Source organism: Jeotgalicoccus saudimassiliensis, assembly GCF_000756715.1.
GTDB classification, from domain to species: domain Bacteria; phylum Bacillota; class Bacilli; order Staphylococcales; family Salinicoccaceae; genus Jeotgalicoccus; species Jeotgalicoccus saudimassiliensis.
This window is the reverse complement of the sequence record NZ_CCSE01000001.1, coordinates 1,557,396-1,615,066: the sequence shown is the minus strand read 5'-3', so window position 1 is coordinate 1,615,066 and position 57,671 is coordinate 1,557,396. Positions and strand designations below refer to the sequence as shown.

Annotated in this window: 49 protein-coding genes, 2 tRNA genes and 1 other annotated feature (2 of these 52 cut by a window edge); of the genes, 31 read left to right on the top strand and 20 right to left on the bottom strand. The window is 43.1% G+C overall.

Going from position 1 to position 57,671, the window contains the following annotated elements; all coding sequences use genetic code 11:
- The 8 genes from RZ44_RS07975 to rpmH form a co-directional block, all read right to left on the bottom strand.
- On the bottom strand, positions 1-90 hold the 5' portion of the coding sequence (locus RZ44_RS07975; RefSeq protein WP_231856257.1) for a ParB/RepB/Spo0J family partition protein. 684 nt of this gene lie to the left of the window's left edge; only the first 90 of its 774 coding nucleotides appear in the window; the start codon lies at positions 88-90; the stop codon falls past the left edge of the window.
- 101 nt (positions 91-191) lie between these two features.
- A complete protein-coding gene (locus RZ44_RS07970) occupies positions 192-1,004 on the bottom strand; it encodes a ParB/RepB/Spo0J family partition protein (protein WP_035810201.1) in 813 nt (270 codons plus the stop codon).
- Positions 1,005-1,020: 16 nt separating this feature from the next.
- On the bottom strand, positions 1,021-1,740 hold the full coding sequence (gene rsmG, locus RZ44_RS07965; RefSeq protein ID WP_035810199.1) for a 16S rRNA (guanine(527)-N(7))-methyltransferase RsmG: 720 nt from the start codon (positions 1,738-1,740) through the stop codon (positions 1,021-1,023).
- The gene (gene mnmG, locus RZ44_RS07960; RefSeq protein WP_035810198.1) at positions 1,737-3,620 is read right to left on the bottom strand and encodes a tRNA uridine-5-carboxymethylaminomethyl(34) synthesis enzyme MnmG; all 1,884 of its coding nucleotides are present in this window, start codon (positions 3,618-3,620) and stop codon (positions 1,737-1,739) included. Before mnmG ends, rsmG begins: the two co-directional genes overlap by 4 nt.
- Positions 3,621-3,640: 20 nt before the next feature.
- Complete coding sequence (gene mnmE, locus RZ44_RS07955; protein WP_035810196.1) at positions 3,641-5,017, bottom strand: tRNA uridine-5-carboxymethylaminomethyl(34) synthesis GTPase MnmE; 1,377 nt, start codon at positions 5,015-5,017, stop codon at positions 3,641-3,643.
- A gap of 14 nt (positions 5,018-5,031) precedes the next feature.
- The gene (jag, locus tag RZ44_RS07950; protein WP_035810195.1) at positions 5,032-5,931 is read right to left on the bottom strand and encodes an RNA-binding cell elongation regulator Jag/EloR; all 900 of its coding nucleotides are present in this window, start codon (positions 5,929-5,931) and stop codon (positions 5,032-5,034) included.
- Positions 5,932-5,946: 15 nt separating this feature from the next.
- On the bottom strand, positions 5,947-6,282 hold the full coding sequence (gene rnpA, locus RZ44_RS07945) for a ribonuclease P protein component (protein WP_035811653.1): 336 nt from the start codon (positions 6,280-6,282) through the stop codon (positions 5,947-5,949).
- A 114-nt stretch (positions 6,283-6,396) separates the two neighbouring features.
- A complete protein-coding gene (rpmH, locus tag RZ44_RS07940; protein WP_026859410.1) occupies positions 6,397-6,534 on the bottom strand; it encodes a 50S ribosomal protein L34 in 138 nt (45 codons plus the stop codon).
- Positions 6,535-6,969: 435 nt separating this feature from the next.
- Here rpmH and dnaA point away from each other — a divergent pair, with 435 nt between their 5' ends.
- The 6 genes from dnaA (at position 6,970) to gyrA (ending at position 15,632) form a co-directional block, all read left to right on the top strand.
- Positions 6,970-8,313 carry a chromosomal replication initiator protein DnaA gene (gene dnaA / locus RZ44_RS07935; protein WP_035810193.1) on the top strand — a complete coding sequence of 448 codons (1,344 nt, stop codon included), beginning with the start codon at positions 6,970-6,972 and terminating at the stop codon, positions 8,311-8,313.
- Positions 8,314-8,483: 170 nt separating this feature from the next.
- Positions 8,484-9,617, top strand: coding sequence for a DNA polymerase III subunit beta (dnaN, locus tag RZ44_RS07930; RefSeq protein ID WP_035810191.1), 1,134 nt, complete (start codon positions 8,484-8,486; stop codon positions 9,615-9,617).
- 189 nt (positions 9,618-9,806) lie between these two features.
- Positions 9,807-10,025: an RNA-binding S4 domain-containing protein gene (locus tag RZ44_RS07925; RefSeq protein WP_081962379.1), complete on the top strand. Its 219-nt coding sequence runs from the start codon at positions 9,807-9,809 to the stop codon at positions 10,023-10,025.
- Positions 10,022-11,125, top strand: coding sequence for a DNA replication/repair protein RecF (recF, locus tag RZ44_RS07920; RefSeq protein ID WP_035810188.1), 1,104 nt, complete (start codon positions 10,022-10,024; stop codon positions 11,123-11,125). The genes RZ44_RS07925 and recF overlap by 4 nt, the downstream gene beginning before the upstream one ends.
- Before the next feature lie 14 nt (positions 11,126-11,139).
- A complete protein-coding gene (gyrB, locus tag RZ44_RS07915) occupies positions 11,140-13,059 on the top strand; it encodes a DNA topoisomerase (ATP-hydrolyzing) subunit B (RefSeq protein ID WP_035810187.1) in 1,920 nt (639 codons plus the stop codon).
- Positions 13,060-13,076: 17 nt separating this feature from the next.
- Complete coding sequence (gene gyrA / locus RZ44_RS07910) at positions 13,077-15,632, top strand: DNA gyrase subunit A (RefSeq protein WP_035810184.1); 2,556 nt, start codon at positions 13,077-13,079, stop codon at positions 15,630-15,632.
- Positions 15,633-16,376: 744 nt separating this feature from the next.
- Here the strand turns inward: gyrA and RZ44_RS07905 are convergent.
- Both RZ44_RS07905 and RZ44_RS07900 read right to left on the bottom strand, forming a co-directional pair.
- A complete protein-coding gene (locus tag RZ44_RS07905) occupies positions 16,377-16,583 on the bottom strand; it encodes a helix-turn-helix domain-containing protein (protein ID WP_035810183.1) in 207 nt (68 codons plus the stop codon).
- A complete protein-coding gene (locus RZ44_RS07900) occupies positions 16,580-17,047 on the bottom strand; it encodes a DUF2975 domain-containing protein (RefSeq protein WP_035810181.1) in 468 nt (155 codons plus the stop codon). Before RZ44_RS07900 ends, RZ44_RS07905 begins: the two co-directional genes overlap by 4 nt.
- A 165-nt stretch (positions 17,048-17,212) precedes the next feature.
- On the opposite strand from RZ44_RS07900, the gene hutP reads away from it, so the two are divergent.
- Both hutP and hutH read left to right on the top strand, forming a co-directional pair.
- Complete coding sequence (gene hutP / locus RZ44_RS07895; RefSeq protein WP_269448284.1) at positions 17,213-17,656, top strand: hut operon transcriptional regulator HutP; 444 nt, start codon at positions 17,213-17,215, stop codon at positions 17,654-17,656.
- A gap of 97 nt (positions 17,657-17,753) precedes the next feature.
- The gene (gene hutH / locus RZ44_RS07890; RefSeq protein WP_035810178.1) at positions 17,754-19,244 is read left to right on the top strand and encodes a histidine ammonia-lyase; all 1,491 of its coding nucleotides are present in this window, start codon (positions 17,754-17,756) and stop codon (positions 19,242-19,244) included.
- On the opposite strand, the gene RZ44_RS07885 is transcribed toward hutH, so the two are convergent.
- On the bottom strand, positions 19,241-20,149 hold the full coding sequence (locus tag RZ44_RS07885; RefSeq protein WP_035810175.1) for a LysR family transcriptional regulator: 909 nt from the start codon (positions 20,147-20,149) through the stop codon (positions 19,241-19,243). The genes hutH and RZ44_RS07885 overlap by 4 nt on opposite strands.
- 166 nt (positions 20,150-20,315) lie before the next feature.
- On the opposite strand from RZ44_RS07885, the gene RZ44_RS07880 reads away from it, so the two are divergent.
- The 18 genes from RZ44_RS07880 (at position 20,316) to rlmH (ending at position 40,698) form a co-directional block, all read left to right on the top strand.
- A complete protein-coding gene (locus RZ44_RS07880; protein ID WP_035810174.1) occupies positions 20,316-21,656 on the top strand; it encodes a YjiH family protein in 1,341 nt (446 codons plus the stop codon).
- A 26-nt stretch (positions 21,657-21,682) separates the two neighbouring features.
- Positions 21,683-22,999: a YjiH family protein gene (locus RZ44_RS07875; RefSeq protein ID WP_141639000.1), complete on the top strand. Its 1,317-nt coding sequence runs from the start codon at positions 21,683-21,685 to the stop codon at positions 22,997-22,999.
- A 12-nt stretch (positions 23,000-23,011) separates the two neighbouring features.
- Complete coding sequence (gene hutU, locus RZ44_RS07870; RefSeq protein ID WP_035810172.1) at positions 23,012-24,670, top strand: urocanate hydratase; 1,659 nt, start codon at positions 23,012-23,014, stop codon at positions 24,668-24,670.
- The gene (hutI, locus tag RZ44_RS07865; RefSeq protein WP_035810170.1) at positions 24,670-25,902 is read left to right on the top strand and encodes an imidazolonepropionase; all 1,233 of its coding nucleotides are present in this window, start codon (positions 24,670-24,672) and stop codon (positions 25,900-25,902) included. The genes hutU and hutI overlap by 1 nt, the downstream gene beginning before the upstream one ends.
- A gap of 46 nt (positions 25,903-25,948) precedes the next feature.
- Positions 25,949-26,139: a binding site (T-box leader), on the top strand.
- A gap of 66 nt (positions 26,140-26,205) precedes the next feature.
- Entirely contained in the window at positions 26,206-27,483 is a 1,278-nt protein-coding gene (gene serS, locus RZ44_RS07860) for a serine--tRNA ligase (protein WP_035810168.1), read from the top strand.
- 75 nt (positions 27,484-27,558) lie between these two features.
- The gene (locus RZ44_RS07855; RefSeq protein WP_052108898.1) at positions 27,559-28,479 is read left to right on the top strand and encodes a DUF2232 domain-containing protein; all 921 of its coding nucleotides are present in this window, start codon (positions 27,559-27,561) and stop codon (positions 28,477-28,479) included.
- A 2-nt stretch (positions 28,480-28,481) separates the two neighbouring features.
- Complete coding sequence (locus RZ44_RS07850; protein ID WP_035810165.1) at positions 28,482-30,458, top strand: DHH family phosphoesterase; 1,977 nt, start codon at positions 28,482-28,484, stop codon at positions 30,456-30,458.
- Positions 30,455-30,901 carry a 50S ribosomal protein L9 gene (gene rplI, locus RZ44_RS07845; RefSeq protein WP_035810163.1) on the top strand — a complete coding sequence of 149 codons (447 nt, stop codon included), beginning with the start codon at positions 30,455-30,457 and terminating at the stop codon, positions 30,899-30,901. Before RZ44_RS07850 ends, rplI begins: the two co-directional genes overlap by 4 nt.
- Before the next feature lie 24 nt (positions 30,902-30,925).
- A complete protein-coding gene (dnaB, locus tag RZ44_RS07840; RefSeq protein ID WP_141638999.1) occupies positions 30,926-32,314 on the top strand; it encodes a replicative DNA helicase in 1,389 nt (462 codons plus the stop codon).
- 117 nt (positions 32,315-32,431) lie between these two features.
- The gene (locus tag RZ44_RS07835) at positions 32,432-33,724 is read left to right on the top strand and encodes an adenylosuccinate synthase (RefSeq protein ID WP_035810162.1); all 1,293 of its coding nucleotides are present in this window, start codon (positions 32,432-32,434) and stop codon (positions 33,722-33,724) included.
- Between the two features lie 488 nt (positions 33,725-34,212).
- Positions 34,213-34,284, top strand: a tRNA-Glu gene (locus RZ44_RS07830).
- Positions 34,285-34,318: 34 nt separating this feature from the next.
- Positions 34,319-34,391, top strand: a tRNA-Asp gene (locus RZ44_RS07825).
- Positions 34,392-34,510: 119 nt separating this feature from the next.
- Positions 34,511-35,212, top strand: a complete 702-nt coding sequence (gene yycF, locus RZ44_RS07820) for a response regulator YycF (protein WP_035810160.1) — start codon at positions 34,511-34,513, stop codon at positions 35,210-35,212.
- On the top strand, positions 35,213-37,063 hold the full coding sequence (walK, locus tag RZ44_RS07815; RefSeq protein WP_035810158.1) for a cell wall metabolism sensor histidine kinase WalK: 1,851 nt from the start codon (positions 35,213-35,215) through the stop codon (positions 37,061-37,063).
- Positions 37,056-38,372, top strand: coding sequence for a YycH family regulatory protein (locus RZ44_RS07810; protein ID WP_035810156.1), 1,317 nt, complete (start codon positions 37,056-37,058; stop codon positions 38,370-38,372). The genes walK and RZ44_RS07810 overlap by 8 nt, the downstream gene beginning before the upstream one ends.
- The gene (yycI, locus tag RZ44_RS07805; protein WP_035810154.1) at positions 38,372-39,109 is read left to right on the top strand and encodes a two-component system regulatory protein YycI; all 738 of its coding nucleotides are present in this window, start codon (positions 38,372-38,374) and stop codon (positions 39,107-39,109) included. The genes RZ44_RS07810 and yycI overlap by 1 nt, the downstream gene beginning before the upstream one ends.
- A gap of 5 nt (positions 39,110-39,114) precedes the next feature.
- Entirely contained in the window at positions 39,115-39,903 is a 789-nt protein-coding gene (locus RZ44_RS07800; RefSeq protein ID WP_035810152.1) for an MBL fold metallo-hydrolase, read from the top strand.
- Positions 39,904-40,218: 315 nt separating this feature from the next.
- Positions 40,219-40,698 (top strand): 23S rRNA (pseudouridine(1915)-N(3))-methyltransferase RlmH, encoded by a 480-nt coding sequence (gene rlmH, locus RZ44_RS07795; protein ID WP_035810151.1) that lies wholly within the window; start codon positions 40,219-40,221, stop codon positions 40,696-40,698.
- 144 nt (positions 40,699-40,842) lie between these two features.
- Here rlmH and RZ44_RS07790 read toward each other — a convergent pair whose 3' ends face one another.
- From RZ44_RS07790 to RZ44_RS07775, 4 genes are all read right to left on the bottom strand, one after another.
- Positions 40,843-42,648, bottom strand: coding sequence for a M3 family oligoendopeptidase (locus tag RZ44_RS07790; protein ID WP_035810150.1), 1,806 nt, complete (start codon positions 42,646-42,648; stop codon positions 40,843-40,845).
- Positions 42,649-42,924: 276 nt separating this feature from the next.
- Positions 42,925-45,054, bottom strand: a complete 2,130-nt coding sequence (locus RZ44_RS07785) for a bifunctional glycosyltransferase/CDP-glycerol:glycerophosphate glycerophosphotransferase (RefSeq protein WP_035810148.1) — start codon at positions 45,052-45,054, stop codon at positions 42,925-42,927.
- A gap of 22 nt (positions 45,055-45,076) precedes the next feature.
- Entirely contained in the window at positions 45,077-46,648 is a 1,572-nt protein-coding gene (locus RZ44_RS07780; protein WP_035810147.1) for a glycosyltransferase, read from the bottom strand.
- A gap of 304 nt (positions 46,649-46,952) precedes the next feature.
- Positions 46,953-48,395 (bottom strand): vWA domain-containing protein, encoded by a 1,443-nt coding sequence (locus tag RZ44_RS07775; protein ID WP_035810139.1) that lies wholly within the window; start codon positions 48,393-48,395, stop codon positions 46,953-46,955.
- Between the two features lie 561 nt (positions 48,396-48,956).
- Here RZ44_RS07775 and RZ44_RS07770 point away from each other — a divergent pair.
- Both RZ44_RS07770 and RZ44_RS11320 read left to right on the top strand, forming a co-directional pair.
- Positions 48,957-49,358, top strand: coding sequence for a DoxX family protein (locus RZ44_RS07770; protein ID WP_035810138.1), 402 nt, complete (start codon positions 48,957-48,959; stop codon positions 49,356-49,358).
- Between the two features lie 515 nt (positions 49,359-49,873).
- The gene (locus RZ44_RS11320) at positions 49,874-50,500 is read left to right on the top strand and encodes a hypothetical protein (RefSeq protein WP_171816120.1); all 627 of its coding nucleotides are present in this window, start codon (positions 49,874-49,876) and stop codon (positions 50,498-50,500) included.
- Between the two features lie 200 nt (positions 50,501-50,700).
- Here RZ44_RS11320 and RZ44_RS07760 read toward each other — a convergent pair whose 3' ends face one another.
- Positions 50,701-51,378 carry a TVP38/TMEM64 family protein gene (locus RZ44_RS07760; protein ID WP_035810135.1) on the bottom strand — a complete coding sequence of 226 codons (678 nt, stop codon included), beginning with the start codon at positions 51,376-51,378 and terminating at the stop codon, positions 50,701-50,703.
- Between the two features lie 211 nt (positions 51,379-51,589).
- Between RZ44_RS07760 and RZ44_RS07755 the strand changes: the two genes are divergently transcribed.
- Together RZ44_RS07755 and RZ44_RS07750 are read left to right on the top strand one after the other, a co-directional pair.
- Positions 51,590-51,862 (top strand): hypothetical protein, encoded by a 273-nt coding sequence (locus RZ44_RS07755; protein ID WP_035810133.1) that lies wholly within the window; start codon positions 51,590-51,592, stop codon positions 51,860-51,862.
- Between the two features lie 120 nt (positions 51,863-51,982).
- The gene (locus RZ44_RS07750) at positions 51,983-52,984 is read left to right on the top strand and encodes an LLM class flavin-dependent oxidoreductase (protein WP_035810132.1); all 1,002 of its coding nucleotides are present in this window, start codon (positions 51,983-51,985) and stop codon (positions 52,982-52,984) included.
- 135 nt (positions 52,985-53,119) lie between these two features.
- Here the strand turns inward: RZ44_RS07750 and RZ44_RS07745 are convergent, their stop codons facing one another.
- Together RZ44_RS07745 and RZ44_RS07740 are read right to left on the bottom strand one after the other, a co-directional pair.
- Positions 53,120-53,533: a universal stress protein gene (locus RZ44_RS07745; protein WP_035810130.1), complete on the bottom strand. Its 414-nt coding sequence runs from the start codon at positions 53,531-53,533 to the stop codon at positions 53,120-53,122.
- 19 nt (positions 53,534-53,552) lie between these two features.
- The gene (locus tag RZ44_RS07740; protein WP_035810128.1) at positions 53,553-55,004 is read right to left on the bottom strand and encodes a SulP family inorganic anion transporter; all 1,452 of its coding nucleotides are present in this window, start codon (positions 55,002-55,004) and stop codon (positions 53,553-53,555) included.
- Positions 55,005-55,133: 129 nt separating this feature from the next.
- Here RZ44_RS07740 and RZ44_RS07735 point away from each other — a divergent pair, with 129 nt between their 5' ends.
- Positions 55,134-55,676: a recombinase family protein gene (locus RZ44_RS07735; protein WP_035810126.1), complete on the top strand. Its 543-nt coding sequence runs from the start codon at positions 55,134-55,136 to the stop codon at positions 55,674-55,676.
- A 43-nt stretch (positions 55,677-55,719) separates the two neighbouring features.
- On the opposite strand, the gene brnQ is transcribed toward RZ44_RS07735, so the two are convergent.
- Positions 55,720-57,072, bottom strand: a complete 1,353-nt coding sequence (brnQ, locus tag RZ44_RS07730) for a branched-chain amino acid transport system II carrier protein (protein WP_035810124.1) — start codon at positions 57,070-57,072, stop codon at positions 55,720-55,722.
- Positions 57,073-57,110: 38 nt separating this feature from the next.
- Positions 57,111-57,671 carry the final stretch of an NAD(P)/FAD-dependent oxidoreductase gene (locus RZ44_RS07725; RefSeq protein ID WP_035810123.1) on the bottom strand. It continues 606 nt past the right edge of the window, so the window shows 561 of its 1,167 coding nt (coding positions 607-1,167); its start codon lies off the right edge, out of view; its stop codon occupies positions 57,111-57,113.

Here is a 57,671-nt window from a genome sequence, read left to right as displayed (position 1 = left end):
TAAGTCTTCCAGCTTTTCCTCATCAAAAGTCTGTCTCGGCTGATATGGATTTTTGCGGATTTCCTTAATAGGCAGCTCTATAATTTCCACCGTTATCTCACCGACTTTGCATAGTTAAAATACAGTTTAATTATAACAGTATCAATACCGTTTGTAAGTCAAAAAAGAACTCACACTGTCAGGTGTGAGCACTATTTGTATATACGTATCGTGACTTCATGCAGCTCGTCGGTTTCCGATGTCTCAATGTTCACATCAATACCTCTGTCCTGCAGTTTTTTAATATCGCGTTCAAAGTCATTCAGCATGAACGCAACATCATCATTAAAGTTAATCTGCTCGATGCGGACCTTCTGACGGTTCTTCACAGCGAGTTCCGTTTCCTTAACCGTCAGGTTATCCTTAACGATATTTTTTAACACGTCGCATTGGGTATCGTTATCCAGAATAAGCAGTGCCCGCGCGTGTCTTTCTGTAATATCATCTTTTTCGAGCGCCGTTATAACGTCGTTAGACAGCTTTAACAGGCGTAATTTATTGGCGATAAACGACTGGCTTTTGCCGATGCTTTCAGCAAGATCCTTCTGCGTAATATCATCCATTGCGAGCAGCTGTTTATATGCACGTGCTTCTTCGATACTCGATAAATTCTCACGCTGAATATTTTCAATCAGCGCAATCGCTGCCGATTCCTGATCTGTTAAATATTTAACGATAGCCTGAGTATCTTCGTAGCCGAGGTGTTTCAGTGCTCTGAATCTGCGCTCGCCTGCAATGATTTCATACATGCCCTCTTCAATCGGACGCAGTGTAATCGGCTGCAGCAGCCCGTGCGCTTTGATGGAATGTGCGAGTTCCTCAATGCGCTGATGATTAAATACAGTACGCGGCTGGTACTGGTTCGGTACGATGTGCTCTATCTGCACAGTAACGAGGGAATCATCATCAGAACGCGTTTCGCTTTTATCTATGAGATTAAATAATTTTGAAAATGGCTTTTTCACACATTCCACCACCCTTTTATTTTAATGGGGATTTATTCGGCGTACCCGGTTTGCGGGGATACTTCTTAGGTGTTTTACGTTTTTTGTCGATAATCATAATATAACGGTCGCTTTCTTCCTGCGGCAGTGACAGCTGGTGAACTTCTTTCAGTTCCCCGCCGAGCACCTCGAGCGCGAATTCACTCTCTTCGAGTTCCTCCTGCGCCTTTTTGCCTTTCATAACGATAAACTGTCCGCCTGTACGTACGAGCGGCAGGCACAGTTCGGATAAGACATTCAGCTGTGCAACAGCACGTGCTGTCACTACATCAAACATATGTCTCGCATCCGCTTTATGATTGCCGAAAGTTTCCGCTCTGTCATGCACCAGATGCATTTTATCCAGTTCAAGCTCAGCAGTGAGCTCATTCAGAAAGTTAATGCGTTTGTTTAAAGAATCAACGATTGTAATTTTTAAATCCGGACGGATAATCTTCATCGGGATGCTCGGGAATCCGGCACCTGCACCGACGTCGCAAAGGCTCGCACCTTCATCGATATCTGCATAAAATAACGGTGTAATCGAATCGTAGAAATGCTTTAAATACACTTCTTCTATTTCAGTTACAGCAGTCAGATTAATCTTTTCGTTCCACTCAACAAGCATCTCGTAATAGGTTTTGAACTGGCCGAGCTGTGTGTCAGTCAGTTCAATTCCCTGTTCTTTTAAAGCATTTATGAATTCCTGTTCGTTCATGATTCTACCCTTTTCACATTACCCTGTTCGATATAGACAAGCAGAATGGAAGTGTCTGCAGGATTTACTCCTGAAATACGTGACGCCTGTGCGATGTTAAGCGGCTTAACTTCTTTCAGTTTCATGCGCGCTTCTGTCGCGAGCGAGTGTATTGCATCGTAATCGATGTTTTCAGGAATTTTTTTATCTTCCATACGCTTCATCTTGTCGACCTGCTGTAATGATTTTTTAATATAACCATCGTATTTAATCTGTACTTCAACCTGCTCGTACTCTTCCTGGTTCAGAGTGATTTCTTCTTCCAGAATTTCCATAATCGACTGGTAGTCCATTTCCGGGCGGCGTAATAAGTCCGCTGCAAGAATACCGTCTTTCAGAGCTGTACCGCCGCGCTCGGCAACGATGTTCTGCGTGTGCTCATTCGGTTTAATGCGCACTTTCTGCAGACGCTCAAGTTCAGCATCGATATTTTCTTTTTTCTTATGGTAGCGTGCCAGACGTTCGTCGCTGATCAGACCGTGTTCGTGACCGATTTCAGTCAGACGGATATCCGCGTTATCGTGGCGGAGCAGCAGTCTGTGTTCGGCACGTGACGTTAACAGACGGTACGGTTCATTTGTACCTTTCGTAACAAGATCATCAATCAGTACGCCGATATATGCATCTGTACGGCTTAGAATTAATTCTTCTTTGCCAAGCAGGTTGTTCGCAGCGTTAATACCTGCAATCAGCCCCTGACCGGCAGCTTCTTCGTAACCGCTCGTCCCGTTAATCTGGCCGGCAGTATAAAGGTTTTTAATTTTCTTCGTTTCAAGTGTCGGCCACAGCTGTGTCGGTACCAGTGCATCGTACTCTATTGCGTAGCCTGCGCGCATCATACGTGCATTTTCAAGTCCCGGTATGCTCGTTACCATATCGCGCTGAACGCTTTCCGGCATACTCGTCGATAAGCCCTGCACGTAAACTTCCTTCGTATTGCGGCCTTCCGGCTCAAGGAAGATCTGATGACGCGGTTTATCGTTGAAACGGACGATCTTGTCTTCGATTGAAGGACAGTATCTCGGACCCGTTCCCTGAACAACACCTGAGTACATTGCTGACAGGTGCAGATTCGCTGTAATAATTTCGTGTGTTTCTGATGATGTGTATGTTAACCAGCAGGGCAGCTGATCCATGATGAATTCTGTCGTATCAAAACTGAATGCACGCGGCACATCGTCTCCCGGCTGAATTTCAGTTTTGCTGTAGTCGATGGAATCTGCATTTACACGCGGCGGTGTACCCGTTTTAAAACGGATAATTTCAAAGCCGAGCTCTTTCAGCTGATCTGCAAGTGCAAGTGACGGAATCTGGTGATTCGGTCCGCTCGAATATTTTAAATCGCCTAAAATAATTTCACCGCGCAGGAATGTGCCTGTCGTAATAATAACTGCATCAGCATCATAAACTGTGCCGACATTCGTTTTAACACCGCGCACGACATCATCTTCTATAATGAGTTCGTCAACGAGCCCCTGTAAAATGTCGAGGTTCGGTTCCTGTTCAAGCAGTGATTTCATTTCCTGCTGATAAAGGACTTTATCGGCCTGTGCACGGAGTGCACGCACTGCAGGTCCTTTACCTGTATTAAGCATCCGCATCTGGATGTGTGTTTTGTCTATAACTTTCGCCATCTGTCCGCCGAGCGCATCCACTTCACGCACAACGATTCCTTTTGCCGGTCCGCCGACAGAAGGGTTACATGGCATAAATGCAATGTTATCCAGATTAATCGTCAGCATCAGTGTTTTTAGTCCTTTGCGGCTTGCTGCAAGTCCCGCTTCAACACCTGCGTGACCTGCTCCGATAACTATCACATCATATTTAATATTGCCGGTCATTATTTAACCTCCTGTATTTATTACTTCCCTAGACAGAATTGACTAAAGAGTTTATCTATTAATTGTTCCGATACGTCTTCTCCGATAACTTCACCGAGCAGTTCCCACGTCTTAATGAGATCGATTTGAATAATATCAACCGGCACGTCTATTTCCGCCGAAGATATTGCATCTTCAATCGATACTTTTGCCTGTTCTAGAAGATTAATGTGACGGTTGTTCGATACGTATGTCGAGTCCGTCGATGACAGGCTGCCGTCAAAGAACATTTTCTGGATTTCATTTTCCAGATCGTCGACACCCTCACCTTTAATAATGGATGTTTTAATTAATGGAATTTTAAAGTGTTCTTCCAGATAATTAATATCCAGTTTGTTTTCAAGATCGAGTTTATTCACGATACCGATAACTTTTTTATCATCCACCGTTTCCAGAAGCTCGAGATCTTCCGGTGTCAGCTCATCGTTGTTGTTCATGACGTATAAAATCAGTTCTGCGCCTTTCAGTGCTTCACGGGAACGTTCCACACCGATTTTCTCTACGATGTCATCCGTTTCGCGGATACCTGCCGTATCGACAAGCTTCAGCGGAATGCCGTTGACGTTAACGTATTCCTCGAGAATATCGCGCGTTGTTCCGGCAACATCCGTTACAATCGCTTTGTTATCCTGGATTAAATAGTTTAACAGCGAACTCTTGCCGACGTTCGGTTTACCGACGATTACCGTACTTAAACCTTCGCGTAAAATACGGCCTTCCGAGCTCGATTTCAGGAGCTTGTCGATGTTGGTGCTGACTATTCTCGCCTCGTCCAGCAGGAACGACGTCGTCGCTTCTTCAACGTCATCGTATTCCGGATAGTCGATGTTCACTTCAACCTGCGCAAGAATGTTTAAAATGCTCTGGCGCAAATCTTCGATATACGTTTTTAAACGTCCCTGAACTTGCTGGTTCGCCACTTTCGATGCTTCGTTCGTCTTCGCACGGATAAAATCCATAACCGCTTCCGCCTGTGACAGGTCCACTCGTCCGTTCAGAAATGCACGTTTTGTAAATTCACCCGGCTCCGCCATTCTGGCACCGTTATTTAATGTCAGCTGCAGCACGCGGTTTACAGTATGAATACCGCCGTGGCAATTAATTTCCACGATGTCTTCTCTCGTGTATGTCTTCGGTGCACGCATTAAGGCCACCATAACTTCCTCAACCGTTTCACCGGTTTTCGGATCGACAATATGTCCGTAATTAATCGTATGTGAATCTGTGTCAGTTAATTTTTTCGCACCTTTATACAGACGGTCTGCAATTTCAATCGCATCTTCACCTGATAAACGAACGATAGCAATCGCCCCTTCACCAACCGGTGTGGAGATGCTTGAGATCGTTTCAAATTGCATGTTCAAAACTCCTTTTATTTCTTAATAATTACGAGGTAGCGGTTAGGTTCCCGTCCTTCTGAATACGTTTCTACATTTTTAATTCTGCTCAAAACGTGGTGCATGATTTTACGTTCAAATGAAGGCATCGGCTCCATCTTAACCGGCTCGTTCGTACGCATCGCTTTTTTTGACATATTAATCGCGAGGCTTTCCAGCGTTTCCCGGCGTTTTTCACGGTAATTCTCAACATCGAGAAATACTGTACCGTAGCTCTTATATATAGTATTAAAGTAATTTTGTGCGAGTTCCTGCAGCGCGTTTAAAGTCTGGCCGCGCTTGCCGATAATTTTAGCTGCGAGCTGTGCATGAAATTCAATCGTCACCGTCGTATCTTTAATGCTCACTTCTGTGTCGTTTGGAATGTTCATTTCCTGCACAACACGGGAAATGTAATCCGCTGTGTCAGCTGCCGCGCTGTTGATCGGCGATTCATATACTGTATGAGCGTCATCCGTATCATCCGGGACTTCTGCCTGAACAGGTTTTTCAGCCGGCGGTTCCGCTGCTGTCTGTCCGGGAGCTTCTGCTGCCTCCACTTTATCTGCAGGCTGTTGCACAGCTTCAGGTTCCGGCTGTACTTTAACCTGTTCAAAATCAGTTTCAGTTTTTTCAGGTTCAACCGGTGTCTCTTCGTGCTTCACTTCAGCCTGTGTGCTCCGCTGTGCAATCATTTCTTCTATAGAACCATACGTTTTCAGTTCAGGGTTGATTACAGTCAGCTGCACTTCTGCATCGCGCTTCCCAAATCCTAAAAATCCGCCGCTCCCGCCGTCGATTACTTCAATCTTAATATCGTCTTCAGTTACGCCAAGCTCGTTTAATCCTTTTGCAACTGCATCGTCTACTGTCTTTTCAGTATAAATTCTGTACATAATACTACCCCCGTATTATTTAATACATTTCGCGATCTTTAAGACATGCAATAATGATTTTTCCATCTCGTGATAGTTCATATCTTTGACGGGATTTCGTGCGATAACTACATATTCGCGCGGTTTCAGTTCTGTTTTATGGAGCTGGTAAAATGCGCGGATACGCCTCTTAATCTGGTTTCTCTTCACGGCATTGCCGAGGCGTTTGGACACACTGATGCCGAGGCGGAGATGCGGAATTTCATCGTTCTGTCTTAAATAGACAACAAACTGCCTGTTGGCATACGATTTCCCGCGTTTAAACATAAGTTTAAAATCTTTTTCTTTTTTTATTCTATATCGCTTTTTCATCATTATTACGCTCTTTCATATCTATGATTAATTATTATACTAAAAAGCACCTGTTTTATAAAACATCCGGTATTAGGCAAAAAAAAAGATCATCCTCGTCAGATGATCTAATGGTTATGCAGAAAGAACTTTTCTTCCTTTTCTTCTACGGCGTGCAAGAACTTTGCGACCGTTTTTAGTACTCATTCTCTCACGGAAACCGTGTACTTTTGCACGTTTACGTTTATTTGGTTGATAGGTACGTTTTACCATTAATGACACCTCCGTTTAAATATATATCTCTGTTTATATCTTCTCTTAGAATTGCAACTATTAAAGAATACCAAAAACAGGCTCTCTTTTCAACTTTTTATTTGATTTTCCTTCTATAAGATATCTGTAATTCCATAATAAAATGTGGATAACTTATTTGCAAGATAAAGTTATCAACAGGTTTAAAACGTAAATCCCCACAAATCCACAGCCTGTCCGTAATATTTTGTGGAAAAGTGTTAATTCTGTGCATAACTCTTAAAGCTATTGATATATATAGCAGAATTAGTTATAATTCTACCCATATCGTTGTGGATAAGTTACATCCGCACTATAGTTATCCACAGAATGTGCATAAGTTGTGCATAACTTTTCTACACTTGTGTATATCAGTTATCCACAGCCTGTTATTTGTGAATAAGAAAGGAATATTTTATGAGCAGCTTGAACAGTATTTGGGATAATGTCCTTGAAAATATCAGTGAAAATCTCGCGACCGTCAGTTTTCAGACCTGGTTCAAAGATACAAAACTGATCGATTTAAACAGTACGAATGCAATTGTTAAAGCAGATAACGAATTTCAGCAGGGATGGCTGTCGGAGAAATATTTAACATTGATTGAAGACAGTATTTACAAAGCAATCGGTGAAAAAGTTTCAGTTAAAATCGTCTTCCAGGATGAAAAGCTGACCGACACAGCACCTGAAGAGAAGAATAATTCAGCGGAAAAAATAAACACATCCGCAGATGTGCCTGTTAAACATGCATTAAATGAACAGCATACTTTCGATACGTTCGTTATCGGAAACGGCAACCGCTTCTCACACGCCGCTTCACTGGCTGTTGCCGAAGCACCGGCGAAAGCATATAATCCGCTGTTTATATACGGCGGTGTCGGGCTCGGAAAGACCCACCTGATGCACGCAATCGGCAATTATGTGCTCGAGCACCGTCCGAATGCGAAAGTCGTATATTTATCGAGTGAGAAATTTACGAATGAGTTTATCAACTCGATCCGCGACAACAAAACTGAAGAATTCCGTAACAAGTACCGCAATGTCGATGTACTTTTAATTGATGATATCCAGTTCCTTGCAGGCAAAGAGTCAACGCAGGAAGAGTTTTTCCACACGTTTAACTCGCTGCATGAAAATGATAAGCAGATTGTCATCTCGAGCGACCGGACACCGAAGGAAATACCGACGCTTGAAGACCGTCTCCGTTCGCGTTTTGAATGGGGTCTGATGACAGACGTGACACCGCCCGACCTGGAAACTAGAATTGCGATTCTGCGCAAAAAATGTGAAGAGGAAAATGTAGAAATTCCAAACGAGGCAATGATCTATATTGCAAACCATATTCACACGAACATCCGTGAACTGGAAGGCGCCCTGACGCGCGTTGCAGCATATTCCAAAATTTCCAATCAGCCGATGACGCCGGAAATCGTATCCGAAGCATTAAAAGATCTCGTAGTTACGACGAAGTCAAAACGCATGACTATCCACGATATCCAGGTCGCAGTCAGCGAATACTACGGTATTCATATCGATGAGCTCGCATCTAAAAAACGGACGAAGTCCATCGCTTTCCCGAGACACGTCGCCATGTATTTATCGCGTGAACTGACAGACAACTCGCTGCCTAAAATCGGTGAAGTTTTCGGTGGCCGTGATCATACGACAGTAATACACGCACATGAAAAAATTTCGAAGCTTGTATCGGAAGATGAGCTGTTCAGGGATGAACTGAAGGAAATCGAGAACAAGCTCAATTAATTTTAATGTGAATAGTGTGGATAAATGTTACACTGTAGTCAACACTTTGTACACATGTGGATAACTTCGTGCATATAGCCTCAGTAAGGTTTTCCACATATCCACAGGGCCTACTATTATTACTATTATTTTATATACTATATATCTAATAAATAAGGAGTACTTTGCTTATGAAAATCAGTATTAAAAGACAATACTTTATCGAACAATTAAATCATTGTTTAAAAGCTATTTCACCAAGAACTACCCTGCCTATTTTAAACGGGATAAAAATCGATGTCTCTGATGATCAGATGATACTTACGGGCAGTGACTCGGAAATATCTATTGAGATTACAATTCCTACTGAAATTGATAATGAGGAAATTCTTGAAATTAAAGAGCCAGGTTCAGTTGTCCTGACAGGCCGTTTCTTTGTAGACATTATTAAAAAACTTTCCGGTGATTTTGTAGATCTGGAAACAACAGAAAACTTCCAGACTAAAATTACCGCAGGAAAATCAGAGTTCAACTTAAGCGGTAATGATTCAAACCAGTATCCTTTATTACCTGAAGTAAATAACGCAGACAGTCTTGTACTTTCTTCAGCAGTATTAAAAACAATTATTAACCAGACGAACTTCGCAGTATCATTATCTGAAACACGACCTGTGTTAACTGGTGTTAACTGGAACTTTAACGAAGACCATATTTCATTCACAGCAACAGACTCTCATCGTCTTGCATTAAGAAGACTGCTTGATAAAACATTTAACACGGAAATTTCCAACGCGATTATTCCGGGTAAATCATTATCGGAACTGAGCAAAATTCTTTCTGACTCTGATGAAGATGTTGAAATTAACCTGTCGCAAAACCAGGTGCTGTTCACTTACGGCAACATGCGCTTTATCTCACGTTTACTTGAAGGAAACTATCCGGATACTTCCCGCCTGTTCCCTGAAAACTACGAGACAAAAGTCAGCGTAAATAATTCGGAGTTCTACCATGCGATTGACCGTGTATCACTGCTTGCACGTGAAGGCGGCAACAACGTAATCCGTATGACTGTGGAAAACAATAACGTCGAATTAACTTCGAACTCTCCGGAAGTCGGTACGGTAAATGAAGATATCAATGCTTCAGCTATCGAAGGTGAAGGCATCAAGATTTCGTTTAACTCGAAATACATGATGGAAGCACTGCGTGCGATCCAGGATGAAGAAGTTACCATTGAATTTTTCGGAACGATGAGACCGTTCACTATTACACCGAGTGAATCAAATGAAGTTGTACAGCTGATTCTACCGATCAGAACGTATTAATCACGAAGCACATATTTTGGGACCATGCCTTTTTTGAGAAAAAACAGGCCTCTGGTCTCTTTTTTTATTTACCGGTAGGTAAAAGCCTTTTAACCCGTAAAAGCCGTCAAACGCTTTATTTGGCCTTAAATAATGAAAATATATGAAAATTGTAGTATAATGAATGAGTATGTATAGGAGGTTATGTCTATGGAAACGATTCATTTGGATGGCATGATAACACTCGGTAAATTTTTAAAATATAAAAATATTATCGGCACTGGCGGAGAAGCTAAATGGTTCCTTAGTGAAAACGAAGTGTTTTTAAACGGAGAACCGGAAAACCGACGCGGTAAAAAACTGCACAATGGTGACGAATTAGTCATTACAGGTGTCGGCGAATATAAATTTAAGTATCCGGTGCAATGATACTCAACGAAATAAAACTCACGGATTTCAGGAATTATGATTCCCTGTCCCTGGCATTTCATCCTAAGCTGAATATTTTTATCGGCCACAATGCCCAGGGAAAAACAAACCTGCTTGAGGCAATTTATTTTCTGTCGCTGGCCAAAAGCCACAGAACATCAAAAGACAGGGAATTGATCCGGTTTGGCGCTGAAGATGCATATATTAACGGGACCATTACGACGGCGAACAGCACGCTGCCGCTGTCAATCGGTATTGCAAAAGGCGGGAAGCGGGCCAAGGTGAATCATCTGGAAGTCGCTAAACTGTCGCAGTACATCGGTCATTTGAATACGGTGCTCTTCGCTCCGGAAGATCTCAATATCGTCAAGGGATCACCGCAGGTCAGAAGGAAATTTATAAATATGGAATGCGGTCAGATATCGAAAGTGTATCTGAACCATTTGTCCGACTATAACAAAGTTCTCGCACAGAAAAATCAGTATTTAAAATCGCGGAACGTCGACCAGATTATGATCGAAGTACTGAATGACCAGCTCGCACATCATGCGAGCCTGATTATTTTAAAACGCGAGCAGTTTATCTCGACGATTGAGCGCCACGCATCGAGAATACATGCTGATATTTCCAATGGCAGAGAAACTTTAAACGTAGTCTATAACCCGAATATTAAATATGAGAGCGATAATCCGGAAGACTTAAAATCCGAAATATCCGCTCTGCTGGCTGAAAGTCTGGATAAGGAAATCGACCGCGGCACTTCACTGGTCGGTCCGCATCGGGATGATATCGGCTTTACGATTAATGATTTTGACGTTCAGACATACGGGTCCCAGGGGCAGCAGCGCTCCACTGCACTGTCTGTGAAGCTTGCGGAACTCGAATTAATCAAAGAGGAAGTCGGAGAATATCCGGTGCTGCTCCTCGACGACGTGCTCAGCGAACTCGATGAAGTGCGGCAGGCACATCTGCTGACTTCAATCAGAAACCGCGTGCAGACGTTCGTTACGACCACTTCAATAAGCGATATCAACCATCAGATCATGGATGATATGCAGCTCTTTGAAATAGAAAACGGCAAAATCAAAATCGATGAATAACGGAAGGTGAAAACATGGCTGAACAAAATATGGATCAATATGGTGCAAGTCAGATACAGGTACTGGAAGGTCTTGAAGCGGTAAGAAAAAGACCGGGTATGTACATCGGTTCAACATCATCACGCGGATTGCACCACCTCGTATGGGAAATTATCGATAACAGTATCGATGAGGCCCTGGCAGGTTATGCTTCTGAAATCAGTGTTACTGTCGAAGAAGACAACTGGATTAAAGTTACGGATAATGGACGCGGTATCCCTGTAGATATTCAGGAGAAAATGGGACGCCCGGCGGTAGAAGTTATTTTAACGGTACTGCACGCCGGAGGTAAATTTGACGGCGGCAGCTATAAAGTTTCAGGCGGTCTGCACGGTGTAGGTTCATCTGTAGTTAACGCACTGAGCTCAAAATTGGAAGTCTACGTGCATAAAAACGGCGATGTTCACTACCAGAGCTATACGCGCGGTGTACCTGATGCCGACTTAAAAGTCATCGATTCAACCGATAAAACAGGAACGGTAATCCGTTTTAAGGCAGATGAAGAAATCTTTACCGAAACGACGGTATACGAGCTTGAAATTCTGCAGAAACGTATTAAAGAACTTGCCTTCCTGAACAAAGGTCTTGAAATTAACCTGACGGACGAGCGCGGGGAAGAAAAAGTTGAATTTACGTACCATTACGAAGGCGGTATTAAATCTTACGTCGAGGAACTGAACAAGACGAAAGAATCGCTGCATGATGAAATTATATATATGGAAGACGGGAAAGATGAAATCGAAGTTGAAATTGCGATGCAGTATAACCTCGGCTATACATCTACTCTGTTAACTTATGCGAACAATATTTACACGCATGAAGGCGGAACGCACGAAGACGGATTTAAACGTGCACTGACAAGAGTCATTAACAGCTACGCAACAAAACAGAACCTGATTAAATCGACGGAAGAACGACTGTCCGGCGAAGATGTCAGAGAAGGTTTGACTGCGATAGTGTCAATTAAACATACGGATCCGCAGTTCGAAGGACAGACGAAGACGAAACTCGGTAACTCCGAAGCCCGTACGATTACCGACCAGCTGTTTTCTGCAGGCTTTGAAAGATTCCTGATGGAAAACCCGCAGACAGCACAGGTTATTGTGGATAAAGGGATTACTGCCCAGCACGCCCGTGTCGCGGCGAAAAAAGCGCGCGAAATGACAAGACGCAAGTCTGCACTTGAAGTATCGAGCCTGCCAGGTAAACTTGCAGACTGCTCGAGCAAGGATCCTGCGAAAAGTGAGCTCTTTATCGTAGAGGGTGACTCTGCCGGCGGTTCGGCAAAATCAGGACGCAACTCTAAAATTCAGGCGATTTTACCGCTCAGAGGTAAAATTTTAAACGTTGAGAAAGCCCGTCTCGACAGAATTTTAGGCAACAATGAAATCCGCTCGATGGTCACGGCGCTCGGCAGCGGTATCGGCGATGAGTTTGATATTGCGAAAGCCCGCTATCACAAAATTGTAATTATGACCGATGCGGATGTCGACGGTGCGCACATCAGAACGCTCCTGCTGACATTCTTCTACCGTTTCATGAGACCGTTAATCGAGCAGGGCTATGTGTATATCGCACAGCCGCCGCTTTATAAACTGGAACAGGGCAAGAAAAAACATTACGTATACGATGATGAGGCGCTGGATGTTCTGCGCAGCACATTGCCGGAAACACCTAAAGTTTCAATGTCGAGATATAAAGGTCTCGGTGAGATGAACGCCGATCAGCTGTGGGAAACAACGATGGACCCGGAGCAGAGAAACCTGCTGCAGGTTCAGCTGGATGACGCAATTGAAGCGGATCAGATCTTTGAAATGCTGATGGGCGATGTTGTTGAGCACAGACGTAACTTTATCGAAGAAAATGCGAGATACGTTGAGAATCTCGACGTCTAATAAAGGAGATATAATTTATGGCGGACCATGATGAACAGTTTCAGCAAATAAATATTACGAAAACGATGCGCAGCTCGTTTTTAAGCTATGCCATGAGTGTTATCGTATCTCGTGCACTGCCCGATGTCAGAGACGGCATGAAACCGGTGCACCGCAGAATTTTATACGGTATGCACGACAACGGTATGACGTCTGACAAACCGTTTAAAAAATCAGCACGTATCGTCGGGGATGTTATGGGTAAATACCACCCGCACGGTGACTCCTCAATTTACGATGCAATGGTGCGTATGGCTCAGGACTTCAGTTACCGCTACCCTCTCGTACACGGTCAGGGGAACTTCGGTTCCATGGACGGCGACGGTGCAGCAGCGATGCGTTACACTGAAGCGAAAATGAGTAAAATTTCGATGGAATTAATGCGTGACATAAACAAGGACACTGTGGACTTCCAGCCGAACTACGATGAAAACGAACGCGAACCGTCTGTACTGCCGGCGCGCTTCCCGAACCTGCTCGTCAACGGAACAAGCGGTATCGCAGTCGGTATGGCAACAAACATTCCGCCGCATAACCTGACTGAAGTAATTAATGCAGTACTGGAACTGGCGGAAAATCCGAACGTCACGACGATGGACCTGATGGAACACGTTACGGGACCGGACTTCCCGACTGCCGGTTTAATTATCGGCAAGAGCGGCATTAAACGCGCGTATGAAACAGGACACGGCTCTGTTATTATGCGTGCACGCTGTGAAGTGGAAATGATGAAAAACGGTAAAGAACGTATCGTTATTTCGGAAATCCCGTATCAGGTGAACAAAGCCCGTCTCGTTGAGAAAATCGCAGAACTCGTGCGCGATAAGAAAATCGAAGGTATTACGGACCTTCGTGATGAAACGTCGCTTAAAGAAGGCGTACGCATCATTATCGAAATCCGCAAAGATAAAAATGCGAATGTTATTTTAAACAACTTATACAAACAGACGCCGCTGCAGACATCATTTGGTGTGAACATGCTGGCGCTTGTTAACGGTGAACCGAAAGTGCTCAGCCTGAAAGAAGTACTTTATCATTACCTTGAGCATCAGAAAGTTGTCGTTACGCGCCGTACGAAGTACGAATTAAAACGTGCACAGGACCGCGCGCACATTCTTGAAGGATTGCTGATTGCACTCGATCACATCGATGAAATCATCAAAACGATCCGTGCATCAGATACGGATGAAGAAGCGAAAAACAGCCTGATGAGTCAATTTAACTTATCGGAACGCCAGTCTCAGGCTATCCTCGATATGAGATTACGCCGTTTAACAGGTCTGGAACGCGGTAAGATTCAAAACGAATACGATGAAATTCTTAAAAACATCGAATATCTGAAGAGCATTCTTAACGACGAAGAGAAACTTCTCGAAGTTATTAAAGAAGAGCTGATCGACATCCGTGAACGTTACGGCGATGAGCGCCGCACGGAAATCACGCTCGGCAGCATTCACGATATTGAAGATGAAGACTTAATTCCAAGAGAACAGATTGTTGTGACACTGAGCCATAACAACTACATCAAACGCCTGCCGGCATCGACATACCGTGCACAGCACCGCGGCGGACGCGGTATTCAGGGTATGAATACAATCGACGATGACTTTGTCAGCCAGATTGTAACGATGAGCACGCATGATTACATTCTGTTCTTTACGAACACGGGACGTGTTTATCGTCTGAAAGGGTATGAAATTCCTGAACTGTCCCGACAGTCGAAAGGACTGCCGATCGTTAACCTGATTGAAATCGGAAAAGATGAGAAAATCAGTACGATGATCAGCGTGAAGGACAAAGACGAAACCGAAGGCTATCACCTGTTATTTGCAACGAAGAACGGACTGGCGAAACGCACGCCGCTCGACGACTTTAAGCAGATCAACAAAAACGGTAAAATTGCCATTAGCTTCAGAGGCGAAGATGAACTCCTCGGTGTGCGCCTGACGGACGGCTCGAAAGAAGTCATCCTTGGAACACGCGAAGGCTCACTCGTGCGCTTTGAAGAAGAACAGGTCAGAAGCATGGGCCGTACAGCAGCCGGTGTTAAAGGGATTAACCTCCGCGGCGACGACCAGGTTGTCGGCGTAGACGTTCTCGATCCCGGTCAGCACGTCCTTGTCGTTACCGATAAAGGATACGGCAAGCTGACACACGAAAAAGAATACCGTTCGATTAACCGGGGCGGCTTCGGTGTGAAGACAGCGAACCTGACTGATAAGAACGGTAAACTTGTGTACATCGCTTCAGTAGACCGTGATGAAGACATGATGATCGTAACGGATAAAGGTGTAATTATCCGCCTGACAATCGATACAATTTCAATTACGAGCCGTAACACGCAGGGTGTCAGACTCATTCGCCTGGACGAAGAGCAGGACGTTGCGACAGTTGCAGTCGTGAAAAATGAAATTGCCGAAGAAGAACTGATAGACGACGGTTCCGAACAGGCAGAAGAAACACTGGAATCGGAAGACAACCTGACAGTTGAAGCCGATGAAGTCGAAGAAGACCTCGATCCGGAACAGGAATAATTATTTATATAAAAAGCACCGGACAGACTCGCTAGTGAGACTGTCCGGTGCTTTTTGTTGTGTGCCTGGTTGTCATTTTCTGGGCGTTGTGTGTTTTCTCCGCAATGAGCGGTCGTCATTCTCGAGCAAAGTCATTTCCTCCGCAATGAACGGTTGTCATTCCCGAGCAAAGTCGTTTTCTCCGCAATGAACGGTTGTCATTCCCGGGCAAAGTCATTTCCTCCGCAATGAACGGTTGTCATTCCCGAGTAACGCGCCTTTCCACCGCAATGAGCGGTGCTCATCCCCGAGCAAAGTCGTTTTCTCCGCAATGAGCGGTCGTCATTCCCGGGCAAAGTCATTTCCTCCGCAATGAACGGTTGTCATTCCCGAGCAAAGTCGTTTTCTCCGCAATGAGCGGTGCTCATCCCCGAGCAAAGTCGTTTTCTCCGCAATGAGCGGTCGTCATTCCCGGGCAACGCGCCTTTCCACCGCAATGAGCGGTCGTCATTCCCGAGCAAAGCCGTTTTCTCCGCAATGAACGGTTGTCATTCCCGGGCAAAGTCATTTTCTCCGCAATGAGCGGTCGTCATTCCCGGGCAAAGTCATTTTCTCCGCAATGAACGCTGCTCATTCCCGAGTAAAGTCATTTTCTCCGCAATGAGCGGTGCTCATTCCCGGGCAAAGTCATTTTCTCCGCAATGAACGGTTGTCATTCCCGAGTAACGTGCCTTTCCACCGCAATGAGCGCTTTCCACCCCGCCCCTACTTCCTGTATTCCAGTATGTCACCGGGCTGGCAGTCCAGCGCTTCGCATATTTTCTCAAGTGTCGAGAAGCGGACTGCCTTTGCTTTATTGTTTTTTAAGACGGACAGATTCGCCATCGTCACGCCGACTTCATTGGCGAGTTCTGTCATGCTCATTTTTCGTTTTGCGAGCATTACATCAAGGTTCACTATTATTTTCGTCATATTGTCAGCTCATTTTCCTGTTTGATTGATACGGCTTTCGACAGTGTTTCTTTCATCACGACAACGAAAACGTGTATCGCAAATGGTATGAAGACAACGCCTGCACCGAATAATACGAGTCCGCGTGCATCGTCCAGCTGCCCCGCCGCAAAGAAGAACGGCATCAGACCGATTGTCACAACAGCGATACTGAGTGTCAGTTTCTGAATACGGCTCATGATTCTGAGTGTTTTATCAGAAAAAATCTCATTCCGGTCTATGAGTGTCAGAAGCTTATTTAAAGCATACACGATAAACAGCCCTAAAATCATATCGATCCATATGACCCCGACCGCAATATATATAACTGTAAGGATTTCACCTTCAGATGTGAACAGCTGCAAGCCCATTAAAAATCCAAAGAGTATCATTACGGCTGCTGTAATCAGCAGAGTGATTCTCAGCACCAGTGTTTTTTTAAACATAATTTTTCCCGCTTTCAACTTTTATAAATTTAATTTACCACCCGATACACCCATAAACAATAAATATATATCGTTTATCGATAAAAAATAAAATCATCGCGTCTTGTGTTAATTTTATGAAAGCGCTATAATGAAGTCAGTTATTAGTGATTAGGCAGGTATATTATGACTCAAAGTACACATCGTGAATTTGGTAAATTCACCACACTCGTTGCACTGACTGATGAAAAAACAGCACTCGATTTACTTCCCCACTTTAAGTCTTTTAAAGTGATGACGGGAAAGGTCGGATCGATGGATCTGAGCAAAGTCATCTCTTCGGTTGAAACTGCTGCAAAACGCGGTGGACTCATCGATGGAAACATTTATCGTGAAACTCATTCTTTATACCACGCAATACTGGAAGCACTTCAGGGTGTAACCCGCGGCGACTTAAGTGTCGGCGAAATTATGCGTACTGTCGGATTAAGATTTGCGATTGTCAGAGGGAATCCATACGACAGCGGTGATGAAGGCGAATGGCTGGCTGTTTGCTTCTACGGAACAATCGGTGCGCCGATCAGAGGGAAAGAGCACGAGGCTTTGGGACTCGGTATTAATCATATTTAAAACTTTATAAAAATTGTCATAGACATTAGCTGATAGGGACATAAAAATCTAAGGGATTTTTGTGTCTTTTTTTGTACGTAAATTTAGGAGGGATACCATGTCAGTTTTACAATTAGACGGTAATAATTTAACGATTGAACAGGTGAGAGATTTCCTGGGAAATTCCGAAAGTACGGTGGAAATAACGACAGATGCGTATAAGCGCGTCGATGCTTCCCGCAGAATTGTGGAAAATATTATTAACGAAGGCAGAACGATTTACGGTATTACGACAGGATTCGGATTGTTCTGTGATGTACTGATTTCAAAAGAGAAAGTTGAAGACCTGCAGACGAATCTTATCCGTTCGCATACTTGCGGTGTCGGCAAGCCGTTCGACGAGCCGGTGGCACTCCTCATGATGGTCTTCCGTTTAAACACGATGCTGAAAGGCCATTCGGGTGTGACGAGAGAACTTGTGGAACAGCTGAAGCTGTACATTAACAAACGCATTATTCCGGTAGTTCCGGAACAGGGTTCACTCGGTGCTTCGGGGGACCTTGCACCGCTGTCTCATATGGCACTGACGCTGATCGGTGAAGGCGAAGTGTTCTTTAGGGGTGAACGGAAAAATACACGCGACGTGCTGGAATCACTGGGCATTGAGCCGATTACACTGCAGGCAAAAGAAGGACTTGCGCTGATCAACGGGACACAGCCGATGACAGCACAGGGTGTTGTTAACTATATTGAAGCAGATAAACTCATGCAGGACAGTCTGTGGATTGCAGCACTGACACATCAGGCATTGAACGGTATTACAGATGCATACAATCGTCAGATTCACGAATCCCGCGGTTATCCCGAGCAGATTTATGTGGCAGAAAAAATGCTTGAGCATCTGGAAGGCTCCAAACTGACAACACGTCAGGGTGAAATCCGCGTGCAGGACGGCTATTCCATCAGATGTATTCCGCAGGTGCATGGTGCTTCACTGCAGACGCTGAAGTACGTGAAGGAAAAGCTGGAAATTGAAATGAACGCAGCAAACGATAATCCGCTGATTTTCAGCGAAGATGAAGTGTATTCGGGCGGAAACTTCCACGGTCAGCCGATTGCGATCGCGATGGACCTGTTAAAAATTGGTGTGGCTGAAGTGGCTAACATTACCGAACGCCGTATCGAGCGTCTCGTGAATCCTGCGTTAAACGGCGATCTGCCGGCATTCCTGAGCCCGGAAGAAGGTCTCCAGTCCGGTGCGATGATTTTACAGTATGCGGCAGCAAGTCTCGTCTCGGAAAATAAAACACTCGCACATCCGGCGAGTGTCGATTCAATTCCTTCATCTGCGAACCAGGAGGACCACGTCTCGATGGGTACGATAGGTGCACGTCATGCCCGCGACATTATTAACAACGCGCGCTACGTCGTTTCGACAGAGCTGTTTATCGCGATGACCGCCGCGGAAATTAAAGGCAGTGACAAGCTTTCGCCTGCTACACGCAAAAAGTTTGATGAGTTCCGCCTGATTGCAGACTTCATCGACCATGACCGTAATTTCAGCATTGAAATTAACGAACTTGCACAGGCATTAACAGAAGTTAACTAATTAAAGTAGTCCCCGACTTTTCCTTTGCCGAAGTAATCGAGCACAAGATTGATAAAAGACTCGGTTAACGGCGAGAGGAAGCGGGTTTTATCGATTGAAATATAAACGATGCGGTAAAACGGCAAATCAGAGATGCCTTTAATATCTACATCATCCGGATTGAGCGTCAGTGCATATTTTTCGGGAAGAATCGCAATGCCGAGCCCCTGTCTGATGAATTCCGATGTCAGTTCGAAACGTTCGATTTCAAAGCTGATATTGGCCTGCAGGCCGATGCGGTTAAAGGCGCGGACAATTTCAGTGCGTGTCTGATAGCCGTCATGCGAAATAATGAGCGGCATATCGGAGATGTCGTGCAGTGTAACGTCTTTTTGTCCGCTGAAGGGATTGTCTTTTTTGAATGCGACGATGAGCGATTCATCATAGAGCGGTATGGAAATAATTTTATCGTTCTCGATGAATTGATTCGTAATTGCCAGGTTCACATCGTAGTCGTTAAACGACTTTTCGATTTCGGCAATGCTGAGTGCGTGATTGATTTTAATCCGCGTTTCGTTATTCGTCTCGCGGTAGGCTTTGACGATGTCCGGGAACCATGATTTCACGCTTTCGATTAAGCTGATGGAAATATGATTGATTCCTTTCGTCTTTAAGTGCTCTGCCGCTTCGGTTACCTGACGGTGATGCATAACAAACTTATTCGCTTCGTCGTAAAAGCTTCTGCCTTCGGCAGTCAGTTTAAACGTTCTCGATGAGCGGTCGATTAAAGTAAAGCCGATTTCGTTTTCAAGTCGTTTAATCGATGCACTTAACGACGGCTGGGCGATATGTAATTCATTTGCTGCGATGGTAAACGACTGTTTGTCCACGATAGTTGCAAAATGGATCAGCTGATTAATCTGCATGTGCCGCACTCCTTTTATATATGAATGATACTTATATTTTACCATTTACAGTCGTATAGCTAAAAGCTATCGAATGATTACTTTTAAGTATTTGTTAAATATTCAGACTTTATATAAGCTTAAACCATACGTGTAGGAAGCGCTTACAAAACAAAGGGGTGAACGTATGGAAAAGGACAGGCAGGGAAATTACTTAACGAAGGAACAGATTAAAAATCAAAAAGGCACTGCAATGTGGAAGTTTTTCCTCTACAGCGGTCTCGGGATTTTAATCTTCTTCATACCTGTAACGATGTTCGGCGGGAGTTCTATTCTGCTCGACCATCTGGTAACGGCAATACAGAAAGTATTTGGAGACAATATCAAATACTACACGCTGCTGATTATTATTATCGGTGCGGTGCTGCCGTTTATTAACGGAACGTGGCGGAAAACGACTTTCGATTTATTCTTCACACTGTTTAAAATTTTAGGGGTTGCCATCGGTGCAATGGTCGTCTTTAATTTCGGGCCCGGATTCGTTCTGGCTGAAAATATCGGACCGTTTCTGTTTAACTCGCTGGCGATTAACCTGAGCCTGCTGATTCCGCTTGGGGGAGCGGCACTCGGGCTGCTCGTAGGATACGGGCTGTTAACATTACTTGGTATTTTAATGGAACCGGTAATGAGACCGGTCTTCAAAACACCGGGACGTACTGCGATCGATGCAGTGGCTTCATTTGTCGGCAGCTATTCTGTCGGTCTGCTGATTACAAACCGGATTTACAAAGAAGGTCTGTACAGCAGAAAAGAAGCGCTGATTGTGGCGACCGGATTCTCGACTGTTTCAGTCACGTTTATGGTCGTTGTTGCAAGGACGCTTGAGCTTATGGATCACTGGTTATTATATTTCTGGATTACATTGATTGTGACATTTTTAGTCACAGCAATATCCGTTCATTTACCGCCGATCAGCACTCAGAAGAAAAAGTATTACGGCGGTAAGGACAATACTGTGCACGAAGGATTTGAAGGAAACAGATTCAGCTATGCATGGTGCAAAACCAAACAGGAATCGTTTGAGTTTGAACCGCTTCTGAAGAATATTGCGGTGAACTTCTTAGATGCGATGAAGATGACCACATCGATTATTCCATCGATACTGTCAATCGGCTTTGTCGGTCTGGTTATTGCAGAATATACGGATATTATCGGTTATCTGTCGTACATGTTCTACCCGTTCCTGTTCTTCTGGCCGCTGGAAGATCCGGGTCTGATTGCGGAAGCGGCAATGATTTCAGTTGTTGAGATGTTCCTGCCGGCGCTCTTGGTCGTTGAGGCGGACATCGTGACGAAATTTATCGTCGGAGTGACAAGTGTATCGGCAATTATTTTCCTGTCGGGACTTGTACCTGCGATATTAAGTACAGATTTAAATATTAAGCTGTGGAAACTGCTCGTTGTATGGTTTATCCGCGTGGCACTGACACTGCTTATCGTTACACCTGTTGCGCTGCTGCTGTTTTAAAAGGAATTCAGTAAAGGGGTCATGTCATGGTCTCGCAAGATGAGATGCGTCGTGAAAAAGGCTTTAAGATCTGGCGTTTCTTTGTATACAGTGCAATCGGGCTGTTTCTCTTTTTCGTACCGGTTCCTGCAGCCGGCACAACATCGATAATGCTCGATCATATCGTCACTGTGATTCACAGGATTTTTGGAGAAAACATTCAGTACTATACATTGGCAGTAGTGATTGCCGGTGCACTGATTCCGTTTATCAGCAAAAGCTGGAACAAAAGTGCATTCAATATGCTGTTCACTGGTTTTAAAGTGCTCGGTGTGTTTATCGGACTGATGGTCGTGTCCGGCATAGGACCGGCATTCGTACTCGATGACAATATGGGGCCGTTTTTATACTACTCGCTCGCTGTTAACCTGAGCCTGTTAATTCCGCTCGGCGGCGCAGCGCTCGGTCTCATTCTCGGCTATGGATTTCTCGTGTTTATCGGGGTGCTGCTGGAGCCTTTGATGAGAAAGCTGTTTAAGACTCCGGGCCGTTCCGCAATGGACGCGATGGCATCGCTCGTCGGCAGCTATTCGGTGGGGCTCCTGATTACAAACAGAACATATCAGCAGGGTTTATACAGCAAAAAAGAAGGTCTGATTATTGCGACCGGATTTTCCACCGTGTCGGTGACGATTATGGTCGTTGTCGCACGCACACTGGACTTAATGGATTACTGGGTGCTGTTTTTTATCACCGTTATGCTCGTCACATTTGCCGTCACGGCGATTACAGCTTATCTGCCGCCGGTACGAAACGAAAAAGAAAGTTATTTTAACGATAAAAACCAAATTACCGAAGAAGATTACGAAGGAAACATACTGGAATACGCATGGTATAAAGCGAAACAGCAGTCTCACAGTTCGCGGCCGTTATCACGGGACATATGGATGAACTTGACGGAGGCGTTGAAGATGACCGCTTCAGTCGTACCGTCCGTACTGTCCATCGGACTCTTCGGTCTGATTATTGCGGAGTACACAGATGTAATTACGTGGGTGTCCTATATTTACTACCCGCTGCTTTATCTGTTCCCGCTTGAGAACGTACCGCTGATTGCCGAAGCGGTGACGATATCCATCGTTGAAATGTTCCTGCCTTCCCTGCTCGTTGCGGAAGCAGACATTGTCACCAGGTTTATCGTCGGCGTCTGTTCGATATCTGCGATTGTTTTTTTATCCGGGCTGGTGCCCGCGGTTTTGAGCACGAGTTTAAATCTGCAGGTATGGAAACTGCTGGCAGTGTGGTTTATCCGCACGGTGCTGTCACTGTTAATCGTAATACCGCTTGCATTAATAATATTTTAAGGGGATGACAATATGTCTAGAAAAATTACTGCTAAAACAGGTTTGGAGATCGAATGTAAAGGATGGGAACAGGAAGCGGCACTCCGCATGTTATACAACAACCTGGATCCCGAAGTTGCCGAACGTCCGGAAGATTTAGTTGTCTACGGAGGAATCGGTAAAGCCGCGCGTAACTGGGAGTCGTTTGAAGCGATTGAAAATACATTAAGAAATCTTGAAGCCGATGAGACGATGCTTGTACAGTCAGGGAAACCTGTCGCGGTGTTCAGAACGCATGAAGATGCGCCTAGAGTGCTGCTGTCGAACTCGGTGCTTGTGCCAAAATGGGCAAACTGGGAACACTTTAACGAACTCGATAAAAAAGGTCTCATGATGTACGGACAGATGACGGCCGGTTCATGGATTTACATCGGGTCACAGGGTATTGTTCAGGGGACATATGAAACATTCGCAGAGCTTGCGAACCAGAACTACGACGGTACACTCCGCGGAACGATTACACTGACTGCCGGTCTCGGAGGCATGGGCGGTGCACAGCCGTTAGCGGTAACGATGAACGAAGGGGTTGCGCTGTGTATTGACGTCGATGAAACAAGAATAGACAAACGTATCGAAACACGTTATCTGGATGTTAAAACAGATTCACTTGATGAAGCATTAAAAATTGCAGAAGAAGCACGTGACAACGGCAAACCGTTATCAATCGGGCTGATCGGCAACGCAGCTGAAGTTCACCATGAAATTTTAAACCGCGGCTTTGAGATTGATGTCGTGACGGATCAGACTTCTGCGCATGACCCGTTAAACGGTTATGTACCTGAGGGCTACTCTCTTTCAGAAGCGAAGAAACTACGTGAAGCGGATCCGGAAGAATATGTGAAACTGTCGAGTGCATCGATGGCGAAACATGTTGAAGCGATGCTTCAGTTCCAGAAAAACGGTGCGGTTGTATTCGACTACGGTAACAACATCCGTCAGGTGGCATTCGATACAGGTGTTGAAAATGCATTTGACTTCCCGGGCTTCGTACCGGCGTACATCAGACCGTTATTCTGTGAAGGTAAAGGACCATTCCGTTTTGCAGCATTAAGCGGTGACCCGAACGATATTGCAGTAGCGGACAAGAAGATGCGCGAACTCTTCCCTGATAACGAGAAGCTGATGCGCTGGCTTGACATGGCGGAAGAAAAAATTGCATTTCAGGGTCTGCCTTCACGTATCGCATGGCTTGGATACGGCGAACGCGCGAAGATGGGTCTTGCACTGAACGAACTTGTTAAGTCTGGGGAAATCTCTGCACCGGTTGTAATCGGACGCGACCACCTGGATTCAGGTTCAGTAGCAAGTCCGAACCGTGAAACAGAAAGCATGAAGGACGGCAGTGATGCAGTCGGCGACTGGGCAATTCTGAATGCGCTGGTTAACACAGCTGCAGGCGGGTCATGGATCAGCGTACACCACGGCGGCGGTGTCGGCATGGGGTACTCACTGCATGCCGGTATGGTAGTCGTAGCAGACGGCTCCGACCGTGCTGCGAAAAGACTTGAACGTGTACTGACTTCAGATCCGGGTATGGGAGTAGCAAGACACGCAGATGCAGGATATGATATCGCAATCAATACTGCAAAAGAACGCGGTGTTAATATACCAATGTTAAAGGAGAATGAATAATGAATGATGTAATGATCACAAATATAAAGTCATTAATTTTACCGAAGAAAACCGAAGGACCGTTAAAAGGCAAAGAGATGGACGAACTGAACATCGTCGACGATGCAATTGTCGTTATTAAAGACGGTAAAGTCGTTTATGCCGGTGCGAAAACGGATGAGTACGAAGCAAAAGAAACGATCGATGCTGAAGGCAGGATCGTTTCACCTGCCCTCGTTGAACCGCACACGCACATCGTTCACGGCGGGTCACGCGAACATGAGATGTCGCTTAAACGCCAGGGTGTCGACTATCTGAAGATACTGGAACAGGGCGGCGGTATTTTAAATACGGTTGAACAGACGAAAAAAGCATCATTCGATGAACTGTTAAATAAAGCATCAGTTAACATGACGCGTATGATTCAGCACGGTGTGTTAACTGTTGAAAGCAAAAGCGGCTACGGACTCGACCGCGAGAATGAATTAAAGCAGCTTAAAGTATCGAGAGCACTCGAAGAGAAATTCCCGGTGCTGATGCGCCACACGTACCTCGGGCCGCACGCTATTCCAAAAGGCCGGGATTCTGAAGAGTTCCTGCAGGAAATGACTGACCTGCTCGACGAAGCGAAAGAGTATGCGGACTTTGCGGATATCTTTACGGAAACAGGTGTATTCTCTGTTGAGCAGTCAAGAAAGTATATGGAAGCGGCACGTGACAAAGGCTTCCGCGTGAAAATTCATGCCGATGAAATCGATCCGCTCGGCGGACTGGAGCTTGCGATTGAGCAGGACGCGATCAGTGCCGACCACCTGGTTGCAGCGAGTGAAGAAGGCAAAAAGCAGCTTGCGGACTCAGACACAGTGGCAGTGCTGCTTCCGGGGACGACATTCTACCTCGGTAAAAATGAATTCGCGGATGCACGCGGTATGATTGATCAGGGCGGCGCAGTATCGCTGGCGACAGACTACAATCCGGGGAGCTGTGTAACTGACAATCTGCAGATGATTATGGCAATCGCAGCATTGAAACTTAAAATGACACCGAATGAAATATGGAACGCGGTAACAGTAAACGCAGCGCATGCTATCGACGCTGACCGCGGGACGCTTGATGCGGGCGATGCGGCAAATATCGTTGTCTGGGATGCACCGAACCACGAGTACATTCCTTACCACTACGGCGTAAACCATGCATACAAAGTTATTGCCGACGGCAAACTGATTTTTGAACGTCCGGGATTAAACTTATAAACTTGCGTTTTTAACAGCTGCGTTATAAAATAGCACCAAGTTAATATTTACTACTTTGAAAGAAGCAGTAGCGTATCCGCGCTGTCAGAGAGGTCATGGCTGGTGAAAATGATCACGTGATATGTGAATTTCTGTCTTTCGTTAAATAAAGTAGCCGGTGAAAACCGTTAAAATGTTAGAGATAGTATCAGTAAATGATGCTAATTAGGGTGGCAACGCGTAGACCACGTCCCTTTCACGGGGACGTGGTTTTTATTTTTCCCTGATTTAAGCATTGAATATAAAATTTTTGGAGGTATGCACATGTTAGATATTAAAGTACTGCGCAAAGACACTGAAATGGTAAAAGAGAAAGTATCAAAACGTGGACTGGAACCTGTGTTAATCGATGATATTTTAGAACTCGATAAAGAAAGACGTGCACTTATTGTTGAGACTGAAGAACTTAAGAGCCGCCGCAACAAAGTATCGCAGGAAATCGCTGTGAAAAAGAAAAATAAAGAAGACGCTGAAGACGTAATTAAAGAAATGCGCGACGTCGGTGAACGCATTAAAGAAATCGATGAGAGACTCAATACGATTCAAAATGACTATCACGATAAAATGAGCCGCATTCCAAACTTAATTCACGACGATGTGCCTGAAGGTAAAGACGATACTGAAAACGTGGAAATCCGCCGCACAGGTGAACCGCGTGAATTCAACTATGAACCGAAGGCACACTGGGACATTTTAGAAGACCTGCAGCTTGCAGACTTCGACCGTGCTGCCAAAGTATCGGGTGCGCGCTTTGTGTATCATACGGGAGACGGTGCCCGCCTGGAGCGCGCACTGATGAACTTCATGCTTGATGTGCACAACAAGAACGGCTACCGCGAAATGATGACACCGCAGATTGTCCGTTCTGAAGCGATGTACGCAACGGGCCAGCTGCCAAAATTCGGTGAGGACCTGTTTAAGATTGAAGACGAGGAAATGTATACAATTCCGACATCGGAAGTAACGCTGACGAACTTCCATAAAGACGAAACGCTGGCAGCTGACCAGGTGCCGGTGAAATTCACCGCACAGACAGCCTGTTTCAGAAGTGAAGCAGGTTCTGCAGGAAGAGATACACGCGGTCTGATCCGTCTGCACCAGTTCAACAAAGTTGAAATGGTCCGCATCGAGCGCCCGGAAGATTCCTGGGCGGCGCTTGAAGAAATGACGGCACACGCTGAAAACATTTTAAACCTGCTCGAGATTCCGCACCGTACAGTGCTTCTCTGCACAGGCGATATCGGATTCGGTTCATCTAAAACCTACGATGTTGAAGTATGGCTGCCAAGCTACAACGACTATAAGGAAATCAGTTCAGTATCAAATATGACAGATTTCCAGGCACGCCGCGGAAACATTAAATTTAAGCGCGACAAAGACTCAAAACCTGAATTGCTTCACACGTTAAACGGCAGCGGACTTGCTGTCGGAAGAACGATGGCGGCACTGCTTGAAAACTACCAGAACGAAGACGGCACAGTGACTGTACCTGAAGTTCTTCAGCCATATATGGGTGGTCAGACTAAGCTCGAAAGGTTATAATATAATTACCGGATGCTCCTATTCACTATCAATAGGGGCATTCATTTTTAAAAGTACTAAATGAGGAGTGTAACATTGAACAAGAAAATATCAACGGGTACACTTACGCTTACACTGCTCGCTGTTGTAGCCTATATTATGCTCACGGAAATCACCCTGATATTCGGTACTGTCGTGATGCCTTTCGCAGTATATTTACTGCTGAAAATCAGACAGCAGTCGAAACTGAACTACAGAGTATTATTCTTTAGTTTTTTAATTCCGGCGATGCTGTTTTTATCACCGCTCGCTTCGGGCAGTTTTATAATTTTATACATCATTACGAGCATCCTCGGGACAACGCTTGATAAGAAAATGTCTCAGGAAATTACACTGTTTTACACGACGTTCGGCATCGGCTTAAGTACGATGGCAACAGTTGTAGTAATGCAGATGCTTGGATTTTTAAGACCTTTATCCGACATATATTCGACTTTCAGAAGCTGGTATAAGGAGCAGCTTGAAACGGTCAGCGGCCTTACGACCGGCGTCATGGATGCCGATATAATCCTTCAGTCGCTCGACCTGTATTTCAGAAACCTGCCCGCCTTTTTAATAATCGGGAGTTTCTTCCTGGCACTCTATATTATTCTGATGGTCAGAATTCTGCCGCAGGACGGCGGAAAAATGTGGCATTACCGCAGCTTTGATAAGTGGATTATGCCGAGAATGCTGTTATATTTATATTTAATAATATTTATAGTCATGCTGTTCAGCGGAAGCTGGGAAGAAAGCACAGTGTCACTGTTCAGCAATGTATCGCTCGTACTCGAGTGGGCACTGTTTATTCACGGTCTTGCGTTCGCATATTACTTCATGCTGACGAAGAAGCTGAACAAAGTGCTGGCAGTCATCATTTTAATACCGCTTGTATTATTCAGGCCCATTACCGTCCTTATCGGACTGTTCGAAATGATCTTTAGAATTCGACTAATTATGGCATTGAGGAGGAAATAGCGATGTTTAAAGTTTTAGATAAAAAATTGATGCTCATACCGTTTATTGTACTGGCATTCCATATTTCTATACTTAGCATTGCTATCGTACTTAATCACACTGTCTTTGGCATTGTCAGCATTATTGTGAGCATTGTCATTCTGGCACTGGTATACATTTACCTGTACCGCTGGCTTGTATTGAGTGAAAACAGGATTATTGAACTGTCGAAAGACATGGCCGGTGCGAGGCAGTATGTGATTGATGATCTGCCTCTCGGCGTGATTCTTCTGAATGACGACGAAGAGATATCATGGCTGAACAAATTTATGACGGAAGAAATTCCGGAAGAATTCCACCATGAACCGATTAACCGCGTATTCCCGAATATTATGACGACACTTAAGGCGAATAATATTCAGTCGATCGATACGTCGTACAACGACAAAAACTATACGATTCATTTTTACGAGGAAAACAACGCCCTTCTTCTCGTCGATACGACAACCGAGAAGACGCTTGAAAAACGTCTTGAGGACAAAGACCCGGTTATCGGTATTCTGTTCCTCGATAACTACGATGACATGACTCAGAATATGACAGAAGCGCTGAAAAGTGATTTAAACAACAGCCTGACGAACACGATCAACGACTGGGCGCTGGAACACAATATTTACCTGCGCCGCTTTTCAAACGACCGCTTTATGATGGTCATGTCGGCGAAAAGTCTTGCTGTAATTGAAAAGACGAAGTTTGTCCTGCTCGATCAGGTGCGTGAAAACTCTGCAGAGCACGGTGCCCAGATTACGTTAAGTATGGGTATCGGTGAAGGATCGGCAGACTTTATCGAAGTCGGTGAACTTGCCCAGTCAAGTCTCGACCTTGCGCTCGGACGCGGCGGTGACCAGGTGGCTATTAAGACGATTAACGGCAGTGCGCGTTTCTACGGGGGTAAAACCGACCCGATGGAAAAACGTACACGTGTTAAAGCACGCGTAATGGCGCACGCCCTCCGCGACATTCTCCTCGAGGGTGACAACGTAATTATTATGGGGCATAAAAACCCGGATGTTGACTCGATTGGTTCTTCAATCGGTGTTGCGAAGATTGCGAGCTCGAACGGCATTGAAGCGCATATCATTCTGAATGATGAAGATATCGACGATACGCTGTCGCGCCTGATGAAAGAAGTCGAGTCGCGCGAAGAGCTTTACGAGACGTTTATCAGCAGTGAAGAAGCATGGGATAAAATGACGCCGAAGACGACGGTAGTTATCGTGGATACACACCGTCCGTCAATGGTACTGGATGAGGATATTCTGAATAAGGCAACGCGTAAAGTGGTCATCGATCACCACAGACGTGCCGATGAAATGATCTCAAATCCCCTCCTCGTCTATATGGAGCCGTATGCTTCAAGTGCAAGTGAGCTGGTAGCCGAACTGCTTGAGTATCAGAACAGACAAAACAAGTTATCGCGTATTGAATCGACGATTATGCTGACCGGTATAATCGTGGATACCCGAAACTATACGCTTCGCACGGGATCGCGTACGTTTGATGCGGCAAGTTATCTGCGTTCAAACGGTGCCGATCCGGTGCTAGCACAGACATTCTTAAAAGACGACATCGATACATTTATCGCGCGCAGTGACTTAATTAAATCTGCGGAAATCAGCGATGAAGGCATCGCAATTGTCAGAGCCGATGAAACGATGACATACCACCCTGTTACAGTGGCACAGGCAGCGGATCAGCTGCTGCAGATTGAAGGGGTGCAGGCATCGTTCGTGATGGCGTTAAGAGAAGATGAGACAATCGGCATCTCGGCGCGTTCACTCGGAAAAGTCAACGTGCAGATTATAATGGAACAGCTGAACGGCGGCGGGCATTTAACAAATGCCGCGACACGCATGGAAGGCAAGTCCATCGATGAGGCATATACCGAATTGAAAGAAGCAATCGATACTTTTATCAATAATAGGAGTGTGGAAGAATGAAAGTAATCTTTTTAAAAGACGTTAAGAATAAAGGTAAAAAAGGCGAAGTTAAAGAAGTGGCATCAGGTTATGCACAAAACTTCCTGTTCAAAAAAGGTCTTGCTGAGGAAGCGAATGCAGTAAACCTTAAAAAACTTGACGCACAGAAAGAAGAAGTGCGCCAGCAGGAAGCAGACGATCTTCAGGCAGCGAAAGATTTAAAAGCTGAACTTGAAGGCAAAGAAGTGGAAATTAAAACGAAAGCCGGCGAAGACGGCCGTCTGTTCGGTTCTGTAAGTTCGAAACAGGTTATCGAAGCGTATCAGAAACAGCACGGTCTTAAACTCGATAAGCGCAAAATGGATATGCCGGACACATTTAAGAGTCTCGGTTACCACAAAGTATCCATCAAGCTGCACAACGAAGTAGAAGCTGAGTTAAAAGTACACGTTGTTGAACAGTAATATTAATAGAAGGAGGAATCGATAATGGAAATGAATCGCCAAATGCCGCATGATAATGATGCAGAACAATCGGTACTTGGGGCAATCTTTATCGATTCCTCCATTTTTTTAAGTGTCACTGAAATTATTACGCCTGAAGATTTTTATCGTCCGGAACATCAGCAGATTTTCCGTGCGATGATGCTCCTGTCGGAAGAAAACGCGGAACTGGATGTCGTAACGATTACCGACAGGCTCCGCAGTATGGACGAACTCAACAATACGGTGAACCCGCGCTATCTGGCGGAGCTGTCGAACGTTACACCGACGAGCCGCAACTGGCAGTTTTACGCGGACATTATCGCCCGTCAGTCGCTACGCCGCAAACTCATCGGTGTGGCTGATGAAATTGCGAGCGACGGCTTCCAGAACGAAGTGGACATTAACGAGCTGCTTGCTGAAGCTGAAGCGCGTATTATGGGCGTGTCCGAAGGACGCCGCAGCGACGGTTTTAAATCGATGAAAGAAGTCGTGCACGAAGTTTACGAACAAATTGAGGCACTGGCCGGAAATGATACGGGTATTACCGGCATTCCGACCGGCTTCCGCGATCTCGATTATATGACATCGGGCTTCGGACGAAACGACTTAATTATATTAGCCGCCCGCCCTTCCATGGGTAAGACGGCATTTGCATTAAATATTGCCGGGCATGTCGGCACGTCACCGGACGGCTACACTGTAGCGGTTTTCTCACTTGAGATGGGTGCCGACCAGCTCGTCAGCAGAATGATTTCCAGTCAGGGTATGATCGATGCAACGAAGCTCCGTCAGGGCTCGCTCGACCACCAGGACTGGGATAACTTTACAACAGCAATCGGAACTCTTGCCAACTCGAAGATTTTTATCGATGACTCGGCAGGTATCCGCGTGAACGAAATCCGTGCGAAATGTCTGCGCTTAAAGCAGGAACACGGGCTAGATATGGTTATCATTGACTACCTGCAGCTGATTCAGGGCTCGGGCAGCCGTCAGGGTGAAAACCGTCAGCAGGAAGTTTCGGAAATTTCCCGTATGCTGAAAGGGCTCGCACGTGAAATGCAGTGTCCGGTAATCGCACTGAGCCAGCTGTCCCGTAGTGTTGAATCCCGTCAGGACAAACGTCCGATGATGAGTGACCTGCGTGAGTCGGGCTCAATTGAGCAGGATGCCGATATCGTGGCATTCCTGTACCGCGATGACTATTACAACCGCGGCGACGGCGAAGAGGAAGAAGAAGGCGCACAGAGCGTGCAGGATGAAATTGAGATTATTTTAGCGAAGCACCGTAACGGTCCGACAGGGACGGTTAAATTAATCTTCAATAAATCCTACAGCAGCTTTTTTGACCAGGATACACGTGATTTTGACGATAATTATATACCACCGGCTTAAAAGTCCGAATGTTTTTCGAGCACCCCTTGAAAAACGTTCGGACTTTTATTGATTTTTGAAATGTTTATTGGTAACATAGGTAACGGTAAAATTAATCAATCATTTGGGGGCAATCATATGTCTGGAACAGTAGTTGTTGGAACACAATGGGGAGACGAAGGTAAAGGTAAAATTACAGACTTCCTCTCGGAAGATGCACACGTTATTGCACGATTTTCAGGTGGAAACAACGCAGGTCATACGATTCAATTCGGCGGGGAAACATATAAATTACACCTCGTACCATCAGGTATTTTCTACGATGATAAACTTTCTTTAATCGGTAACGGAGTCGTTGTTGACCCATTATCACTGATCAAAGAGCTGGACGGACTGCTTGAACGCGGTATCAGAGTGGACAACCTACGCATTTCAAATCGTGCACAGGTTATTCTGCCGTACCACATTACGCAGGATGAGCTCGAAGAAGAAGCACGCGGCGATAACAAAATCGGCACGACGAAACGCGGAATCGGTCCATCGTACGTGGACAAAGTTCAGCGCATCGGTATCCGCATGGCTGATCTTATTGACGATAAAGTGTTCAGAGAACGTCTGGAAGAAAACCTTAAACTGAAAAATCACATGCTGAAAGCATTATACGATCACGAAAGATTTACATTCGATGAAATCTACGAGCCGTATAAAGCAGCTGCAGAACGTCTTGCACCATATGTGTGTGATACTGCGAAACTTCTGGATGATGCATTTACAGCAGGCGAAAATGTACTGTTTGAAGGCGCTCAGGGCGTTATGCTGGACGTTGACCACGGAACATACCCGTTCGTTACATCGAGCAACCCGGTAGCCGGAAACGTTACTGTCGGCTGCGGTGTCGGCCCGTCACACGTTAAAAACGTTGTAGGTGTATGTAAAGCATATACATCACGCGTTGGAGACGGCCCGTTCCCTACTGAACTGTTTGACGAAGACGGTCACCATATCCGTGAAGTCGGCCGCGAATACGGTACGACAACAGGCCGGCCGAGACGTGTCGGCTGGTTTGACTCAGTTGTAGTCCGCCACTCAAGACGCGTAAGCGGAATTACGGACCTGTCACTGAACTCAATCGATGTAATGAGCGGACTGAAAACAGTTAAAATCTGTACAGCTTATGAAATCGACGGCAAGGAAATTACAGAGTACCCGGCGACGCTGGAAGACTTAAAACGCGCGAAGCCAATCTATAAAGAAATGCCCGGCTGGTCAGAAGACATCACAGGTGTTAAAACACTCGAAGAACTTCCGGAAAACGCATATAACTACCTGCGTGAAATTGAGAAGCTGTGCGGTGTGAAAGCATCGATCTTCTCAGTCGGACCGGACAGAAACCAGACAAACCTGCTGAAGAATTTCTGGAACGGAAAATAATATTATTGCATGAGGCAATTGGAACACCGGACATTTTTGATGTCCGGTGTTTTTTTGTCGGGTCAGTGCGTTTTGTCCGCAATGAGCGGTTGTCATTCCCGAGCAAGCACGTTTTCTCCGCAATGAGCGCCCCTCATTCATGGGCAAGCGCGTTTTGTCCGCAATGAGCGCCTCTCATTCCCGGGCAAGCGCGTTTTTCTCCGCAATGAACGCTGCTCATTCCCGGATAAGCGCGTGTTTCTCCGCAATGAGCGCCCCTCATTCATGGGCAAGCGCGTTTTGTCCGCAATGAGCGCCCCTCATTCCCGGATAAGCGCGTTTCCTCCGCAATGAGCGCCTCTCATTCCCGAGCAAGCGCGTGTTTCTCCGCAATGATCACCCTACTCCCCATAATTCTGCATACCAGACAAATATTGCAAAAAAGTCTTGTATTCAAATTCACAATCATGTTATAATAAATCTTGTGCAAAACGCATATTAGTCATTATGGCCCGTTGGTCAAGCGGTTAAGACACCGCCCTTTCACGGCGGTAACACGGGTTCGAGTCCCGTACGGGTCACTTTTCTTTTCAGCATTACAATTGTATATAAACTGGTCCCGTGGTGTAGCGGTTAACATGCCTGCCTGTCACGCAGGAGATCGCGGGTTCGATTCCCGTCGGGACCGTCTGATAAAGTCTCCAGCATTTATGCTGGCAGACTTTTTTATTTGTCCAAAAAGTGATACATTTAAAGATGGATAAGTTTATGTACAAAATATGTACACGCGAAATGAGGGACATCTAAATGGCCAAGAAAATAGTTGTTGTTGATGATGAAAAACCAATTGCAGATATACTCGAGTTTAATTTAGAAAAAGAAGGTTACGAAGTTCACTGTGCCTACGACGGTAATGATGCACTGGACCTGATACTGGACATAGTGCCGGATCTTGTTCTGCTGGACATTATGCTGCCGGGCATCGACGGTATGGAAGTATGCCGTGAAGTTCGTAAGAAACACGATATGCCGATTATTATGCTTACTGCCAAAGATTCCGAAATAGATAAAGTGCTGGGTCTTGAACTTGGTGCAGATGATTATGTAACAAAACCTTTCTCAACGCGCGAATTAATCGCACGTGTGAAAGTGAATTTAAGACGCAATAATACGGTAAGTACGAAAGAAGACGAGCCGGAAGATAAAAATATATATATCAGGGATATTACTGTTATCCCCGACTCTTACGCGATTAAAAAGTTCGGTAAAGATATCGATTTGACACATCGCGAGTTTGAGCTGTTCCTGTACCTGGCTAAACACAAATCGCAGGTAATGACGCGCGAGCATCTGCTTGAAACTGTATGGGGCTATGACTACTTTGGTGATGTGCGTACAGTCGATGTTACTGTACGACGCCTGAGGGAAAAAATCGAAGATGATCCAAGTCATCCGGAGTACATCATGACACGCCGCGGCGTCGGGTATTTTATTAAAGGTGATGACTAGATGAAGCAGTTTTTAAAAAACCTGCAGTCGCTCCAGTTTAAGCTGGTCATGATATACATGCTGCTGATTATTATCGGTATGCAGATTATCGGACTTTACTTTACGAACAGTCTGGAGCGGGATTTAACGGGGAACTTTAAAAATAATATCGATTCCCAGGTCACTCTGATCGATACACGTATTCAGGAGATTTTTCAGGAAACGGGTGATGACCGTGAACAGATGAGAGCAGAGATTCAAAATCTGCTGGCTGATTACGGCAACCGTCCTGAAATAGACGAGATCCGTTATATTAACGCGGATAATATTCTCGTCGGCACGAGCAGAATTTCGAATGAATCGCTCGTCGGTTCACGCATTAATGAACCAATGTCACAGGACGCACTGGAGTCCGGTATTGCAAACGATGAAATTTTTGTTAACGTCGACAAAGACAATCAGCGAGTATGGATAATGAACCAGCCGGTCGTAGTAAATGATGAAGTGGCTGGTGTTATTTACGTTGAGTCAAATGTCGAAAGTATATACATGCAGCTTGAAGCGATTAATAATACATTTATTATCGCAACGCTGTTCTCATTAGTGATTACGAGTATACTCGGTATCTTTGTCGCGCGAACGATTACGAAGCCGATTACGGATATGAGAAACCAGGCGCTTCTGATGTCTGAAGGTGACTATACATCGCGTGTACAGATCTACAGCGATGATGAAATCGGTCAGCTGGCAGGCAGCTTCAACATTCTGTCAAAAAGAGTGCAGGAAGCCCAGGCCAATACTGAAAGTGAGAAAAAACGTCTCGATTCGGTAATTACCCACATGTCGGACGGAATCATTGCGACTGACAGAAAAGGACGTATCCGCATCGTCAACGAAATGGCGGTCGGTATGCTGAACCTCGATCTGCAGTCGGACGAACTGCACGGTAAAAACATGCTGGAACTGCTGCGTCTCGGTGAAGAGCTGAACCTTGAAGACATTATTCAGGAAGCAAACGACAGCCATTTAATCTTTATCGATACTGCAGATGAAAGAACGACGTTACGTGTGAACTTCTCCACTATCGTTACAGACACCGGATTTATCAACGGTTATATCGCTGTACTGCATGACGTTACAGAACAGGAAAGAATCGATGCGGAACGCCGTGAGTTCGTTGCGAACGTATCGCACGAGCTGCGTACTCCGCTGACGTCGATGCGGAGTTATATTGAAGCGCTGCAAGAAGGTGCATGGCAGGATGAAGAGATTGCGCCGAAGTTCTTAAGCGTTACCCGTGCAGAGACGGACCGCATGGGCCGTTTAGTTGAGGATCTGCTGCAGCTGTCACGTATGGATAACGATGCGGAAGAAATTCAAAAAGAAGTCGTGGATTTCAAGCTCTTCATTAACCGTATTATCGACCGTTTTGAAATGACGCATAAGGACGAGGTTGTGTTTACACGTCACATTCCGGACGCTCCCCTGTTCACTGATATTTCTGTGGATAAAATGGGTCAGGTGCTGGATAACGTCCTGTCGAATGCAATTAAATATCAGCACGGAGATCCGAAACGCGTTGATATTCATTTAAAACAAAACACATTGTACAATCGTATGACTATCCGTATTAAAGACTACGGGCTCGGCATACCGAATAATAAAGTTGACCGTATTTTTGACCGCTTTTACCGCGTGGATAAAGGCCGTGCACGTAAGATGGGCGGTACCGGTCTCGGACTTGCGATTTCCAAGGAAATTATCGAAGCGCATAATGGTAAAATCTGGGCGAACAGCGTAGAAAATGAAGGGACAACTATCTTTATCAACTTACCGTGTGAAGTGATAGAGGAGGATGAGTGGGATGTATAAAGAATGGTTTAAATCCATCCTGTTAATCGCTATTGTCGCTTCGAGTGCGATACTCACCTACCTCGTCTGGAGCTATGAGCCTGAGTTCTCCCAGATCGATACGACAATCGAAGGCACGACGAACATCAGTCAGGGAGAACGCGTGTCGTTCGAACAGGTGATGAGTACGTACCAGATGGTCTGGATACAGGGTGAGAACAATACGAGAGGCACGACGGATCCACGGGCATTAATCGGGATCCGTGAGCATCTCGACGGTTCAAGTGTTGTCAGTATGAACGTCTACAACAATCTGAACAGGCTGGATGTCAGGGGTGAAGAGAGTAATGATGAGGAATTCCTCTTAATCGATTATTACTCGGACGTCCCTTCGAAGTCACTGTTTATGATGCTCGGACTGTCTCACGAACCGACACTCCCGGACTTTACTTTCGACCGCATTGTGGTGGATATGAAGGAAGGAAATGTTGTCTTTAACTTAATCGATGAAAACCGTTCGAGAGTTGCAGTCGTTGAAACGAGTATTACTGCAGACTTCCTGAAAGGACACGTCGAATCGTACAGCGACATCTTTGAAGCATACACGCCGATTATTACCAATCAGCGGACATCGAACAATAAGACGGCAATTTATGGTCCGTCATCACCGGGCTCGAGCAGAACGGAGCGCTTCATGATCAGTCAGGTAAATGCTGATGTTTTGAACCGTATACTGTTTTTGAATTCGCCGGAAGAAAGCCCGTCATCAGGTGATGTGGCTATTTACGAAGATGAGAACCATATCGCAACATACAATTCGGAGACGTATCAGTACAATTATACGAATCTGAATGAATCGAGCGCATCAAGCGGTAATAATCACCAGACGATTCAGGATATATACTACTTCCTGAACTCGCATAACGGACTGTCGACCAGCAACGTACTGTTCGATTACGATGCTGGAGAAAATGCAGCAACATTCCGCTCTACTTTAAATGGACGCGTTATTTTCAGTGAAGGACTGAGCAGTGCAATTACTGTGAAGTACGGCAGAAATGCGGTTTATGAATATACGCGCCCGCTGATCCGTACGAATGCGAAAGTATCGGATGAAGAAGAAGTGGAACTGCTGGATATTGAAACAGTCCGCTACCAGATTGCGCTGCACGATAAGTTCGATCTGCAGAAAGTATCGAAGATTGTACTCGGTTATGATATGACTTATGCTGACGATCAAACGGATGTCGAATTTATCGATTACACGCCTCAATGGTACGTGAAATATGACGGTGTCTGGATGAAATTCAACGAAGGAGGACTGTCCTGATGGATTGGAGATTAGCTAAATCCCTTTTTATAGCAGCCTTCCTGCTGATGAATGCGGTGCTTGTGTATATTTTGTATAACGAATCAAACGATGAAGTCAGGGAGTTGTCGGATACGACGAATGCACTGTCGGAAACGAATATTGATACGGGTGCTCTCGACGGTTTTGAAAATGTGAAAATGAAGATTATTATCGGTGAACCCGAGGAACTTGATCACGAAGACGATATGTCCGAAGAAGAAATGGTGCTGACACTGCCGATTGAAGAGCCGGTGACTTTTGCACCGGAAGGCTTAAAGACTTACAAAGACAATTCAATTTACAGAGGCGGCGAATACCATTATGATGAAGTAATGAGTCAGCCGGATACGATAACATTTAATCAGTATTATGATGGATATCCGATATTCAGCCACGAAGCAGCACGGCTGTACTTCAGCGAAGAATCAGCAACAGTGACTCAGGGTTATGTAGAGAATATCGAGAAAAGCGACTATGCTGTGGAACAGCATGTGCGCCATCCGAAAATCATAGTGGAAGAACTTTATCTGCAGGGCAATATTACTGATAACGCAGTAATAGAAAGCGCGAAGCTCGGCTACTACATCATTTTGGAAGAAAACGACCGGGTGATGATGCGTCCGAAATGGCAGTTTGAAATTACTGATGAGGACATTGAACGTATACTGTATGTCGATGCACTGAGTCAGACAGAAGATATTATTGAAAGAGAGTGAACGGAATGAAGATGAGCGTATTAGCAAGCGGCTCAACAGGCAACAGTACATTCATTGAAACAGAAAAAGGAAGTGTACTTGTAGACGTCGGGCTGTCATGTAAGAAAACTGATGAAACGCTCAATCAAATAGGTAAATCACTCCAGGATATAAATGCGATTTTCATTACACATGAGCATGTAGACCATATTAAAGGCTTAAAAGTGATTGCCAAGAAATACGATATACCTATTTATGCCAATGAGAAGACATGGAATGCTATTGAGCGTAAAGATATCATTATCAACACGGACCAGAAATTCCACTTCAATCCGCTTGAAGAAAAAGAAATACTCGGTTTGAACGTCCAGTCATTTAACGTATCGCACGATGCGATAGATCCGCAGTTCTATACATTCACGAAAGACAGCAAGAAAATATCGCTTATAACGGATACAGGATACGTCTCAGACACGATGAAGGGTATTATCAAGGAAAGTGATGTGTTTCTGTTTGAATCGAACCACGACGTGGATATGCTCCGTATGGGAAGATATCCGTGGAATACGAAGCAGAGAATACTTTCTGACGTCGGTCACGTATCAAACGAAGATGCAGCACATGCGATGAAAGACGTTATAACGGGCAATACAAAACGTATTTATTTAGGACATTTAAGTCTGGATAATAACATTAAAGAGCTGGCACGTATGAGTGTTGAACAGATTCTGAATCAGTACGACATCGATACGCACAACGATATAATGATATGCGATACAGATAAGGCAGTTCCGACGGAAATATATCAGCTTTAATAAGAAGACCAAATTGTGGGAAAATCATCGCAATTTGGTCTATTTTTGTGGTTTTAAACAAGTTATCCACAGGTTTGGTGATAAGATGTGTATAAGTTGGATGAAACCGTTGATAAGTGTGTGGATTGTGGGAAAATACATGAATTATGCAGAAATCAGAGTGAAAAAAGGGGATAATGGTGCGGTTTATGATTAAAAAGTTATCAACAGCCTGTGGATAACTGGTGTATAACTAATAAAATTGCAGTAATTATACGAATTTGTCCACAGTTCTGTATAATTGGAAATAATACTTCAAAAGTAAGGGTGAAACAGATGAAACTGACAATGATTACAGTAGGAAAACTGAAAGAAAAATACTGGCTGGAAGCAGTTAAGGAATATAAAAAGAGAATAAGTAAATATGCAAAAATAGAGCTGATAGAAGTCGCGGATGAGAAAGAACCGAATAATGCGGGAGCGAAAGATCTGGAGCAGATCAAAGATAAAGAAGCAGAGAGAATTTTATCGAAAATAAAAGATACGCAGCATGTCGTGACTTTGGAAATACACGGCAAGCAGTATACGAGTGAAAAACTGGCGCAGGAATATCAGCGCTGGATGAATACGGGGAAAAGTGATGTCGTGTTTGTGATCGGCGGGAGTAACGGTATCGGAAATACGGTGAAAAAGCGAAGCAATCAGGAAATCAGTTTTGGCACCCTCACCTACCCGCATCAGATGATGAAAGTGATGATGCTGGAGCAGCTGTTCAGAGTGAATAAGATATTGAGGAATGAAAATTATCATAAATAGATAAAATATAACTATTTAATAATATTATCATGATATATATAAGATTTGAGCTCGGTATTCTACCGAACTCAAACCTTAGAAGTTATCTAAAACTATTTTTTAAATTCATGGTGTCAGCTTATAGATGGGCTTATCATTTATAAATTAAACATATGATTCTGTTAGCTCTAAAAATTCTTCAATATCTTTATGCACTGAATCCAGTGCTTCCTGCCAGAAGTCTGGTTTTCTCAGGTCAACATTTAAGTGCTTTTCAGCAAGGTCTTCAGTAGTCATGCTCGCAGTATCGCGAAGAAGTGCAATATAGTCATCTTCAAGTAACGTTTCGTCTTCTAAGAAACGGTTGTATATACCTAAGCTGAAAAAGTATCCAAATGTATAGGGGAAGTTATAGAATGGTACACCTGTAATATGAAAATGTAACTTTGTTGCCCAGAACATTGGATGGTATGAACGAAGTGCATCTTGATAGGCTTCTTTCTGTGCTTCTTCCATCAGTTCTTGCAGTCTGTTGCTGTCTACAGTTCCTTGTTGGCGTTCATTATATAAATTGCGTTCAAAGATATAGCGTGCATGGATATTCATCATAAAAGTCGCACTTCTAGCAATTTTTTCATCTAGTAAGTTGATTTTTTCTGCATTGGATCTTGCATTTTCAATCGTTGCGTTTGAAACGACAAGTTCTGCAAATGTAGAAGCTGTTTCTGCAACGTTCATTGCGTAACGTTGGTTAAATAGTGGTAAATCACGCAGGACATAACTATGGAATGCGTGTCCGAGTTCATGTGCGAGTGTTGACACGTTGCTTGTGCTACCGGCAAACGTCATAAAAATACGTGACTGTTTAGATTCAGGAAGATTTGAACAGTATCCACCAGGACGTTTTCCTGGACGATCTTCCGCTTCAATCCACTGCTCTTCAAAAGCTCGATGTGCCATCTCTGCCATTTTTGGACTGAATGATTTAAAGTTATCGATAATAAACGTTGCTGCTTCATTGTAAGTATACCGCTTGTTCGTATAATCACCTACGTCAACACTTGCTGTAACATCAAGCCATCCTAATTGATCAACACCAATTAGTTGCGCCTTTCGTTCAAAGTACTTTTTGAAAGGTGCTTTATTTTTTGTAATAGTATCCCACATCGTATCGAGTGTTTCTTCTTCCATACGGTTGTAGTCTAGTGGTACTTTCATATAATCTTTATAGTCGTGAAGTTCATAGTCGTTTAAACGGAATCCTGATAAATGATTTAGCGTTGTAGAGAATAAATCAGCTTTTTTCTTCCATGTTTCTTCCCAAGTTTTTAAAAGTTTTTCACGATGTTTTGGATTTTCTTCTGACTTCATCTTGTTTTCAAATTGACCAGCTGAATAATAAACGGTTTCATTATCTTCAGTTACCGGAATTTGAATAGAAGCGACGAGTTGATTGTACATATTATTCCAGCCCTGTAAGCCGTCTAGTGACAAATGATTGATGATTGTTTCTTCTTGAGTTGATAGTAAATCTTTTTCTTTTTGTCGTATTTCTTCTAACGGGAAATGCATCGGTTTAAAGAAATCTTCCTCTAACAGCTTGCTAAATTGATCTTCAGTCAGTGCACTGATCTTTTTATTTAAAATAATATTCTGTGATGAGAGGTCTTTACGTAAGTTCGCAACCGCATTTAAATTCTGCATTGCTTTTTGATCGGTAACATCTGCAGATACTAAACCATTCGCAAAACTCCCCATCTCACCAAGCGCGTTTGAAATTTTTTCATAGTTTTGTAAGATTCCTTTCAGTGACGTAAAATCATTTGAATGTTCGTCCAGCTCCCAATTATCGAGTTCGTGAGAAAAAGCTGTAATACTATCTCTTACTTCTGATAATCGTTTTTGGAAAGCTTCAGATCCACTTCCACCAGGAAATATACTCTCCATATCCCATTTTTCTTTGTAGTTCATCAATTACCTTCCTCTCTAAATTAAAACTGTATTTATTTTTATCATACAGGAAATGAATGTAGAGAAACATTAATCACGCTGATATACATTATTAGTCCGAGCATGCACCTATGCTAAACGATAAAGCAGGAACAATATTTGTAGAATTTAAACTAATAAGAAAATGCGATTTTAATTAACACAGCAAGAGTTAGGATTGTAGATGAGATGACTCTTGTTGAATACTGTAGCAAAAAGACGGGGCTAATCTAAATTAGCCCCGTCTTTTCTAAGTGTTTATTTTTCGAATACTGCATCAACAACTTTTTCTGATGATCTTCCATCATCCCAGCTGCAGAATCTTTCATAAAATTCGTTATACCGCTCTTTGTATTTCTCAGTAACTTCATCGATATTTTCAATCGCATTCATTATGTCATCATTGTTCATGAGCAATGGGCCTGGCAGTTCCGTCTCCATGTCGATGTAAAAACCGCGCAGTTGTCCCTGATATTTTTTAATGTCATAAGTAAAGAACAATATCGGACGTTTCAGGTTGGCATAATCAAAGAATACTGATGAATAGTCAGTGATGAGAATATCAGACATCAAGTACAGTTCACTGACATCACTGTATTTTGAAACATCGTATGCAAAATCTTCTAAGCCTGTTAAGTCGATGTTGGAGGCAACAAGGTAATGCATTCTGAGCAGGACGATGTACTCATCTCCAAATTGTTCTTTCATCCTGTGAAGATCGAGTTTCAGATTGAATTTGTACTTCCCAACTTTGAAATATTCATCATCGCGCCATGTAGGTGCGTATAGAATGACTTTCTTATTAGTTGGTATCTGGTTTATTCTTTTCAGTCCGTTGATGGTTTCTTTATCATTATGGTTTGTTAAAATATCATTTCTTGGATACCCGGTTGGAAGCATTGTGTTATTGAACCAAAACGCTCTTCTGAAGATTTCAGCAGAATACTGGTTAGGTGCAATCAAATAGTCCCATTTATCAGTTTCATGGTTAAAGTTTTTCTTATACCGTTCAGCATTGGTACCTGGCATATGGACATCGTCCATGTCGCCGGCAAGTCTTTTAAGCGGCGTACCATGCCAAGTCTGGAGATATGATTGTTCTTCCCTTTTGATGTATTTGTTTGGCATTCTTACATTGCTGACGATATATTTTGCTCTTGCAAGATAGTAATAATATTTGAGTGAGAATCGTTTAACAGTTTCAGGGTTTCCTGGTATCTTGTACGACTCGTTCATAACCCATACGAATTTATAGTTACTTTTGTTCTTAAGCATGTATTCATAGATATATTTAGGACTGTCAGAATAAGCTTTACCCTGGAAACTTTCAAAAAGAACAAGATTATCTTTGATATCTAAGTTATTAAATACACGTTTATAAAGTAATTCTTTTCGGCCTTTCCTGGAAGTAATACCATTTTTAATGTCTCTCAGAAAATGGTTGAAATTGCTTAGTTTCCGGAAGTTGTTTATCTTGTTTGATTTTATTGCTTTGACATCATTTTTCAGGATAAAATCTTTGTTACTCAGTCGATCCGGGTCAATTTTATTTATACTTTCCACAAGGCCGGAAAAATAATAATCGATGGTGGCATCAGCTTTAAATTCGGTCACCAAACGTTTTCTATAGAAGTTCAGGAGTTTGTCATCCAGATATTTTTGTCCTTCCTCACTCAAATCATCTGTTCTCAGCTGGTTATAGACACCAAAGAGATCAGGTGCGAGCTGTTTTAGGGAAGACTGTCTAAGAGAGGGGTTATTAATTGGGTCGTTTCCTCTTCTTCTGAAATAGATTGCTTCGTAAGAATAAGGTATTACCTCAACTTCTTCCATTAATGGAATCATGAATGTAAGATCAGAATAAGTTTTGAATTGTTCGGAAAACCTTAGATTCATGCTGTCTATGAATTTTTTTGAAATCAGGTAGTTAATTGCTGACTCTGTTCTGAGTAAGTCGTGTCTTTTGTCTGAATACATTTTTATTTCATTTGTACCAGGCAGTACGATGGCAAAGCTGGTGCTGAAATCCGTCGATTTCATTCTCCCCCGTATTATCGGAAATTCTCCGATATTATCATGCAGCAGCTGCAGTATGTTTTCGGATACATAATCGTCGCTGTCGAGGAAGTATACATAATCGCCTTTTGCTTCTTCAATACCGATATTGCGTGCAGCACCTACATAAATATCTGCGGGAGTATTAATAAATCTGTATCTGTCATCATCCAGGTATTCATCATTAACGACTCTTTTCAATGCATCTATATCCGAGTGGAGTACCAGTACTTCAAAATTTGTGTATTTCTGGTTTTTTAATGATTCTAAAGCAGTATTTATATATTTTTCATTTTTTTCTGCTGGAGTGATTACGGAAATTAGGTTATTCATGATTATTGTTCCTTTCTAATCCTTAAAGCAGTTTATCTGCGAGAGAAAACCATAGTTTCTGATAGATTTCTTTGCTAAATTTCGTTTGTATTGTTTTATCTGCTTCATTGCCCATATCTCTTGTTTTTTCAGGGTTTTTCAGCATTTGTATGATTCTTTCTGATAATGCTTCTATGTCATTTTTTTCTATGAGAAAACCATTTACACCATCTTCAATCATGTCAGATGGGCCATACCTTATATTATAACTGACGACTGGTGTTTTATTTGCCATGCTTTCCATGACCGCAAGGGAGAAACCTTCAGCGTTGGAAGTCAGGACGGATAAAGCACCGCTTTGGTATATTTTTCCTGGATTCTGAGTATATCCCTTAATCAGCACGTTATCATCGAGCTCCAATGATTCTATCATGCCTGCATATTCTTTTTCTTTATCCCCCGAGCCCCAAATTTCTAATTTAGCTTCCGGTACTTCCGCGATGACTTTTTTGAATGCCTGGATGATATGGTCTATATTTTTGATTCCTGAAAATCTTGATACGATGACAACTTTAGACATGTCTCTTTCACTTTGACTGCTGTTTTGCTTTACAGTGGTAAAAATAGATTTTAATCCTTTGATTTTAGAGACATTCGGATCATAATAGTTTGGAATCACATAAACTTTGTCTTCATGTCCATAACGGCTGACTATATCATGTTTCTGTTTTTCTGTAAGAACGATAAGTGCATCGACACTTTGTATATTTTCTATTGCAAAGCCGTTTCGTTTATTCAGTTCGGAATCAGGATTATCTGGATTTTTAAGGTGGTTGCTGTGCATACGCAGTGCTTTTGTTGTGTATGAATGTTTCAGTTTAACAAGCAGTTCGTCGGTGCTGCGTGTATCAGAAATGGCCATTACTCTTGACTTCGATTCGTTCAATACACTTTTTAACCAGTAGAGTTTATGGGGCACAGTGTTGCCAGTTGTTTCACTGATGACTTCATTATTTGAACCGAAATGGATAACCCGGCTAATTTTCCCAGTGGAAGACTCGCGCCAGAAACTAAAGATGGCCTTTCCTCTTTTGTCAAAGAACACTTGCTGCTTGAACTTGTTGTCTTCATAGCTGAAATACTGTACTCTGCTTACCTGACCGTAATAGTTATAATTCTCTCGTCTCATCCTGTAGCGGTTTTCATTGAAGTAGTCTATGAAATCGAGAGTGTTATCATCCCGAAGAGCGATATATTTTTCATATATCCCATTGTTGTATAGTCTATAAGCATTGTAGTTCTTCCTCTGGGTTATGGCATAGCTTTTTTCATAATCGGAAAGGTTTACTTTCAATTTACGGATATTAACCTTATCTTTATCAGTGTATAATGCCAGTTCCTCAAACATATTACGTATAACAACTTTTTCGCTGACCTTACCCATTTCTTTGAGCTTTTTACAGATTATCGGGAAACGTGGTTCATAGTGGAATGTCAGTATCTGGGTATCATAGCCGGCATCAGCAAAAGTACTGGCCTGCCTCAGAGATGCGTGCGTAAGCCCGCCCTTATTTACGTCTATGGAATTAAGTAGAATAATAATCCTGGGTTTCATAAAATCATCCTTATATGATTCTCATTCATTAGAGTACTATTATATTACTTTGAATCTATAACAAAAGAAAAGTTTTGCGTACATATATTTACTTAAATACAAGCTTAACGAATTGTGCAGCCTTAAATTACTATTTTAACATGTATAGACTGCATACCCTTAACTCGACCATTCTAATAAAAAGACGATACGATGAGAATTACCATAAATAGAACACATTAAATATATTCATGATGAATATGCCCTTACAAAAAATAGAACTATCCGGGAAAACCGGATAGTTCTAGCTCAAGGGAAACTTCAATTATTCTTCAATATCTTCCTTATAATCACTTTCAATTTCATCAAACTCCTGGTTCACAGAATCACGGAGTTTTTCTTTCTCTGAATCAATATCATCTCCAGCGTCTTCATAGTTCTCACTTAAGAAGTCTCTAACAATCAGGTATCTCTCTTCTGCCCATTCTCTGGCTTTAGGGTAGCGGAACTCTTGTGAACTATTCATCGATACATCATTTAAGACACCATCAATGCTATTATCTGTCTGACGGTTCGCTGTATTTGCTGCATTAACCACCCCAGTTCGATCAAGATGCTGGTCGTTACTTGCTTGAGTTATATTTTTAAGATTCTCATTTGACCAATCACGGTACTTATTAAATAAGTTTAGTTTCTCACGTTTTAATATTCTGGATAATTCATCTGGATTTGTTGCTGACAAGTACTCTCCACCATTAGCTTCTGTAATATCCACTAATGATTGCACTTCATCGTCTTGAATGTCAAAACCAATGATATTTAGAACTGTTTCGATATTCTCATCTTCTGGAAGGTCTTGGACAGCTGCCACAGGATCTCCATTACAAGTCTCCTGTCCATCGCTGACAACGTAAATTGTATGACTACCAGTAGATTCACTATTCTCAATTACCTTACCTACTTCTTCAATCGCAAGTGCTAAGGGTGTGAAACCTTCACTACCATATTGATTTAGAGCTTCATTAAATTCATTCTCTTCATATTCACCAATTGGGAAGGTCTCTTCAACTGCAGAACATGAATCACTTTCCTCATCGCTGTCTTTACTGAAGCCATAGTTAATCAGACTTACTTGAGTACCATTTGGCATATCTTCAACAAATTGATTCACTGATTCTTTTGCCGCGTCCATCTTAGTCTGTCCATCTATTTCATCAGCCATGCTGCCACTGTTATCCATTAAAATATAGACATTGTTTCTAAGCGACAACTCACCATCCTCAACCTTTAAGCCTCCGGGCTGGTCAGTTAAATCAACTAACTCAGCAGAGAAGTCTTGAAAGTACTTAATTCCTTCCAGCATGTCAGGGTGACCACCTAACATTTCCAGTAATTTCTCATAGACCATCTCATCTGTGACATCACCATTATTATCTTCAATGAATGATGTTAGCTCATCTTCAATTTCCTGCCTTGAGGCGTTTATCATTGTTCCTTGTTCTTCCTCAAGAACAGATTCTAAAGAAATCTCTATCTCAATATCTTCTGATTCATTTAATGCTGTCTCTTCTTCTGTCGTTTCATTTTCTTCAGAGTTAGTATTTGATTCATCCGGATCTTCATCTGAAGTAGCCTCTGCTTCTGTTGATTTGTCCTCAGTACCTTCCTCTGTATCCTCTATTTTTTGATTTGATTCATCTGGGCTTTCTTCCGTTGTGCTGCACGCGGTAAGTATGATAAAAAGTGCCATAAGAATAAATGTTCTCATCATTACCTCCTTGTAAATTTATACTTATATTTAAGTATAGCCTATAATTTTTTTAAAAAACTTGAAAATCTGAATTTTAATCGTAAAAATTCTGTAAATTTATTTTCATTCCTTTTTGTAAAAACCGCATCGTAAAGCGATATGCCGAAGCGTATCATAAATGATGCGTTTTTTTAATGATACTACATTCAGATAAACGGAAGTGAATCATCTCTTTACATTTACAGCTTTATGACTTGTTTCAAAATACCCTGTTATATCTTTAGCTAACGTTTTAACCCTTGGCACCGGGCCGGCCAAATTCTCTATACGAAACCACTTTGACTTTTAACGAGCCCTCCCAATCTACCCCATCTTTTCCATCACCTTGAGTTGATGACGCCTTCAGTGTGTTTTCTACTGCTTTATTTTAAGGAGTATATGACTTTCTTCTTCCACAAAACTCAGGAAAATCATCCGAAGTATGTATATTGTATAAAAAACTTTAAATACTTACTTAACAATAACAGGTTGCTAATATAAACTCAGTTACATAAAGTAGTCATAGGAGGATTTATTAGAATGAAACAAGAAGTAGGTAAGGTTATTTTAAGAGTGGTATTAGGTTTAACATTTCTCTTACACGGTCTTGTGAAGTTTCAGGGTGGCCTGTCAAACACAGCAGCATGGTTTGATATGATCGGACTGCCTGGATTTCTAGCATATATTGTTGCTGTTGTGGAAGTTATTGGTGGCATTGCATTGATACTCGGTCTTGGTACTAAAATTGTGTCTGTATTAATGGCAATACTTTTAGTCGGAGCAATATTCACTGCAAAACTGCAGGGAGGATTTCTTGGAGATGGCGCGGGAGCAGGTTATGAACTTGATCTAGCATTGTTTGCTATGGCTGTGTATCTGATTCTTGCCGATACATCTAAATTTTCACTGGATGCGAAATTTTCAAGTGCTGAAAGCAACTGATCAGTAACCTCAAGGTATTCAGCATAATTTTTCAATAGATTATTAAACAAAAAGACCGGATATTTCCGGTCTTTTTTTGATGTTCTGGTGAACCTTCATTGAGACCTCTCGATATTAACAGAAGTATGTGACCGCCCTATTTTACAGTCACAATCACTTCGTTTCAAATTCTGATTAAACACAGACACCGGGACCTATGGAATCTTCATATCAACCATCTTTTCTAAAGATAATTATCATACGCTTCAAAAGCATTGAATCCAATATCTTCATAATATCTATATAGAGTATCTTCAAACCATACATAGTAAATCAACCGCATCATGAACTGATACATTTGAAAATTATGATTAATAATTTAAAGTTAAGAATATTCCGATAACTTTACGATTGTTTTGCAATTGTATTAATTATTCTAAAATGAAGAATAAATTCCTGGCTGCCGGGTAGACAATCCATGCAACACCAGCACAATACTCAAGGAGGAATATATTATGAAGATGAGAAGATCACTTATGAGACTTACAGTTTCATCTTTAGCACTTGGACTGGCAGTATCCGCGACAGGAGAAGCAGAGGCAGCGAGCCCGAACGCAAATATTAACGGACAAGTGAATTCAAATGCCCAAGTTTCTCAACAGAATGGTCCCGGTTTGGAACACCGCCTGAGCCCGGTAATTCGTAAGATTCAATCAGTGGAAAATGAGGTAAATATCCTTTCCTCTGAGCTTGAGAGTGTTGAAACATTAACATCTGAACAATATGAAGCATACCAATCAGAGTTGGAATCGTTACTTGGGGGCATTAACGCATCTACCAACCAGTTGGCAGCAGTTACAAATAAATATGACGATGATGCACCCGAAGTTGTAGAAGTTGACAGCAGTATCGATGCGACAGCGACACTTGTACTTGATACGCAAGAGCTGTTAAATGAAGTTGCTCCAGAAGAGGACGACGCTCCAGAAGAAGACGACACTCCAGAAGAGGACGATGCTCCAGAAGAGGACGACACTCCAGAAGAGGACGATGCTCCAGAAGAGGACGACGCTCCAGAAGAGGACGATACTCCTGCAGATGACACTCCAGTAGAGGAAGCTCCTGCAGACGACACACCTGAAGAAGTAAATGCTGCACAATAATAAAGGTTGAATGGAATATAAATTAAAGATGGAGTGGTCCGCTATGTGGCCACTGAAAAAGTACGAAAGCCACGATTTCCGTCCAATGATGGAAATCGCGGCTTTTTTAATATAATCGGAGTAAGAATGAATGATTATTTTATTACGATGTCTTTCTATGCGAAATAAGTGAAAATAAACCAGATTGCTGTCATACATAATTACTGATTTCTCTTATGTGTGTTTCGCCAATAACGGTATGAGACGATGGTGGATACGAGCACCGTAATCCAGGAAGTGATAAGTATAATTCCGTTAAAGATCGACTGATTGACTGCGAAAGCGCCAAGGGCAACGAGCGATACCTGTCCCGGTATAGAAGCAACAAATGTTGCTGATAAAAAGGTATGCTGACTGACACCGAGGGCACCTGCACCGTAATTGACCGGCCAGTATGGCAGACCCGGCATCAGTCTGGCTGTACACATTGTCAGAAAACCTGCATTCCCGAGAAACTCTTTAACAGTCGGACCGTGACGGCCAAGGATTTTGAATGTCAGATCCTGACCGGTAAACCGGGCCAACCAGTATCCGATCCAGGAACCGGCTAATACGCCCACAAAAGAAAACAGACTGCCGGCTATGACGCCGTATAGTGACCCTGCGACGAACGCTGGTATGGTGACAGGAATTGGAGTTATCGCAATCAGGGCTGTAATAACGATGAAAATCAGCCACCCGGCCCAGCCGTATCCTTGAATTATCTCTTTCAGGACCTCGGGTTCCGGGACATTGACATTAAAACTCAACCAGATTAACAGGCCGATGAACGCTATTAAAGTCAGCAGGGAAATTATTGAACGCAGAGAAAACGCGTCTGTAAATTTATTTGAACTCATTATACTTCCCCTTTCCTGAAACTTTATTTAAAATTAGATGATATAGAACTATACACTCTATTTAACTTTAACCGTGACATTATTAAAAAGAAACAGATTTCCCTTTTTAATCTGATAGAGAACCCTAATACATCAATAGTTGTTTAAGCCGTTGAAACTTTATAGTAAACTGATACGGAGAATTGTAACAAACAGATTGGGAGATATTTTTATGAAAAACATGAACAAATCTAAAATGACTGTAATAATCCTTTTCATTTTGATGTTGATCAGTATCACATTGCTGCTTGTATTTATTTTTATGGCAGTAGATAATCTTGAAGAAAGAAAAGGAGCAACTTCGGAAATCCATCCTGTGACTGAGGAGCAGCTCAGTATTTATGAAATTCCCGCTGCTTCATCTGAATTTCTTATTAATACCGAAGAACAAAAAACATCTGACCAAAATGGGTTGGATGTTTTTAATTTGAAAAATACGGGATGAAATGATTTGAAACAGTTCATTATCTTTATGTTCCGGGGTGTTTTATGATGAGAGTATCTCATTGTAATGAAAAACATTACATCAGAACTTAATAAGATACATAAAGGAGTACTCATTTAAATGACAAAACATATACCATTAAATGTCCTTGAACTGGTGGGCATTTCTGACAACCAGACAATCAGGGAAGCGATTGAAGCATCGATGGAAAATGCCGAGCTGATTGATAAGCTTGGATTTAAGAGACTGTGGTTTGCCGAGCATCATAATACAAAGAGCCTCGCATCTGCTGCAACATCCCAGCTGATTCAGATGGCTGCAGCACGTACAAAAAATATTCGTGTCGGCTCTGGCGGTATCATGCTGCCGAACCATTCGCCGCTGCAGGTGGCAGAGAGCTTCGGTACGATTGCTCAAATGCATCCGGACAGAATTGATTTAGGACTTGGACGTGCCCCGGGTACCGATCAAAGAACATCCCAGCTGATTACACGCACAAGCAGCGACGCTCAAAACTTTGCAAATTCTATTTATGACCTCATGGGCTGGTTCAGCGACGAAGGACTGGGCCACAGCGTACCTGTGACTTCTACGGTGGGTACAGGCACGAATATCCCAATCTGGGTGTTGGGTTCAAGCATGAACGGCGCATCAATTGCCGGCCAGCTCGGACTGCCCTACTCTATTGCCACACACTTTACGCCTGATGACTATACACAAAAAATTGATATGTACCGTTCATCATTCTCAACAGAGGCACCGACTGCCCAAATAGATAAACCATACGTTATGGCGGGGATCAATGTCGTTGTAGCACCGACTGATGAAGAGGCGGAGAAAATATGGACGACAACAATACAGATGATGATGGATATGCAGACCGGTCAGCAGCGTAAACTTCAGCCGCCTGTAGACCCTGAAGAATTAGGCTCAGCAGAACAAAGAAAAATGATGGAATCGATGTTCAGTATTAAAGCTGTCGGCTCACCTGAAACAGTCCGTAAAAGACTTGAAGAATTTACGGAGGAAACAGGAGCGGATGAGCTGATTATTGTGACTTATGCTTACGATCCTGAAAAGAGAAAACAATCAATGGAACTGCTGGCAGAACTGTGGTTCTAATAATAGAAGACTGAAAAGTTTTATTAAATCTCACTGCTTCCGTGAGCGGTCTGAAATTTACCGCAAGTGGTAAATGATAGGCAGTATGTACAAAGAAACCGTCCGTAGAGATTTCCTACGGACGGTTTCTTAAATCTATTTAACAATCATTACCGGAATCTCTGAGCGTTTAGCAACTTTATGACTGACACTTCCCATCACCATTTCCTGAAGGCTGTTTAATCCCCTGCTGCCGAGGACCACCAGTTGGAATGTCCCTTTATTTGCAAAAGAGACTACTGTTTCATTGGGCGTGCCCTGCTCATAATGAACTTTGTAAGGGATATTGTTTTTCTCATATACTTCAATAATTTTCGAAAGTTTTTCTTTCCGTTTGTGAACAGTGCTTTCCGCAGGTCCGCTGTGCAGCACGTCATTTTTGGCATCTGCAGGATCGATGACATTGAGTATCGTGACTTCTGTATTTTCATTAATGAAATTTAATGTTTCTTCTGCTGCTCTCATACTGTTTTCAGAACCATCTGCAGCAAGCAGTATTGATTTATACATTAACCTTCCCCCTCTTTAATTAAGTCAGATGCTGTTCGTTCAGCTGACTCAGTTCTTTAACAATTTTACGGCTGTCTGTATTCATTGCTTCGATATAAACAGTATTCCCTGTTTCTTCAAACTTCCTCACTATTGTATCGACTGCATCCACTGCTGAATCATCCCATAAATGAGCTTTAGAAAAATCCAGTTTAACCGGTTTTTCATACTTCTTAAATTCAATTTGCTCAATTGTCGTATCGATTGATGCGAAGAAGATCTGTCCTTCGAAATGCAGTACTGTCGCGTCTGTTTTCTGTTCCAAATGAACGTCGACTTTTGAAATCTTCGTTGCAAAGAACAATGCACTGAAAATTACTCCAATGATAACACCGATTGCCAAATTATGTGTAAACAATACGATTGTTACGGTAATCAGCATGACAAATGCATCTGTGCGCGGTGCTTTTTTAACGTACCGGAATGAACTCCAATCGAATGTTCCAATAGATACCATCACCATGATACCGGCAAGTATCGGCATTGGAATCTGGACAACCCATTCACCGAGCACGATAATCAGAAACATCAGCACGACACCGGCAGTGAAAGTAGATAACCGCGTTGTAGCACCGGATCTCACGTTAATAACCGATTGTCCAATCATCGCACATCCGCCCATGCCGCCAAAAAATCCTGTCACAAAGTTTGCAATACCCTGACCACGGGATTCTTTGTTTTTACTGCTGAACGTATCAGTTGCATTATCGACAATTCTTGCAGTTAAAAGACTTTCTACGAGCCCGACAATGGCCATTGATAATGAATAAGGCAAAATAATCATCAGTGTCTCCATCGTAATTGGAACATCGGGAATGAAGAAACTGGGTAATGAACGCTCGATATGACCGAGATCCCCTACTGTACCGACATTAGATCCGAACATCATATACACACCAGTCAGAATTACGAGCGCGATTAACGGCGCTGGTATTTTCTTAAAGAACTTCGGCAGCCCGTATAATATGATTAATGTTGCAATAACATAAATATAAGTATGAATTGATATACCAAATATATGCTCAATCTGAGCCATGAATATCATTATCGCAAGTGCATTGACGAAGCCGATCATTACTGAGTTTGGAATAAACTTCATCAGTTTTCCTACTTTGAGTATTCCAAGGATAATTTGAATAATCCCCATGAGTATAGTCGCTGCAAGTAAATAATCGACACCGTGTTCTTTAACCAGCGGTACAACGAGCAAAGCGATAGCACCTGTAGCAGCTGAAATCATAGCCGGACGGCCGCCGACGAATGAAATAATTACTGCTATAAGAAATGATGCATATAAACCAACCATGGGGTTTACACCGGCAATGATTGAAAAGGCAATTGCTTCAGGGATTAGAGCCAAAGCAACAACAAGTCCAGCCATAATATTTGTACTGGGGTCCGTCAGCCACTCCTTTTTAAATTTTTCTGTCATAAGTCACATCCTGTTCTTTTATTTTTCTAAAGCAAGTATAACAGAAAAGTTTCATATGTATACCCCATTATGAGAATTCAGAGGGTCGTTTATCGTGTTATAATATTATAAAGACTGGAGTGGAGTTAAATGAAATATGGTTATGTCAGGCCTTTAGAATTATATGATGATCTTAAAAATCAAAAACTTAAAATAGAAAAATATACGGATGAAATTTATACAGAAGAACATGCGGAAAATAAAAGAAGACACCAGCTGGACATATTGCTGGAGCAGACGCTAAAAGAAAATGATCAGATTATTATTACCGATATATGCATTCTTGCAGATTCAACAAAACACCTGGTGGACATTATTGATGTATGCAGCAAGAAATCTGTGAATATATATATTATTAATCCGGATATTACAGTCTCATCAAGTTCTGAATACACCTTTCAGAATGTGTTGAATGAAATCTCCAACTTTCAAAGTGATGTTGTGAGATTCAGAACACAGCTTGGTATGAACAAAGCGGCAAAAAGCGGGAAGAAAATGGGGAGACCTAAACGAAGTGATGATAATATAAAACGGGCAGTTGAAATGTATATGACTAAAGAATATACGCTGGATGAAATTAGAGAACAGACTAATATCAGCAGAGCGACCCTTTACAGACATTTGGAGAGATAACAAAAAGCCCCATCTTTTCAGATGCGGCTTTTTAAATATGAAGTTATTCAGCAACTTCCTGACCGGCATTGTTAATCAGAGTGCCGGTTTCTTTTTTAACTTTCGCAACGACGAAGCCAAGGATGAATCCTATGATTCCGGTAATAATCCAGCCTGCCCCGCTGGTAAACAGCGGAATGAAACCGAAGATGCTGTTAATAGCGTCAGGCGCGATACCCGCTTCTTTCAGCGCATCCAGTACGGCAACGATACCGACACCGATAATGGTGCCAACATAGACTGACTGGCGGCCGTTGAACAGGTTATTTGCAAATATTAACACAATCAGTGCAATAGCCAGCGGATACAGTAAGAGCAGTACCGGTGCAGCCATTGTTAAAATAGTATTCAGGCCGAAGTTTGTAAAAATCAGACTGAGAATGGCAAATACTATAATCCATTTTTTATAGGACACAGATGATTGAATACGTCCGAAGTACTCTGACACAGCCCCGAGACACGCAACGTTAGTCGTAATACCCGTCAGCATTATAACCAGTCCAATCATATAGATCCCAACAGGACCGAGCAGGAATTCGGAACTCTGTGCGAGTATTTCCCCGCCGTTTTCCTTAAAGCCGATTGCATCGACACTCGTCGCACCAATCCATGCCATCGATACCTGCAGTGCAACAAGTCCCGCTGTAGTAATCAGTCCTGCTTTAATGAATAGTTTAGATACTTCTTTTTCGGATTTAATACCGTAACCTTTAATCGATTTAATGAATATTCCCCCGAAGACAAAGGCCGCAAGCACATCCATTGTCAGATACCCCTGTGTAAAGCCTTTTAGGAATACACCGCGCGTATACTCGTCCTGCGGCGCGCCGATTTCTCCCATCGGATTAACGATTGATGTAACTACCAGTACGAGCAACAGAATGCTGAATACCGGTGTAATCATTTTACCCAGACGGTCTACAAATTTTGTCGTGTTCCACGATAACAGTATTGTCAGTCCGATAAATATCACCGAGAAAATAAACAGGTAAAGCGATGTATTGTCGGAGCCTACAACCGGTTTAATCGCAATTTCGTATACGACAGAAGTCGTTCTTGGAATGACATAGAACGGTCCAAGTGCCAGAAACAGTAAAACTGAAAATACCAGAGCAAACTTCGGATGAACTCTGCCTGCCAGTTTTTCCACTGTACCTCCCCCTCTTGTCAGTGCCATGATAGCAAGCAGTACAAGACCAACACCTGTAATCAGGAAGCCTCCCATTGCCACCCATGTATTTGTTCCTGCCTGCTGACCGACGATTGGTGCAAAAATGACGTTTCCTGCACCTAAAAACATAGCGAATAACATAAGACCAATGATTAATATTTTTGAGAATGGCAGTTTATTGTTCATTCATTAAATCCCCCTTAGATTGTTTGAGTTATGAAATTTTAAGCATTAAAACGCTCAAAGCGGAGCGGCTCAACCGGTACAGTCGTTTCTGTACCGTTAATCATTTCTGCAATAAGTTTGCCCGTGACTGCGGCTAAACTGATCCCGTCCCCTTCGTGACCAGCTGCAACATAAAAACCGGGTACTTTTTCTACATGTGAAATAAACGGCAGGTGGTCCTCTGTCCACGGACGAAGTCCTGCGTATGCTCTGATAACGGACATGTCATCAATTTTTGGAAAGAATCTTACAGCTCTTTTGGCAATGTGTTTGACGACATCGTGGCTGACTTTCGTATCGTATCCTAAAAACTGACGGCTGCTTCCGACGAGGAAGTTCTGACTTTCAGTCGGTTCCATAACGAGTGCGACACCGTACTTCTCAGTTACGGGATCAACCTGGCGTTCCCCGCCGAATTTGGAAATCAAATAGCCGAACTCCATAATGTTTCTGGAAGCCACCTGCTGTTGTCTGGAAGCGACAAGAACATGGCCTTTACGCGGTTTAATCGGAATGTCGAGTCCGAGCATATTACAGATAAACGGTGCCCAGGCGCCGCA

Coding starts and splice junctions, on each gene's coding strand:
- rsmG (WP_035810199.1), bottom strand. CDS start 1,740: ATGAACGAACAGGAATTCATAAATGCTTTAAAAGAACAGGGAATTGAA.
- mnmG (WP_035810198.1), bottom strand. CDS start 3,620: ATGACCGGCAATATTAAATATGATGTGATAGTTATCGGAGCAGGTCAC.
- mnmE (WP_035810196.1), bottom strand. CDS start 5,017: ATGCAATTTGAAACGATCTCAAGCATCTCCACACCGGTTGGTGAAGGG.
- jag (WP_035810195.1), bottom strand. CDS start 5,931: ATGTACAGAATTTATACTGAAAAGACAGTAGACGATGCAGTTGCAAAA.
- rnpA (WP_035811653.1), bottom strand. CDS start 6,282: ATGAAAAAGCGATATAGAATAAAAAAAGAAAAAGATTTTAAACTTATG.
- rpmH (WP_026859410.1), bottom strand. CDS start 6,534: ATGGTAAAACGTACCTATCAACCAAATAAACGTAAACGTGCAAAAGTA.
- dnaA (WP_035810193.1), top strand. CDS start 6,970: ATGAGCAGCTTGAACAGTATTTGGGATAATGTCCTTGAAAATATCAGT.
- dnaN (WP_035810191.1), top strand. CDS start 8,484: ATGAAAATCAGTATTAAAAGACAATACTTTATCGAACAATTAAATCAT.
- RZ44_RS07925 (WP_081962379.1), top strand. CDS start 9,807: ATGGAAACGATTCATTTGGATGGCATGATAACACTCGGTAAATTTTTA.
- recF (WP_035810188.1), top strand. CDS start 10,022: ATGATACTCAACGAAATAAAACTCACGGATTTCAGGAATTATGATTCC.
- gyrB (WP_035810187.1), top strand. CDS start 11,140: ATGGCTGAACAAAATATGGATCAATATGGTGCAAGTCAGATACAGGTA.
- gyrA (WP_035810184.1), top strand. CDS start 13,077: ATGGCGGACCATGATGAACAGTTTCAGCAAATAAATATTACGAAAACG.
- RZ44_RS07905 (WP_035810183.1), bottom strand. CDS start 16,583: ATGACGAAAATAATAGTGAACCTTGATGTAATGCTCGCAAAACGAAAA.
- RZ44_RS07900 (WP_035810181.1), bottom strand. CDS start 17,047: ATGTTTAAAAAAACACTGGTGCTGAGAATCACTCTGCTGATTACAGCA.
- hutP (WP_269448284.1), top strand. CDS start 17,213: ATGACTCAAAGTACACATCGTGAATTTGGTAAATTCACCACACTCGTT.
- hutH (WP_035810178.1), top strand. CDS start 17,754: ATGTCAGTTTTACAATTAGACGGTAATAATTTAACGATTGAACAGGTG.
- RZ44_RS07885 (WP_035810175.1), bottom strand. CDS start 20,149: ATGCAGATTAATCAGCTGATCCATTTTGCAACTATCGTGGACAAACAG.
- RZ44_RS07880 (WP_035810174.1), top strand. CDS start 20,316: ATGGAAAAGGACAGGCAGGGAAATTACTTAACGAAGGAACAGATTAAA.
- RZ44_RS07875 (WP_141639000.1), top strand. CDS start 21,683: ATGGTCTCGCAAGATGAGATGCGTCGTGAAAAAGGCTTTAAGATCTGG.
- hutU (WP_035810172.1), top strand. CDS start 23,012: ATGTCTAGAAAAATTACTGCTAAAACAGGTTTGGAGATCGAATGTAAA.
- hutI (WP_035810170.1), top strand. CDS start 24,670: ATGAATGATGTAATGATCACAAATATAAAGTCATTAATTTTACCGAAG.
- serS (WP_035810168.1), top strand. CDS start 26,206: ATGTTAGATATTAAAGTACTGCGCAAAGACACTGAAATGGTAAAAGAG.
- RZ44_RS07850 (WP_035810165.1), top strand. CDS start 28,482: ATGTTTAAAGTTTTAGATAAAAAATTGATGCTCATACCGTTTATTGTA.
- rplI (WP_035810163.1), top strand. CDS start 30,455: ATGAAAGTAATCTTTTTAAAAGACGTTAAGAATAAAGGTAAAAAAGGC.
- dnaB (WP_141638999.1), top strand. CDS start 30,926: ATGGAAATGAATCGCCAAATGCCGCATGATAATGATGCAGAACAATCG.
- RZ44_RS07835 (WP_035810162.1), top strand. CDS start 32,432: ATGTCTGGAACAGTAGTTGTTGGAACACAATGGGGAGACGAAGGTAAA.
- yycF (WP_035810160.1), top strand. CDS start 34,511: ATGGCCAAGAAAATAGTTGTTGTTGATGATGAAAAACCAATTGCAGAT.
- walK (WP_035810158.1), top strand. CDS start 35,213: ATGAAGCAGTTTTTAAAAAACCTGCAGTCGCTCCAGTTTAAGCTGGTC.
- RZ44_RS07810 (WP_035810156.1), top strand. CDS start 37,056: ATGTATAAAGAATGGTTTAAATCCATCCTGTTAATCGCTATTGTCGCT.
- yycI (WP_035810154.1), top strand. CDS start 38,372: ATGGATTGGAGATTAGCTAAATCCCTTTTTATAGCAGCCTTCCTGCTG.
- RZ44_RS07800 (WP_035810152.1), top strand. CDS start 39,115: ATGAAGATGAGCGTATTAGCAAGCGGCTCAACAGGCAACAGTACATTC.
- rlmH (WP_035810151.1), top strand. CDS start 40,219: ATGAAACTGACAATGATTACAGTAGGAAAACTGAAAGAAAAATACTGG.
- RZ44_RS07790 (WP_035810150.1), bottom strand. CDS start 42,648: ATGAACTACAAAGAAAAATGGGATATGGAGAGTATATTTCCTGGTGGA.
- RZ44_RS07785 (WP_035810148.1), bottom strand. CDS start 45,054: ATGAATAACCTAATTTCCGTAATCACTCCAGCAGAAAAAAATGAAAAA.
- RZ44_RS07780 (WP_035810147.1), bottom strand. CDS start 46,648: ATGAAACCCAGGATTATTATTCTACTTAATTCCATAGACGTAAATAAG.
- RZ44_RS07775 (WP_035810139.1), bottom strand. CDS start 48,395: ATGAGAACATTTATTCTTATGGCACTTTTTATCATACTTACCGCGTGC.
- RZ44_RS07770 (WP_035810138.1), top strand. CDS start 48,957: ATGAAACAAGAAGTAGGTAAGGTTATTTTAAGAGTGGTATTAGGTTTA.
- RZ44_RS11320 (WP_171816120.1), top strand. CDS start 49,874: ATGAGACTTACAGTTTCATCTTTAGCACTTGGACTGGCAGTATCCGCG.
- RZ44_RS07760 (WP_035810135.1), bottom strand. CDS start 51,378: ATGAGTTCAAATAAATTTACAGACGCGTTTTCTCTGCGTTCAATAATT.
- RZ44_RS07755 (WP_035810133.1), top strand. CDS start 51,590: ATGAAAAACATGAACAAATCTAAAATGACTGTAATAATCCTTTTCATT.
- RZ44_RS07750 (WP_035810132.1), top strand. CDS start 51,983: ATGACAAAACATATACCATTAAATGTCCTTGAACTGGTGGGCATTTCT.
- RZ44_RS07745 (WP_035810130.1), bottom strand. CDS start 53,533: ATGTATAAATCAATACTGCTTGCTGCAGATGGTTCTGAAAACAGTATG.
- RZ44_RS07740 (WP_035810128.1), bottom strand. CDS start 55,004: ATGACAGAAAAATTTAAAAAGGAGTGGCTGACGGACCCCAGTACAAAT.
- RZ44_RS07735 (WP_035810126.1), top strand. CDS start 55,134: ATGAAATATGGTTATGTCAGGCCTTTAGAATTATATGATGATCTTAAA.
- brnQ (WP_035810124.1), bottom strand. CDS start 57,072: ATGAACAATAAACTGCCATTCTCAAAAATATTAATCATTGGTCTTATG.